This is a genomic window from Halorussus ruber, assembly GCF_004765785.1.
Taxonomy (GTDB): Archaea; Halobacteriota; Halobacteria; order Halobacteriales; family Haladaptataceae; genus Halorussus; species Halorussus ruber.
Genome location: NZ_ML219769.1, coordinates 181,891 through 239,561, shown reverse-complemented (window position 1 = coordinate 239,561; position 57,671 = coordinate 181,891). Strand labels below are relative to the sequence as shown.

Sequence of the window (57,671 nt, the reverse complement as noted above, 5' to 3'; positions counted from 1 at the left end):
CGCCACGAAGGCGTTCTGCTCGGCGGCGAAGTGTGCCTCCGGGTCGCCGTCGTACCGTTCGTGGTCTCGCCGGAGGTCCGCCAAGATTTCGACCACCTCGTCCTCGCAGTCCGCTGGCGCGAGCCGTGTCGAACGGCCGTACTCTCGGGCGTCCTCGCCGTAGGGTTCGAAGCAGTTGTAGGCGTCCCGCGCCCGCTCGGCGGCCTCCGGGTCGTAGTCCTCCAAGTACTCGACGACGGCTTCCATCGACTCGAAGAGGCTGTACACGTCGAGACCGTAGAAGCCGACCTGCTCGTCGTGGGACCGTCCCTCGTTGTACCCTCGGAGTCGGTCCACGAGCGCGGCGACCTCCCAGTTGGCCCACATCCACGTCGGCCACCGCTCGAACTCCGCGAGGACGTCGGTGGCCCGGTCGTCGTCGCGCTGCCCCCGGACGTACCTGTTCACCTCGTAGCAGTCGGTCCAGTCGCCCTCGACCGCGACGAACGAGAGTCCGCCGCGCTCGGCGAGTTCGGCGGTCAACCGGGCGCGCCACCGGTAGTACTCCGAGGTCCCGTGGCTGGCTTCCCCGAGGAGGACGAAATCCGCGTCCTCGACCTCGTCGGCGAGGCGCGGGAGGGCCCGCTCGTCCAGCGGTTCGGCGCGCTCCTCGATGGTGCTAGCGGCGCGCTCGATACCCTCGGTGCGGGCGAACGCGCGGTCCCGAGTCGCCATCGAGCTATCAGTCCTCCCGACTCACGAACTTGCTGAATTGACATCCTCCCCGCCCTAACGGGCGAGGATTCCCCGAAGGGGATATTCAGGTTGCGCGTTTCCTCGGGCCTCAAGTACGCTTTCGCGTGGGCCGTCAACGGTCGCCGTCCAGTTGTGACCAAGGACGTGCTTTTCAGCGCGTGTAGCCCTGTCAATGGGGCCTTCCTCCCCGCATATAGCGGGCGTCAACAGCGTGGGACAACGTCCCACGAGCAATCGAGCGTAGCCCGATGACGACGGCGGGTTCTTCAGCCCGCGAGGTAGCACGGTTCGACTCGCCCGAAGGCTACGGAAATCAGGGATTTCCGTGCTCCCGAAAACGCAGAGCGTTTTCGGAGACGTTAGCCCGTGCATGGTTCACCATCCCGTTGTGCGATATTCTCCGAAGCGTTCAGGTCAGCGTGGCGTCCACGATTGCACTCCGAACACGAAAAGTGGTCGCCATCACGGGTTCCCATCGAACCACACGCCGAACACCGCTGGCTGGTATGGTACGCATCGACTTTCTCGACACGAATACCGGCGCGTTCGGCTTTGTACGTGATGAACTGTTGGAGTTGGTGGAAGTGCCACGAGTGGACACCCGACCACGAACTGTTCTCGCGGGTACCTTCGAGGTCTTCTATCCGAATCACGGGGTTCTCGAACTGATCCGCGAACGTGATGAGGCGACGGGAGAATTTGTGGTTCAGGTCTTTGATTCGACGCTGTTCTTTGTCACCCATCACGGTTGCGTGCGCGAAGCGCACCCGCTTCCGAAAGCGAATCGCGTAGGGAACGATATTTGCGTCGAACGTACTTCGCCTCACCACCCGACACCAGCATCGACTCGTCTTCGCCGTAGGCGGTCACCGCGAGGATGTGTCGTTCACCAATATCGACACCGATGGGCGTTTCACCCGACGTATCAGCGTCGTACTCAATGTTGAACGTACAGTACCAGTCGTCTCCGCGACGGTAGACCTGTAGACGGGTCTTGTCGGCGTCACCTTCGACCAGTCGGTCTACGGGGTCGGCAATGTCGTCGTACACTTCAATGGGCGTGTACCACCATTGAGAGATGCACGGGAAGCCGACGACGACTGTACCGTTCTCGGTCGTGTCGATTTCCCAGTTCTGGTTGTTGATGGCGAACGGCTGACTCTCTCGGTAGCGAACCTCTCCGTCCTTGTTGTGGTCGGATTTTGCCTCTCGAATGGCTTGGTTCTGGATAGCCGAGTAGAGTGCGTTGTCGATGCTGGCCGTGGTCACGGATTTGCCGAAGTTGCCGTTCACCCATCCGTCGATACAGGATTGCTTGGTGTCACGGTAGAGGCGAGTGGCGCGTTGCCACTCTTTGCGCCGTGAGAGGGATGGGTTGTGGAACTTTGCGGTGACAGTCACCGTGACCATTACATCGGTAATTTAGTCTATCATCCTAAGTATTTATTGGAATATCCGGCCGTGCTATCGTTGGTGGTTTGTGTCATCGTTTGTCGGATTCATCCCCGCCCTAAAGGGCGGGGCTTTCTCCTCTCAATTCCGTAATGTGTTCGAGTTCGTCGCTCGAGATGAGGTCGTACTCGATGTCGGCGTCGCTCTCCCGAGCACGGTGTTCGAAGACGAGTCCCGTCTCGCGTGTTGGCAGGTCCGTTGGCGGCGACGTTAGTGTGTCGTACGAGCGGATCGTCAGGTCGGCGTCAATCAGCGACTCGCGGGTGACGGACGGTAAGCGCTCGTGATCGTAGATCGGTGCGCCTTCGTATTCCGGGATGACGTAGGGGAGCCGCGACCCTTCGTCTCGGGGCAGTCCGTATTGATGCTTCCCATCGCCGTGGAAGTTGCGGGTCAACTCGGGGTCAACACCTTCGCGTTCGCCCTCGCGGTGACGTTCGCCGCCAGCACACCGCTACTCAGTCCCGTCGGCTATCAGACGAATCTCATGGTCTACGGCCCCGGCGGGTACGAGTTCACCGACTTCGCACGCGTCGGGGCACCGCTCCAGTTCGTCCTAACCGTCGTCACGACGGCCGGGCATCGCGTTCTTCTGGGGCCTGTGACGACACCGGGATTCCGATCCGTACTGTCCACCGGTGTCGCTCGTTGCAGTCGTCCTCCGACGAGTCCCTCACACGACAATGGGAGTGTTGGAGCGATCTGCACCCGTCGGTGGGGACTCCTCGTCATCATGAGCGGGGAATTCGTGGTCGCGGAGTTCGTATTCGTGTACCTCCGGCCACCCCGGGTGAACGCCCCCGCCAACCGAGGAAAACTGAGTGCAGAGTGGGTACAGCTAGTACGGAACTCGCTCGACGAATCGAAGCTATCCGGATTTCGGGCGGGTACTCATCGCGAGAGGGCTACTCAGGTCCACACATCACACAGAGATTACCTGCTCAATTGAGGCGGGCGAGGAACCCGGCAGTCGTATCAATCCGTACCGAAACTACACAAAGCGCCGCGTTCAATCTGTTCTGTATGAGAAAATACGGAGCCTTTCCTAAGTGATGGTACGAAACAGGGACGATACTCAGTCACCGTGGTCGCGGTCTGTAAGCGACGTTCTGGAACAACTCGACGTATCGAAAGACGAGGGGCTGACGGAAGAGGAAGTCAAGCGCAGACGAGAGCGGTTCGGTCCCAACGAGTTACACGAAGTCGAACAGCGACGCTGGCTCGAGGTTTTAGTGAACCAGTTTGCGAGTGTTATCGTCCTCCTGCTCGCAGTTGCGGCCGTGGCGGCGTTCGTGATGGGGGACGTTATCGAAGGGACCGCGGTTCTCGCTGTTCTCGTCATTAACGGTGCCATCGGCTTCGTCACCGAGATGCGTGCTATCCGTTCGATGGAGAGTCTACAGGAGATGACGGAGGTCGAAACCAGAGTCCGCCGATCCGGCGACGATCAGGAAATTCCGGCGGAGAACCTAGTTCCGGGCGATATTGTCATTCTCGATGCTGGTGATATCGTCCCGGCCGACCTGCGGGTGATAGACCCGTCCAAGCTCCAAGTTGACGAGTCGGCCCTCACCGGCGAATCCGTCCCCGTCGGGAAGACCAGCGAGCCCCTCGATGAAGACGTGCCGCTCGCCGAGCGGGAGAACATGCTGTATAAGGGGACGTACCTGACGCGGGGCACCGCAGAAGCAGTCGTCGTCGCCACGGGCCCGGGCACAGAACTGGGGCAGATATCGGCATCGCTCCAAGAGACAGGTGAGAAAAAGACACCACTCCAGGGGAAGCTTGACGACCTCGGACAGAAACTCGTTCCATTACTCCTCGTGGTTGCGGCTATCGTCCTCGTGTCCGGCTGGCTCAGGGGGCAGGATCTCTTCCTGATGGTTGAAACGGCCATCGCGCTGGCGGTTGCGACAGTGCCGGAAGGGCTCCCCATTGTCGCCACACTCGTGTTGGCGAGGGGGATGTGGCGGATGGCCGACCGCAACGCACTCATCAGCAACCTCGCCTCCGTCGAGACGCTCGGCTCCACAACCGTCATCTGCACTGATAAGACGGGAACGTTAACGGAGAACAAGATGACGGTGGCCGCCTACGAGCTGGCGAACGGCTCGGTGGAGGTCACAGGGACTGGACTCGACACTAAGGGGACGTTTCAGCACGGCGGCCAAGAGCTAGACGAGCCACAGGACCCCGCCATGCAGGAAGCGCTCAAAGTGGGCGTCCTCTGTAACAACGCCTCCGTGACCGAGGAAGACGGCGAACTGAACGTTTCGGGCGATCCGATGGAAGTCGCCCTCCTGATCGCCGGGATGAAGGGCGGGCTCAACCGGGACGCCCTCCTCGAATCGCTGCCGGAAGCCCGGGAGGTGTCGTTCGACCCGGCCGTCAAAATGATGGCAACGTACCACGACTCCGACGGACGGTACACGGTAGCCGTAAAGGGGGCTCCGGAGGAGGTCATCGACGCGTCTTCTCGGGTGGTGACGGGGGAGGACTCCAGAGAGTTATCGGCGACCGAGAAGGACGAGTTGATCGAAAAGAGCGAGCGAATGGCCGAAGACGGGTTGCGCGTTCTCGGACTCGCCAAGAAAGACGTGGATAGTACAGAGGGCTCGCCGTACGAGGACCTGTCGCTGATCGGGCTCGTTGGATTGATCGATCCGCCGCGAAAAGAAGTCAGATCGACTATCCAGCGGTGTCAGGACGCGGGGATACGAGTCGTCATGGTGACCGGCGATCACGCGGGAACGGCCCAAAACATCGCCCGGAGCGTCGGACTGGTCGGCTCGGACGACACCGAGGTCGTCGAGGGTCGTGAACTCGACGACGTCGAAAACCTCACCCAGGCGGAGCGGGACCGGTTCGTGAACGCGTCCGTCTTCGCGCGAGTGAATCCCGCGAACAAACTCGATTTAATCGACGTTCACCAGGCAGCAGGCTCTATCGTCGCAATGACTGGCGACGGCGTCAACGACGCGCCAGCACTCAAGCGGGCCGACATCGGCGTAGCGATGGGTCAGCGGGGGACCCAAGTCGCTCAGGAAGCATCGGACATGATTCTGCAGGACGACAACTTCGAGAGCATCTATCACGCCGTCAGAGAGGGACGGATCATCTTCAGTAACATCAGGAAGTTCGTCCTGTATCTCATGTCGTGCAACGTCAGCGAACTGCTCGTCATACTTATCGCCGCGCTCCTCGGCTTCCCGCTTCCGTTGCTCCCGCTGCAGATTCTGTTCCTCAACGTCGTGACCGACATCTTCCCGGCGTTCGCGCTCGGTGCCTGCGGCGGCAGTAGTGACATCATGGACCGCCCACCTCGGGACCCCGAGGAACCGATTATGACGCGAATCAACTGGACCGAACTGGGGCTGTTCGGAATACTGATTTCAGCCGCGGTCATCGGTGCATTCGTGATCGGCGGTAGGATGTACGCCGGGGGTATGGACACTGATGAGGCCGTCACAATCTCGTTCCTCACGTTGGCCTTTGCCCAGCTCTGGCACGTGTTCAACGTCCGGGATATCACGTCAGATCTCGTCAGAAATGAGGTCACGGAAAACCTGTACGTCTGGGGTGCCCTGGGCCTGTCATCAGTAATCCTCTTCGGCGCAGTCTACTTGCCCGGCATCTCTCTGGCGCTGAGTACCACCCCCATCGGGGTCGAGGGGTGGCTGCTCGTGTTCGGGATGAGTCTCCTCCCCTTCGTAATCGGACAGCTAGAGCGTGAACTCCGACGGCGAGTCGGAACGTCCGACTCGTGACGATGCTCGGAAATGGGATCTCGGCCTTGTTGAAACCCTCACCTGCTGACGGAATCAGAATGGCTGTGAGCAATGTAGAGCGTGAATCTATCGTTTCAGATACTGGTTACGTGTCCATATCGAGGATTTCGTTCCTCGCTTGTCGGTATGGACACCAGTCCTTTACTGGCGGCGCGAGACAGACTTGATAATGGCTACCGAAGCGACGTTTACCGTTCCGTCAGACCAGTTCCCCCTCGGTACAGTGTTCGAACAATTGCCGGGCGTGACAGTCGAACTGGAACGAATCATACCGGCCCAAGACGTCGTGATTCCCTATTTCTGGGTGCGCGGGACTGCCGTTGATGACATTGAGGATGCGTTTCTCGACCATCCGGGAGTGGAGAACATCCGACTCGTCGATTCCGTCGAAGACGAGCACCTATTGCGCGTCGAGTGGACGCTGAAGTACGACAGTGTTCTGAGCACGCTGATGGAAACGGGGGTTCCCCTTATTAAAGCGGTCGGCACGAGCGAGCAGTGGACGTTCGATATTCGGGGTGACGACCGACGTGACGTTGCGGCATTCCAAGAACGCTGTCGGGAGTTAGCCATCCCGATTACGCTCACCAAACTGCAAGCGCTCACACCCATCGAGTCAGCGGCCGAGACAGCACTCACCGACACCCAGCAGGAGGCGTTGGAGCTCGCGTACGAGCGGGGCTACTTCAACACCCCACGCGACGTGACGATGGCAGACCTCGGCGACGAACTCGGCATCTCACAGCAGGCGGTCGCATCCCGTCTCCGACGCGGGATTAGTGCTATCCTCGGCAGTACGCTGACCGAACTTCACCCACCAGATCGAACCACTTAAAAACGATTTGTATATCCAAAAACAGGGGTGAACCGCGTTGGCTGTTTACAGAAGCGTATGGTTGGGACACCTGAACTCGACACGGCTCTCGACGTCTGTGAAAACAAGCATCGTCGCATCGTCCTTGCGACACTCGCAACTCAGCAACAGTCGGTTTCGATAAACGACCTCGCAAACGCGATCATCGAACACAATCACCACACGTCACCGACAGAGGCTGCTGACGAGACAGTCACACAGATTCACACCGCCCTGCATCACACCCATCTTCCGAAGTTGGCCGAGGCCGGATTCATCAAATACGACGCTGAGCGGCAAGTGGTGGAGCCAACAGTCCAGCTCGAACAAGAAGAGTCCCACCTTTCGGCAATCCTCGCTATCGATTCTGAGCTTCCAACTACTTGAAGGATGCTAATTAGCACACGATGACGATCAACGACTCTACACCCGTCGATGGCACGCCCGTGACCGAACAGAAAAGAGTGGTCGAAGCACACCAAGACACTTGAGACCGAAGAGGTGGACGAAAAAGAGTACCAGATTCGAGACGCACCCCAGTTACTCGCTTTAAAGAACGAATAAAGCGGTGTCGGTAATCAATTCGCACCACAAACTGCTCACACCATCTACTGTCAGATTTGGAGGGTTTCAACAGAGCCGGGTTCTCGATTACAATTCGGATTCGACCGAGCCGAATCCTCACAGCGAGAGGTCAATCAAAACAGGTAGCCAAACGCCTATTCCTCCTGCAGAGTAACGCTGTTCCCAGGCCGAGCGCGAATCTTTTTGTCATCGGTTAACGAATTCGCGGTCGTGAATCTCAGTAAGGGATTTCTCCTCGCTTTCGGTACCGTCCTCATCGTGCTGTCGGTCGTACTGGTCCAACCGTTTCTCCAGTACGTCCTCGGTGCCGTACTCCTCGCCTACGTGCTGTATCCGCTGCAAGTCCGCTTTGAAGCGTACGTATCGCCGATGGTTGCTGCACTCTCGCTCGTCGTGCTGGCAGTTGCCGGATTCGTCGCTCCATTCGTGGTAGTTCTTGCAACCGTCGCGGATAGTGCCGACCGAATCCTCCGGGACTTCGACACTGACGTGATGCAAATCGAGATGTTCGAATCCCGAGTCGAGGAACTCATTGGACAAGAGGTCGATATCGTCGGAGAACTCGTCGGCTCGGGACGGGAAATCGGGACGATCGTGTTCGAACGGTCGGCCGCAGCGTTCGGTACGATCACTTTCCACCTCATCGGGATTGCGCTAGCGCTCTTTCTCATCTACTACCTCCTCAAAGACGGCAATGATCTGCTCGACTGGCTCCACCGAACGATTCCCCTCCCGATGGACATCCAGCGCGACCTTTACGCGGAGATCGACGACGTGATGTGGGGCGTTCTCTTCGGACACGTCTTCGTCGGTATCGTCCAGGGGGTCGTCGCCGGTGTTGGGCTCGCCGTCACTGGCGTTCCCAATGCGGTGTTCTGGACGGCGGTCATGATAGTTCTCGCTATGGTTCCGCTCGTCGGTGCGATTCCGGTCTGGGGAGGAGCGGTGGTCTACCTCTATCTCACGGGCGAACCGGTACTCGCCGTGGGACTGTTCGTCTACAGCGTTATCGTGGTTGGACTCACCGACGACTATCTCCGTCCATTCGCCGTCGATAGGTATGCGAAACTCAATCCCGCCGTCATTCTCCTCGGTATCCTCGGCGGCGCGTACGCGTTCGGAATTATGGGACTGTTCTTCGGCCCCGTCATCCTCGGTGCGCTCAAAGCCACTCTCCGCGTCGGCTTGGAGAATTGGTCTCAACTCGACGAGAGAGACATCGGCTGACTGCCCGGTCAAGAACGACGAGGACGAGAATAGGTGTAATAACTAACGCTACCGTACCTGTCTTACTAGAAGGCTTATCGATTCGTTCCGCGACTCGCAGGTTCCCGTCGACGATGACGCTCACGAGGCCTTCCACGATGGGACCGTTGCATCCGGTCAGAAAACGACAGAAGACGACATCGACGACATCATCTACGGATGAGCATCTTCATCGATACGGATGTGTTCTACGCCCACCACGACGAGGATGCCGCGAGACATCGACTCGATTGCGAGCTTCGACGACGATTTCGACGGCATCCACGAGCGGACTGACCCGAGTACCGTCACGATGTAAACTATCGTGAACCCGGATTCGACATGTCCGACCTCTGTTCTTGTAAGTAATCTCCAAACCATCTTCGGTCGGGTCATGCGTCCATCTGCTCTCCGAGCGAGCAATCAAAACAGACAACGTCTTCTGCATAATTAGCACTTTTCAGGCATCTGCTCTAATCTAAAGGGTAGGACTTACTCTTCGTACTCCGTGATTTTTCTGCCCCTGACGGGTGCGGGGCACTCGACTTCTCGGTGCCTCACGACGATAATGACGACACCACCCGCAAACCTAGAGACGACGAGTAGAGTGAGGAAACGAGCACAGTACGAAGCCTTCGAGTTCGAACTCCAGAACGGTGATGTTCGTGTTCGGAGCGGGAGCTACGCCGACCCGGAGAATCACGAGTACACCGTCCGAATCGAGGACGACCTGCCGACCGCGTGTACGTGCCCGGCAGACGCGAAATACAGCGGTGCGTGCAAACACCGTGTCGCAGTTGCGCTCCGCCGACCAATTCTCGACGCCGTTCGCCACCATCAACTCCTCGCCGACGGTGGCGAGACTGTTCGACCCCAAACCAAGTGCGCGACCACGAGGAGAACTCCGAAGAACAAGCGGAGGCCGACGAGCCAGACTGCGACTGTGCGGACCTCTCCAGCGATTTTCCGTGCTGGGAGTGCTACCGGACCGGACGACGTGACCTCCCTGAATAGTACTCCACACGTCGAGACGACCCCTTGCGTGTTCTCACGCTGTATCGGAGTACAACAACACCCAACCGATTCCGAACCCTGTGACTTCCCCTGAATACCCGAACGACGACGCTTCGCTCGCACGACTAACCATCGCAGTCACGAACACCAACCTTCCAGAAAACGAAGCCGAACAGCAGGCTCGCTATCAGTCACTCGAAGCGGCCGTCGGCACCGTCCTCAACGAGACGCTCGGTGAGACCACGACAGACATCGAGGCGATGCTCGGGCACACGTACACCTCGGTCAGTCCCGTCTGTCCAGCGTGCGATAGCGCGCTCACGCTCGACGGCATTCATCTCGGTGAGGGTGCAGATGCGCACGCGGTCGCACGGTGTTCAGCCGACTGTGGCTGGACCGGTGACGGCGTGTTCAAACTCGTCGATCTCGACAGAAACGGTAGCGACCACTACGATATTCTTCCGGCGCGGAGTCCCGAGAACGTTCTCGATTGGTTGTAAATAGCCACCAATCTTTGATGACGTCGGCCCCCGAACGGGATACTGTCCAACGATGTTCGACGACATTCTCGTCCCTACAGATGGCAGTCCCTGTTCAGAGGTGGCCGCCGAGTACGCCGAGGACCTGGCAAGACAGTATGATGCGACCGTCCATGCGCTCTGCGTCGTCGATTCGCGCGGCCTCGAAAACGCACCGCGGTACGACCGGCTCAAAGCGGAGCGGACTGAACTGGCGGAACGAACCTGCGCGAACCTATCGACGACGGGAGTCGAGACCGAACAAGCTGTTCGCACCGACGTCCCTCATACCGCGATTCTGCGGTACGCAACGGACCACGGAATCGACCTCGTCGTGATGGGGACCCACGGCCGGACCGGCGTCGAACGGTATCTGCTCGGAAGTGTCACCGAGAAGGTCGTTCGGCTCTCGGACGTGCCGGTATTGACCGTCAAAGCGGAAGAGGAGAGCGGTGTCACGTTCCCCTACACAGACATCCTCGTACCGACCGACGGTAGCGAGGGTGCTGGGGCTGCAATTGGTCCTGCCGTCGATATTGCCAGCACCTACGATGCGAGCTTACACGCGCTCTCCGTCGTCAATAAAGCGGCGATGGGGTTCGATGTGCGCTCCGACGCGAACCTCGACAGTCTCGAAGAAGCAGCGCGAACGGCGTTGGATACTGTCGAAGAACGCGCGACAGAGGCATCCGTCTCTGCGGTCGAAACGAGCGTCGAATACGGCACCCCGTATCGAGAGATTCGCTCCTACGTTGATGAACACGAGATTGACCTCGTCGTCATGGGGACGCAGGGGCGCAGTGGTATCGAGAGATATCTCCTCGGGAGCGTCGCCGAGAAAACCGTGCGCACGTCACCGGTGCCCGTGATGACCGTCCGACAGTCCGACTCCTGAAATCTCCCTTTCCCACACTGACTCCGGCCTGGGACCCCGTTGAGGTACGGTCCATATTCTTAAACTGCTCGACAGTCGCGTTCGCCCAGAAGTGGGGTCCTCATCTACCGGTCAAATCCCCAAGTATCCATACGTCGGCAACACTGAGCGACCCTCATTCAGTCTCTCGTCGCACGGTGAGTATCGGCGCATCGCTCGTACGCAACACCCGCTCAGTGACGCTCCCCAGTAGATGACGTCGTACCCCCGAGCGGCCGTGTGTTCCCATCGTAACGAGGTCTATTCCATACGCACTGACGAAATTGTTGATTACCTCGTGGGGGATTCCGGGTTGGACGTGGGTACTCAGGGCGACTTCACGTTCTGATACCTGCTCTGCTACCGCTTCAACAACCTCGACCGCTTCGTCACGTAGCGGATCACCGATTGATGGAAGCCCCCGCTCACCTTCAATCACATAGAGTACACGCACTGTAGCTTCCAGTCGCTCTGCAAGGGCTATTCCGTGTTCGACCGCAGCAGTCGCACCCGGACTCCCGTCTGTCGGGATGAGAATCCTCTCGTACCCCTCTCGCTCTTGGGCGATTGCATGCGGTGGGACTGCTAACACGGGACCGTTGCTCGACCGAATCACACGCTCGGTGACACTGCCGAGGAGGGCCCGGCTCAACCCACGTCGTCCGTGCGTCCCCATCACGACGAGATCGATGTCATTCTCTGATGCATAGGAAAGAATCGCTTCGTACGGACTTCCCTTCACGATGGCTGAACTACAGGAAAGGTCGGATTCCTGCTCTATGAGTTTCTCAAGCGTAGCTATGGCGTCTTGAGCCTGTGCTTTCGCAAGTCGGTCAGTACGTTCGGTATCATCAGTGACGCTGATGAGGTGGACGGACGCGTCGAATGCCTCCGCAATCACGTGCCCATGGCGAGCGGCGGCTTCTGCAGATCGACTTCCGTCGGTCGGAATGAGAATTTGGTCGTACACAGAGGTTCTTCGTGACCATTGCACTATGTTCTTGTGTAGCACATACTGGAAGGAGAATCCGATGGAAGAGATAGAATGAGGGCGTCCACGATAGACGGAAGCCAGTAAGGTTACCCTCAAATGTCCTAAGACGGGTTCCCTTTCAAACGGAAGAGTTCCGGCCGAATCATTCACAAGAGGTTCTGAGTGATGCTCCTCGGATGAGAAAGCCGAGAGAGCTAAACGGTCGTCTGAAACCCCCCTCTCGGGGAATTTAGCGAAGAAGCCCTCTCCAGTAGAGAGGTACTCAGGTCGTCTCCTCCTCGGGGGGCTGATAGGCACGGCGAGAGAGCTGAAAGATGTTGACCATTCGGAGGATTCCGTGAATACCCAGACATGAGCCGAAGGCAATCGTCCCCAGTTTCCCGCCCGACCCCCCGAGAAACGGCGTCGTGTACGCGACGACCAATCCGACTCCGATTCCAGTCGCTCCAATCCACCACTCGTTTGGAATGCGTTTGGGGTCCGTCATTCCAGCGAACGAAGCGGAGTAGACAGCCGCGGCGAGGAGTTCCCCCGAGGCATCGAAGAACCACGGGAGCAGGAGTCCGCCGACCGCACCCACGAGTCCAGAGGCCAGAACCGGGCTGGCGGGCGAGCGTGTATGGATCGTGAAGGTGCTGATAGCACCAAGCGCCGCAAATCCAACCACAGGTAGGATAACCGGCTGACCGGGGAGAGGGCCGCTCTGAAACGAGCCAGCGGTTGGCACCACGACCAACAAGACCCCGACGAACGCGGTCGTTCCCAGCTTGCCACCCAGGCCGTGAAATACCGGATGGGCGACGGTGAACAGCAGGCTGGCCAGCACCGCGGCGAGGGTGGCGTACCAGTACGACCCGAACAGCTCCGGCGATGTCATCCCGACGAACGCACCACAGTACACCGGAATGGCCGTGTTCGGGACAACGACGGCTGCGATGATGCCGACCACGCTGGCTGCGACGATGGGAGAAGTCCCGAGTTCCGCGACGCCGCCGAAGGTGAGCAACGTCCCGCAAACGACAGCCAACAGATTCCAATGGGCCTCCCTCATAGTGACTGTCCCGTCATCGATAACGCGACGCAGTTCCCACCACTCGTATCTGATTCCGACCCCGATTCCGAGAGTGCCAGCAATGAGGGCCGGACTCAGTATTACGAGTCCCCGCGGGAGGAAAGTTCCCCACACGCCGAACCCGAAGAGAACGAGCGGTGCCACCGCCAGGAGGAGAAACCCCACGACCACTGGCGGCCAGGGCAGTGACCATTCAGGTGGGTTCCAACGCCTCATCAATAGTTTCAGTCGTATTGGTTTGCCTGCAGGCTTTTCTGTTTCGCGGTCCGATTGGGAGTATGACACGGCAACTCCTCGTCCCTGTAGATGGGTCGTCGAAGTCTCTGGAGGGCCTGGAATACGCGGTAACGACGTATCCCGATGACGAGATTACGGTACTTTCTGTCATGACGCCGCACGGCGCGTGGAACGACGGCGACAGTCCGCTCTCTCAGGCCCAGTTCGAGAACTGGTACGACGAGGCGCGAGAGGAAACCGACGACGTACTCGACGAGGCACGCCAACTAGCCGCCGAGCACGGCGTGGAGATAACAACGGAGGTTGATGTGGGCGAACCGTGGCGGGCCATCGTCGAGTACGCCGAGGAGAACGACATCGACCACGTCATCATGGGGAGTCACGGTCGAGACGACGACTCACCACTTCCCCTGGGGAGTGTCGCCGAGACGGTCATGCGACGTTCCCCCGTGCTCGTTTCCGTCGTCCGATAGAGCGCCACAACCGCCTATTCGTTCGACTCGGGTTCACGAACCCACATCACGGGAACCGGCGACGTTCGGACGAGTTTCGCGCTCACGCCGCCCATCACGTAGCGGCTGAAATCCGTCTCCCCGTGCGTCCCCAAGACAGCGAGGTCGATTGCATGCTCCTCCATGTACGAGCGAATTTCCTGCGACGGCACACCGTGTTCGATGTCACTCTCGATTGCGTCAAGCGACCCCGCCTCGGCAGTCTCGATTGCGTCCGTCACGATTTCGTTCGCTCGCTCCGCCAATTCTTCCTCTTTCAGGACGAGTTGCGCATCGGGTCCGAGATTCCCCGTCTCGACGACGTGCAGGACGTGAAGCGTGGCACCGGTTGCGTTCGCCACGGCGATTCCGTTCGTTAGCGCGAGTTCCGCACCGCGACTCCCGTCCGTCGGAACGAGGACGTGCTGGCAGGGATAGGCGAGCGGACGCTCCCTGTCGGGGTTGACCGCGACGACAGGCACCTCCGCCGTGTTGATGACACGTTCTGTCACACTCCCGATGAGCGACCGCTTCAGTCCACGCCGCCCGTGCGTCGGCATGACAATCAGACCGACGCTGGACTGCTGACTGTACTCGACAATCGAGGTGTACGGGTCGCCCTGGCGGATCTCCGGGACAACAGCGATGCCTCGCTCCGTCGCACGCTGTGTCGCCTCGTCTACGATTCGTTGGCCTTCCTGCTCCAGTACGTCGATCACGTCTCCTCGAATCTGGGTGAGACCGTCTCGGCTGGTGTCTGCGACGTTGAGGATGTGGAGTGTGGCCTCGTGCTCGGCCGCGATCTGGAGTACGTAGTCGAGGACCGATTCCGCTGGCTCGCTCCCGTCTGTCGGGAATAGGATGTTGTCGAACATGGTGTCGTAATACGGGGAGTGGATCGACGTTATTCTCGCTCGGTACTGCTATCTAACCCCCGCTTCCGGCGTCTCGGCGTCACGCCACCAGACGAGTTCGAACTCGATGCTCTGTTTGGCCGCTGTATCGGCCTCCGTCCAGTCCGACTCGCCTTCCAGTTTGAGCGTCACTGGGGCCGTTGGATTCGGCTGCACCTGCTGGTCAGCGAGTTCGAGCGTCACGTCTCCGTCGCTGTCGAGTTGCTCCGCGAACTCTCGGAGGTACGTGGCGATTTCGGTCCGTGTCTTCTCCGATTCCGTTTCGAGCCCTCCCGTAGCGTACGGTACACTGACGGACCCGATAAACACGGGGGTGATTCTCGGTCTTGAGGAATGACGGTCTCGTTCTATGGCGGCAAAATTTCCACCCACAGTTCTCGATACGCTGCGGCGAAAAGCAGACGGGATATCTGACGCTGGCGTGCGTACGCGAATCCTGAGTTCACGATTCTGTAGGCTGGAGTGACTCGAGCGGTTCCACGGTCTGGAAGGCCAGTTTGAATGCTGTTGGTCCCTTTAGTCTTCCTATGGGAGCCGAGTCCGCAAGCGATGCTCTGTCTGACCGGTGGGCCGTCTTTTTCGTACTCCTTCCAATTATCGGGGGCGGATTACTGTTTTTCCTGTTTGAGAGCGGTGACGTTCATCGCCTCGGTCTCTTCCTGATGGGTGCTGGGGTGGTTGTCGGCAGTGCACTCCTCTTGTTGCGGAGGCAGTAACGGTGACTGCCCAGCGGCCGAGGGGCGACGGAGTGGATTTATGCTCCTCGAAGTCGTGGAAATCGTGGGGGAAACAGATGAAGTTTGATGAGTTTACGGGCCAGATACAGCATCGACTCGAACTACCGGGGACTGCCGAGACGCTGCGGGCAATTCGAGCGACACTCCTGACTGTAGGACAGCGAATTCCGGAGGGCGCGGCCGAGGACCTCGCCGCTTCGCTTCCGATGGAAATCAAGTGGTACATGACCGGTGCCGTGCACGAACACGGCCAGCGGTTCGACTGGAAAGAGTTCGTCTCGCGGGTCAGCGAGATTGAGGGGATAGATCGCCCGGAGGCGGCGTACCACGCGCAAGTCATCATGGATCTGGCGAGTACGGTAGTCCCGGAGTCCGATTTCTGGCAGTTACGCGATCAACTCCCCGAAAGTGAGGACGATGAAAACTGGGGAAAGCTGTTCGCGGTGACCGACGCAGGTGGCTGGGGTGAGGCGCAGGAGAACCAAACGGGGGGCGGTCCACAATCCGACGCTGAAAGCGACGCCGAACCGGGAGACACGTCCGAGTGATTCCGTTGAACCCCAACTGCGGATAGTTCAGATTGGCAGCCCTCTCGGTCTCACAAGCCTTCAATTCCAACGCGACCGTTCTCGATTTTCTCAGCCTTCGAAGAATGATTGCACCTCGTCGACCGGTTTCGCATTGAGAACATCGTCGGCGGTACACCATCCGCGTCGGGCCTGGGCCACTCCGAGGTGCATGAAGTCAAGTCCGGCAGTCGTATGAGCGTCCGTCGAAACCACGTACGTCGCGTCATCGCGGTACTCCTTGACGTGTTGCCAATCGAGGTCCAGTCTCTCGGGTTGCGCATTGATTTCGAGCGCTATCCCCTCCTCCGCAGCGGTTTCGACGACGGCTTCGAGACCGAGGTCCAGCGGTTCGCGCTCGTGAATCAATCGATTCAACGGATGGGCAAAGATGTCTATAGGGTGATCCACGAACGCCTGTTGAATGACCTCCGTAGGGTTCGACGGAGTACTGTGCATTGCACCGACCACCATGTCACAGCGGTCGCACCACTCCTCGGAGATATCGAGACCGTCGGTAGTGATCTCGGCTTCGATACCGTGGAGGATCTCCACCTCCACATCGTCGTCCGCCCTTAGGCGCTCGATTTCGTCGCGCTGGTCTTCAAACTCGTCCTGGTCGATGCCGCCAGCGAACTGGAACGAGGGACCGTGGTCGGAGACGAGGACGTAATCAAGGTCGCGTTCGTCGGCCGCCTCGGCCATCTCGCGGACCGTGGCCGACCCGTCGGAGTACCGGGTATGCATCTGGAGGTCGCCTCGAACGTCGTCGAGTTCCACGAGGTCCGGCAGTTCGTCGTCGGCCGCTGCCTCGATTTCGCCGGTTTCCTCCCGGAGTTCGGGCGGAATCCACGCGAGGTCGAGGGCGTCGTAGACGCTCTCTTCGGTCCCTCCGGCGATACGCTCACCGACTCGCTTGCCGGACTCCGATTTCTCGACTTCCGAGACGTCGAACAGACCGTACTCGTTGAGTTTCCAGTCGCGGTCGATGGCGACGTTCCGAAGTGCGATGTTGTGGTCTTTCGACCCGGTGAAGTAGACGAGCGCGGCCCCGTACTCCTCGGGAGCGACGAGTCTGAGGTCGATTTGGAGGTCGCCCGACACGATGACGGAGGACTTGGTCGAACCCCGTGAGAGGACGTCCTTCACGTCCTCGTGGGTACAGAACGTCTCCATCGCGCCTTCCGAGTCGTCGGCCGTGGCCAACACGTCGAGGTCGCCGACCGTCGGGCGACGGCGGCGGAACGAGCCGACGATGTCGACGCGGTCGAATTCGTCGGCCGCGTCGAGTCGGTCTTCGAGTTCGCGGGCGATGGGGAACGCCCGGCCGAGGAGCACCCGTTCTTCACCCGATTTCGCCATCTCGATGTGGTCGAGGACGTTCTGCTGGGTCTTCTCGCCGAACCCCTCGACTTCGGCTATCTCCCCTTCTCGGGCGGCCTGTTCGAGGTCTTCGAGGTCGGTCACGCCGAGTTCCTCGTGGAGCGTCTTGGCGGTCTGCGGGCCGACGCCTTCGACGCGGGTCACGGCTTCGATATCCACCGGACGGTCGGCTTTGAGCTCCTCGTAGTACTCCAGTTCGCCGGTTTCGAGGTATTCAGCTATCTTCTCGGCGATAGACTCTCCCACACCTTCGACGTCCTGTAGCTCGCCCCGCTCGTAGACGTCCTCGATGTCTTCGGATAGCGATTCGACGCTCCGCGCCGCCCGCCGGTAGGCCCGCGGCTTGTACTCCACCTTCTGGATTTCGAGGAAGTCGGCGATTTCGTACAGCAGGTCGGCTATCTCCTTGTTCTTCAACGTCTTTCCCCCGGTAAGTGGGTGTTCGCTGGCGCATCGTAAGTAACCCCGGCCCGTTTCGCTCGGCCGTGTTCAGATACGAACCGACAATTTTCACAGTCGCTGTTGCTGGTGCGGTTGCTAGTGCTGTCACGGGTGCTGGTTCTGTCGCGGGTGCTGGTGCTGTTTTCACATGCTCAACGATAGCGGCAGTTACGGGTGCGGTTCTCCCTAATTCACCGATAGCTCGAAACACTGCACGAACAGCGACCGCTTCACTAATCCCAACCGCCACGACAACAGCGACAGTCACGCCAACAGCAACTGCAACCATCTGTCTGCTTGAGCATCCTCATCCTCACCCGCGACAGCAACTAAACTATCTTCGCGTCGAGACGCGAGAGGATGAACCATCTATACCTATATTAAAGACAGGCATGTTTATCTTAAAAATGGAAATATAATTCTCGATAGAGCCACCGAACCGTCGCTACTCGGATTCAGTGACGTACTCGCACTCACCGATGCACTCCTCTTTGAGCGGGTCGTCACCTAGCACCTGTTCGGGTTTCGCACCGCTCCGGAACACCGTGATGCCTTTGAGGTCGAGTTCTCGCGCACGCAGGAAGATATCTCGAACGTCCTCGACGGTGGCCGAGTGGGGCAAGTTCACGGTCTTGCTCACGGCGTTGTCCACGTGCCGCTGGAAGGCGGCCTGTATTTCGAGGTGACGGTCGGCGGGTACGTCGTGTGCGGTCTGGAACAGGCGCTTCACGTCGTCGGGAATCGCGTCCACGTCTCGAATCGTCGTCCTACCGTGGAGTTGGTCGAGGAGGTCCTCGGAGTAGAACCCGCGCTCGTTCGCTATCTCGACGAATCGGTCGTTCACGATTTCGAGTCCGTCCATCACCTGCTTGGTGTAGGCCACGCCGTAGATGGGTTCGACGCTCGCCGAACACCCTGCGATGAGTGAGATAGTGCCCGTCGGCGCGATAGTCGTCGTCGTCGCGTTCCGCATCGGTTCCTCACGGGTCGAATTCTCCCACGCCGGGAACGGTCCGCGCTCCTCGGCGAGTTGCTTCGAGGCGTCCCACGACTCGCCGTGAACGAACGCCATGAGCTCCTCGGCGAACTCGACGGCTTCGTCGGAGGCGTACGGGATTTCGAGGTCCGCGAGCATATCGTGAAATCCCATCACACCCAGTCCGAGTTTGCGAGTTTTCGCTACCGCCGCCTCGATTTCGGGAATCGGGAACGCCGACATCTCGATGGCGTTATCGAGAAACCGCACTCCGAGGTGGACCGTCTCGCGGAGTTTCTCCCAATCGACTTCGCCGCCGTCGGTGTGGTTTCCGAGGTCGACCGAACCGAGGATGCAGGCCTCGTAGGGCAGGAGCGGGACTTCGCCGCAGGGGTTCGTCGCCTCGATTCGGCCTAACTCCGGCGTCGGATTGTGCTCGTTTATCGCGTCCAGAAAGAGTACTCCGGGGTCGCCGGTGTCCCAAGCCGCTTCGGCGACGGCCGACAGCAGTTTGTCGGGGTCCGCCTGCCCGACCGTCTCGTCCGTCCGCGGGTTCACGAGGTCGTAGGACTCGCCCGTCTCGTAGGCGTCCCAGAACGCCCCTGTCGTCGCCACCGAGAGGTTGAAATTCCGTAGCGCGTCAGCTTCTCGCTTGACATCGACGAACGTCTCGATGTCGGGATGGTCGACGCGAAGCACGCCCATGTTGGCACCCCGTCGCCGCCCACCCTGTTTTATCTGTTCGGTCGCCGTGTCGAATATTCTCATGAAGCTGACCGGCCCGCTCGCTACGCCGCCGGTCTTCTGGACCACGTCGCCCTCGGGTCGGAGCCTCGAGAACGAGAACCCGGTCCCGCCCCCGCTTTGGTGGACGAGCGTGGTCTGTTTGACCGCGGTGAAGATGGATTCCAACGAATCGTCGACTGGCAGCACGAAGCAGGCGGCGAGTTGTTCTAACTCGGTACCCGCGTTCATCAGAGTGGGCGAGTTCGGCAGGAAATCCAGGTTAGACAACGCTTCGTAGAACTCGTCTTCGACCTCAGCAGCGTCGCCCCCGAACTCTGTCTCGGCCCGCGCGACGTTCGACGCGACCCGCCGGAACATCTCGTCGGGTGTCTCGACGACCTCGCCGGTCTCGTCCCGCCGGAGGTATCGCTTCTTCAGGACCGTTTCGGCGACGGTGTCCAGCGAAGCCATGCCCTAGAACTGCTCGGTCTTCCTACAAAGAGTTACTTTTCGGTTGAGGGAGTTGCTCGTCTGAATCCCCGTTCCGAAGTTCGGGGTTTTCAGATTGGAAAGAGTGCGAAGTAAATATATAAACCTCTGCGTGTACGCGACACGCCTCTGCGTGCACGCGAAGGAGTTGCTACCGCGAGGCTCCGATTACCACGAACGAGCCGTCGCCGTATCCCGAGCGAACCGGTTCACGTTCGTCTATCTCGGGGAGCTCGTCGTAGATGGTCTGGGCGAACTCGAAGTCGGTGAACCCGGCAGTTTCGAGCTCGTCGACGAGTTCGTCGGTCGAGACGAACACCGCGTCCCTGTAGAACGGATTCTCGTCCTGCATCTCCTGATACACTCGCCCGAGTTGACTGTCCTTGTCGATGAAGCCGACGACGAGGGTGCCGTCGGGCCCGAGAACTCGGTCGGCTTCCGCCAGCGTCTCCGGAATATCGTCCACGAAACAGATTGTGGTCACGATTAGCGCGACGTCGAACGCATCGTCTTTCAGCGGAAGCGCTTCTGCGACGCCCTCGACCGCGTCGATGCCTCGTTCGCTGGCGTACGCCAGCATCGCTCCCGAGGGGTCGACGCCGACCTCGACATCCAGCGGCGCGGCGAACCGGCCGCTCCCGACGCCGATTTCGACCCCGTACCCCGACGATGGGAGGAGACGGCGGAGCGCCGCCAGCTCCGACTCGTAGGCGTACTCGTTCTGTTCGAACCACTCCTCGTATCGGTCGGCGTGTTCCTCGAACGGTTCAACCTTCGGCATAATTCAGCGTTCGCTCGCTTCGGTCTTCGCCCTGTCGGTAGTCACAAAGAGCGCAACGGGTCCGGCGAGATGACTTATCTTTAAGCCCGGCGTAGCACCTTCATCGCAGTCGAACGCGGAGGCCCCGTCGTCATTGGGAACCAACAGTCGGACCGGTCTCGACAGACACCTCCTCGGGAGTGTCACCGAACGAGCCGTCCGGATGGCCGGTGTCCACGTCCTCACAGTACGATAGAGCGCGACTGACCCCGGAGGGGGCGCGACGACTCAGTTTTATATTCCCCAGGGATACAACTCGGGCACGGCTTCGCGGTCCGCGTGATAGAACTCGGAGGTACCGTGGGACGCTTCTCCCGGCAGGACGTACCGACTGTCGCCGAGGTCCGCAACGAGGTTGTCCAAGTCCGTCGGACTCGTCAGTTCGGTCGCGGCTGACCTGATTTCGCTGGCCGCTGCCTCGATGTCGTTCGGTGCTTCCCACGACGTACGGTCTCGAAGCTCGCTCATCGCAAATCTCCGCGTTCGTGGCTCTCTCCGGCTATTCGGAGTACCCTTCCGTGAGGAACTCTCCTTCGGTCTCGTACACCGATACCAGTTCCTCGATGAACTCCTCGTACGATTCGTCCTCTTCCAGATGCTGTTCGATTCGATCTGCCAGTTCGTCGTCGAGTTCTACTGTGACGGTCATGGTCGGATGGGTTCGGTCTCAGTACGGCGGTGATTCGGTCTCGATGACTCCCGTGAGGTGTTCCATTTCGGTCGAGAGCAACACAAGCAGGTCGTCCAGCGTCACGATGCCCTCGAGGCTCCCGTTCTCGTCCACGACGGGGAGCCGTCGCACGTCGTTCTCGTACATCGTCGCGGTCGCTTCGAAGATACCGTCGTCTCCCTGCACCGTGACCAGCGTCTCGGTCATGATGTCCTCGGCAGTCACCGTAGTCGGGTCCTCGCGCGGTTCGAGCACCTGCAATACGAGGTCGCGGTCGGTGACGATACCCACGGGCTCGTCGTCGTCTTCGATTATCACGCTGCCCACGTTCTCCTCTCTCATCACTGTCGCCAGATTCCCAGCGGTCTGATCACTCGGAGCGGTCATTACGTCAGTTCGAGCTACGTCTAGTACTGTCACTATCTCTCCCCCGTTACGTCTCCGACGAACACGAGTATAAATGTATGTTTACGGCAAATGATTGGCGAACCAGTCAACTGCGAGTTCTTCGAACGCATCGCGGTTGAGTTCGAGTACGTCGGTATCCTCGCCGCCGACGACGAACAGCGTCGCGGCCCGAACGTCGTCGAGGCGTTCGGCCGTCGTGTCGACCCAGCCACCACGAGAGACGACCGCCTCGATGTCCGAACCGCGTCTCGCCGTGGCCCGGAACGCGGCGGCCGCGCCGGTACTAGAGCCGAAGTAGCCGAGCGCGAGGTCGCTCGTCTCGTCGTGTTCTCTCAGCCGACCGTGACTGCTAGCAACCGGTCGGTCAGTAGCGGGATATCGAATCGGTTCTCTCGGGACTGGTCTTCCTCCTCGGTGAGCAGGTCAAAGAGGAGCGGTCCGAGTCCGCGTGACCGGAGCGCTTCCGCGACGTCGTTGTTTCGAGGACTGTGCCGACTGCTGTCGCTTCCGTGCGCGAACACGACCAATCCCGGGGCGTTCGCCGGGACGCGGAGGTCCCCCTCCGGCTCCACCAAGCCAGCGTTCGACCCCGAATCAGGTATCGCTACCACCGTGTCGGAAAAGTCGCCTGCTCAATTTTTGTATCTCTATCCCGATTTGTAGACGATGTACGAGCAACTGCTCTTTCCGACCGACGGCAGTGACGGCGCATCACTCGCGTTAGACCACGTCCTCGATATCGCCACCAGCCACGACGCGACGGTGCACGTCCTCAACGTCGCAGATACGACGCAGGATAGCCTCACCCAAATCCAAGGAGAAATCATCGACGTGCTCGAACAGGAGGGCGAGGAGATCGTCCAAGACGCCGCCACTCGCGTGCAGGACCGTGGCGTCGATGTTGTCACTGAGGTGCTCCAAGGTGAACCGTATCGGACGATTCTCAACTACGCCGACTCTCACGACATCGACCTCGTCGTCATGCCCACGCACGGACGCCGCGGACTCGAACGATTCCTACTCGGCAGCACGACAGAACGCGTCGTCAGACGAGCAGAGACGCCCGTACTCACGATTCGCCCGGACGACGAGACCAGAATCACTTACCCGTATCGAAACGTACTGGTTGGCACTGACGGGAGCGACTGTGCCGATCAGGCGCTCGACGTGGGCGTGGACGTGGCGAACGCCGACGAGGCAGCGCTCCACCTCCTCTCCGTCATCGCGCTTCCGTCGCTCGGTGCCGACGTTCGTCTCGACCTCCAGATGGAAGCCTTAGAGGAGGGCGCACACACCCTTCTCGACGACGCGGCGGAGGTCGCAGCGGATGCTGGCGTCGAGGAGGTTTCCACGGCGGTCGAACATGGCCCCTCGATTCACCAAGTGATACTGTCGTATATCGAGGAGCACGACATCGATATCGTCGTCGTCGGGACGCAAGGTCGAACCGGTTTCGACAGGTACGTACTCGGAAGCGTCAGCGAGTATCTCGTTCGCACGTCACCGATTCCGGTCCTGACGGTGCGAGCATCCGAACAGGAAGTGTAACTTTAGTGGTTCTGTGGCCGTCGAGAACCCCGCTACTCGAAACCCGTCTCCTCTCGATAGTCCGTCAGCAGTAGTTGTCAATACTGTTTCGTTATTCCGATTCGAGGGGACAGCGTCCAGTACAGACAGGTGAAGAGCTAATCAGTACGTTCGTCGCGGCCAGCGCACGAAAAGACGTGCTGTCGAAGAGGATGACATCCCGTGAAGCGCCTCGGGGTCAAGCCCCGTGGTAGTCGCCTTGCCATTCTGTAGACGGCGGAGTATTCTCGCTACCGCACGTACGGATGGGTTGCTCGCGTTCGCTCAGTAGTGTTTAGCGCGGTACTGCTTGCCGAGTTCGGTCGTGAAGTCGGTCAGTCGCACCACGTCGTCGGCCGTGAGGTCGTCGTACTGCTCGACGTAGCTCTCGGCGTCCGCGCGCTCGGCGTAGGGGACCGGGTTCGTCTTCATCGGCAGGTCTGAGACGCGCTCGCCGTTCGTTTCGAGGACGAACCACGCCTCGAGCGCGTCGATTAGCTCGTCGGTGCCGTAGTCGTGAACCCACGCGGAGACGATACCGTCCTGCTCGCGCTCGTCGGCGAACGCGGCGGTGTCGGCGTAGAACGCGCCGAGACACCCCGGCGAACAGGGGAACTCGCGCCCGCCGTCCTCGAAGGCGACCTGCGCGTTGGCGTCCGGGAACTTCGCCGGTTGCATCCCGCAGACCGGACAGGTCGCGTCGTCGGGGACCTCCACGGCGTCGAGGACCGACGAATCGGTCGCGTCGGGGAGGAACCGCCCGCGGTAGGTGGCCGCGAGCGCCGCGTCGAAGGCGTCGAACCCGACGATAGCGTGTTTCGTCAGGTCGTCGTACTCGGCGACGTAGCTCTCGGCGTCGGCCTCCTCGGCGAACGGGAGTGGGTTGCCGCTCATCGGGCCACCAGCCCGCTCGTCGTCGGGGTCGAGGACCCAACTCGCGGTGGTCGCGTCCACGAGGTCCGTCGTGGTCCGGTCGCGCGCCCAGGCGTTCGCCACGTCGTCGCCGGTCGCGCCGTCCACGAACTGCCCGGGTTTCGCGGCGAGCGTGACCAGACATCCCGGCGAGCAGGTGAACGCTCGCCGTCCGCCGTCGCCCTCGAGCGTGAGTTGGGCGTTCCACTCGGGGAAGTTTGCGACGGTCATGTTACAGACCGCACACCGATCTGACTCGGTCGGTTCCGCGGGTTCGTCGAGAGCGACCGAGTCGGTCGTCTCCGATTCGGTCGCGGTCTGGGTCGCCTCCGTCTGGTCGGTGGTTCCCGTCTGGTCCGTGGTCGTCTCGGACGTGCCACCGTTCCCGGTACAGCCAGCCAGTCCCGCACCGAGCGCGACTGCACCGGTCGTCAGCACCGTCCGGCGGTCGATGACTCGGCCGTCGTCGTTACTCATACCGTACTCTACCACCCGGAGTCTAATGAGTGGGTTGGCACGATTCTCGAAATCGAGGGAAGAGGAGGTGACCCCGCGATACGAACCGCGGGCCGTCGTCGCTCAGTGAAGCCCCATCGCTTCGATTTGTTCCTGATACCGGTTCCGAATCGTGACCTCCGTCACCTGCGCGACCTCCGCGACCTCGCGCTGGGTCTTCTTCTCGTTACACAACAGCGACGCCGCGTATATCGCCGCGGCCGCGAACCCCGTCGGCGACTTGCCCGAGAGGAGGCCCTGCTCGGCGGACTTGTCGATAATCTCGTTGGCCTTCACCTTCACCTCCTCGCTCACGCCGAGGTCTGAACTGAACCGCGGCACGTACTCCTTGGGGTCGACGGGCTTCATCTCCAAGCCGAGTTCCTGCGCGACGTACCGATACGTCCGGCCTATCTCCTTCTTCTCGACCCGGGAAACCTCGGCGACCTCGTCGAGACTCCGCGGGATGCCCTCCTGGCGACACCCGGCGTAGAGACAACTGGTTGCGACGCCCTCGATGGACCGGCCGCGAATCAGGTCCTCCTTGAGCGCGCGCCGGTAGATGACCGACGAGACCTCCCGGACCGACCGCGGGACGCCCAGCGCCGAGGCCATGCGGTCGATTTCGCTGAGCGCGAACTGGAGGTTGCGCTCGCCCGCGTCCTTGGTTCGGATGCGCTCCTGCCACTTCCGGAGGCGACTCATCTGACTCCGCTTCTCCGACGAGAGCGACCGACCGTAGGCGTCCTTGTTCTTCCAGTCGATTTGGGTCGTCAGCCCCTTGTCGTGCATCGTCTGGGTGGTCGGGGCACCGACCCGACTCTTACTCTCGCGCTCGCTGTGATTGAACGCACGCCACTCTGGCCCGCGGTCAATCATCTGCTCCTCGATAACGAGTCCACAGTCCTCGCAGACGACCTCGTTACTATCACCGCTCGTAACGAGGTTTCCGGAACTGCATTCGGGACACTGCTGGCTCTCTTGTTCCTCCTCGGTAGTTTCTTCGTTCGACGCGGATTCGTGCGTCCGCTCACGCTGGCGATTTGGCCGGGGCATTAACTTGACCCATACATAGTAGTCTCCTCGTCTAATAAGTAAGGTTTTGCTCGGCGGACGGAAGACGCGCGTTTCAAGCCCTCCTCTCGCTCGAAGTCGTCGCTAACGACCGCAGAAAGGGTTATTTTCCCTACATAAGACTAGCCCCCGGTGCGCTCCGTTCCTTTCGCGTCCGGGCGACCCGGTACTACTAACCGCCCCAAATTCTGCGTCTCGCTACTGCCCCACGACTCGTCTCGCCCACGCGTCTCGCCAGTCGTCCACGTGTTCGGCGAGCGCGTCGTAGCTGAACTGGACCGGTTCGTCGGGGACGTGGGCGTACTGCCGAACGTCCGGCGGGAGCGAGGCGTTCTCGACGGTCGGGATTCCGACGTTCTTGACCGCGGTCTTGCGCTGGACCTCGGGGTCGAGGAGGAAGGCCGCGAACTTCCGGACCAGTTCGTCGCGCTCCGTCGTCGCAAACTTCCCCACGCCGTCGACGTAGGCGTAGCCCTGGTCGTTCGGGAAGCCGATTTGGTGGCGTCGCATGTCCACGTCCTTCTCGGCGGCGTACACCTGATCTGTCGAGTACGAGACCACCATCGGTGCCTCCTCGTTCGAGTAAGCGGTGTAGGCGTCGCTCCACGACCCCAGCACGCGGACCTCGTTGTCCATCAGTCGCTCCCAGTAGTCGAGGTAGGAGTCCGGGCCTTTCTCCTGTATCGTCCAGAGGAGAAAGAGTAGTCCCGTTGTCGTACTCTGGGGGTTCGCCAGTAGGAGCGAGTCGCGGTACTCCTCGGTGGCCAGCGCGTCGAACGTCGCCGGTTCCGACACTTCCCGCTCGTCGTAGACGATGCAGACGTAGGAGGCCCCGGTCGGCAGGACCCGTCGCTGCGGGTCGAAGTGGTAGGCGTCGGCGATATTCTCGGCGTTCTCGACCGCTCCGGTGTCGAACCCCGAGAACAGCGGCCTGTCGAGGACGCTGTCGGCCCGAACCAAGTCCTCCGGCGTGATGCCGACGTAGGCGTCGGCACCGAGGTCCACGCCCTCCTTGCGGCGTTGGACGAACCCCGTGAGTTCGTTCTCCGGCACGACCCATTCGAGCGTGGCGTCGTGGCGCTTCTCGAACTCGTCTTTTATCCACGCCCCGGCGCTGGTACTCGGCGCGTCCACGAACGACCCGTAGGTCCCGACCCGGAGCGTGTTCGGCGACGGCGACCGCAACGCCCCGCCGACGCACCCGCTGGCCAGCACGGTGGCCGCGGCCGCGCTTCCGCCGAGGAGTTCCCGACGGGTGACGGCCTTCTTTCTCCCGCTCATCGGTCGCTCACCGCCTCTCGCCCGAGGTGCGTCTCGACGCGCTCGACTTTCTCCTCGACGGCGAGGTCCTCCTCGCGGAAGTGGTCGATTTTCAGGCTGGTCATCGTTCTGGTCGCGTCGATGGCCTCCGTCGCGGCCTGCGCCGCGTCGAACACCTCGCCGAGGTCGTCGGCCTCGATGGTGGTCTCCATCGGGTTCGTCTCGTAGCGCACGTCGAACTCCTCGAGCGCGTCGATGGCCGCCGCGATTTCGGCGTCGAAGTCGGCCTCCGGGTCGTCGAGCGGTGCGACAGTCAGCATCGCCGTCACGGTCATGTCGCCGACTACTGATTATCGACTCATATAACCCGGTGATTGTACTCGGTGATTGCGCCTGCACTCAGACCGGGAGTCCGACGGCGTCGCTCGTCGCCGCGTAGGACAGCCAAATCGTGCCGCCGACCACCAACAGCGCGTAGAGCGCGTCGAACCAGAGATAGCTCAGGTAGTGCCAGACGTACAGCGCCGCGACGACGAGAAAGCCGAAGCGCGCGAACCACGAGGTTCGCCACTCCCGCTTTGCGTGTTCGTAGACGTTCTCGGCGTCGTCCTTCGAGGGCATCGCGTGCCACGCGAACGAGAACGCCAGCCACGCTGGCGGCCCCGTCGCGTAGGCGAACAGCCCCATCCCCGTCGCTCGCGTCACGGACAGCAGGACGCCCGCGACGACCGCGAACGCGACCGCCAAGAGCGTGTTGACCGTGAACGGCGCGAGGCTAATCCAGAACGCGTCGTCGTACCGGGACGGTTGCTCGTGGCGCACGAAGCCGTTCGGCGACCGGAGTTGGAAGTAACAGACCTCCCGAATCTGTAAGTCGCGTTTCTGGCACGCTCGTTCGTGGGCGTACTCGTGGGCGACGACGCCCGGAAACGTCGCCAGCGCGATGAGGACACCCGGAATGAGCATGGATGGACGAACGCAGAAGGGGCGTATAAATTATCGGATTCTTATCACGGGGTCGGTCGCGGTGACGCGAGTGGACGCCGCGACGAGGCTGTCGGAAACGATACCAAAGCATTGTTTTGTTATGTTTAAGAAATAATTACCTGTCTTTACGGTCGGCTTTCGTCTACGGGCACCCGAGCGAAGAGGAGAAGGGTAGTTTCGGGAACTCACGATGGCTCTGCTGAAATCACCTGTCACCGACCGTAACCCCGACCCGACCGACACCTCCGAGGCCGTGACTAATGACGAACTGTAAAGTACGTCGATTGGCTTCTCCCGGTTATGACCACGCTCCGTGACGACGGAGGAGCCCGGCCGTCGTCGCTCTCAGGCCGGTTCTCGCCCGAGGAGGTCAGCATGGCTGTGGCCATGCGTGGGTTCCGCTCCGAGCGAGCGAAATCGCTCGCTCGGCTCTGTCGGGACCGCGGTAACTGGAACGACGCCAAGCGCGTCTGGTACCAAGAGCGCCTGTCGAACCGTAGCACGCGGGGGCGTTCTCGGAACATCTACCGCGTGCTGCGGTCTCGGTTCCAGCACGCGCCGCCGAGTCTGTCTAACCCCGCGGACCTCGGTGCGGTGTTCGACGCCTGTACGACGGCGCGGGACGAGACCCACTCGTGGGTCGAAAGCTATCCTGACGCGGAGGGAGCGTAGCGATGGGCCGCGAGTGGTTCGCGGACGCGCCCCAGGAGGTCGCGGAGTCGGTCCGAATCGACCGAACTGGCCGGACGGACCGGAGTCACGCCGACGACGGCCATCGAGCCGAGGCCATCGAGTCCTACCGCGTGACCGCCGACTCGCGGCGCTTCCTCGGGGAGTTCGTGAATCGGCTCCTCGGCGAGACCGACGACGTGCGCACGGGGGCGAACCACTGGCTCTACGGCTACTACGGAACTGGGAAGAGCCACACGCTGGCGGTCCTCGACAGCCTGCTGGACACCGAGTGGCTCCGCGGTCGCGCCGACCGAGTCTGGGACAAACTCGCCCCGGAAGAAGTAGACGACGCAGGGGCGGAGTCCGACGCGGCCGACCTCGGCGACCTCCGTACCGGGTGGGAACGGGTCCACGACGACTATCACGTCGTCCCGATTTCGGTCAACCTGCTGAAGTATCGGGGACAGAAACACCGGAGCTTCAGCGAGAGTATTCTCCGGCACGCCCATCAGAACCCCGTTCTCACGGGCGTCGATGACGAGATTTCGACCGGCCTCTCCTCGCACCTCGACGTCGCGTACTTCGAGGAGTGGTACCGAACCACCGATTCGTGGGACGACCGACAGGACCGAGCGGCCGAAATCGTGGCCGAAAAGACGCCCGACTCGCCCCAGTACGACTGGCGGACCGCGGACCTCTGGGAGGATATCCAGCGGTACAGCGCGCTCTCGGATATCGTCCTGCCGGAACTCTTCGAGGAGGCGACCGGCACGCGCGACGGCTACGCCGACCTCCGGCCCTCCGACATCGGCCCCGAGGAGGCCGTCGAGCGGCTGGAATCGCTCCGGGTCGAGCGCGAGGAGGAACTCGGCGACCCCGTCAAACTCGTCCTCCTGCTCGACGAGGTCGGCCGCTTCGTCGGCACCGACTTCGAGCGCCTGACCGAGTTGCAGACCCTCGCCGAGAACGTGGACGACGTGGGCGACGGCGACATCCAACTGGTTGCGACCGCGCAGGCCCAAATCGAGGACGTCCGACCCGAGTTCGCGGCCCACGGCGCGGACTTCAGCATCGTGAAAGACCGGTTTCCCCACCGGTACCAACTGTCGAGCGAACACGTCAGCGACGTCGCCGAGCGCCGCCTCCTCCGGAAGTCCGAGACCGGCGAACAGGCAGTCCGCAACGTCCTCGCAGACGCCGACGTGAAACCGACCGAGTCGCTGGTCCACAACGAAGTCAAGCGCAACACCAAGCCGCCCCTCGACGCCATCGACGCCGAGGAACTGGTGGCCTTCTACCCCTTTCTGCCGTACCACGCGCCGCTGTTCCTCGAAATCCTGTGCAACCTCCGCCGGGAAGCCGCCGGTCCCGCCAAATCCATCTTCTCGGGGACGGCGCGGGCGGTTCCCGCGCTGATGCACGAACTCCTCGAATCGTGGATTGAGAAGGGCGAGCGCGACCGCCTGCTTTCGCTGGTCGATTTCTTCGACCAGATTCAGCCGGAACTCTGGGACCTCCTCCCGCAGGACGTGCGCGTCGTCGTGGGAACGGAAGAGGCCGACGGGACGGCGAAAGGCGAGCGGCCTGACAGAGCAACGCCCGACGAGGTACGGGCAATCAAAGACGAGGTCTACGACGACGACAGCGACATCGAGGAGTTCGACCTGCGGGTCGCAAAGGCGCTCGTCCTGCTCCGGCGCGTCCACGACATCGTCCCGCTGAACGAGGGCAACATCGCGGTGGCGGTGATGTCTGACCTCGACGGGAAGTCGCGGATACGCACCGCCAACCGGGTCGAGGAGTCGCTCGACCGCCTCCAGAAGTTCGTCCGACCGACCCGAGACGAGGGCGGCCCGCGCTACCGGTTCGCAACCCGAGACGAGCGCGCCATCTACGACCACACCGAACGGAGGGAAGCGAACCCAGACTGGGACGAAATCGTCGGCGCGCTGGACGACCACCTCTGGGAGCGCCTCGCGCAGGACCTCGCGCTACCGGAGTCGGTGCCCTACGGCGAGTCCGGCGACGAGTACCCCGTCTCGTACAACTTCGCGCTCGACGGGACCGACTTCGAGACCACCCGCGAAGCCGAGGGCGGACTCGCGGTCGACGTGGCGGTGCAGGGCGTGCGCCCGAACTCGACCACCGAGCGAACCGCCGAGGACACCCTCTACTGGGAAATCGACACCGACGGGCTACAGGACCTGCGAAAGCGCCTCGTGGAGTGGTGGGCGCTCCGTGACGCGACCGAGGACCGCGCGGTACCCCCCGCAGTCGAGCGCGACCTCGAACAGCGAGCGAGCGCGGTCCGGCGCAAACTGGTCGCCGCGATGACCAGCGGGTCGTACACCGTCAAGGACCGCACCGACGTTTCGGGCCTCTCGAAGGCGGTCCGAATCGCGGTCGACGTCGCGTACCCCGACGACTTCCACCCGATGTTGCTCCAAGTGGACGAGACCCGACTCCGAGAACTCCGGGAACTCGACAGCGGCGACCCCCTCCCGGCGTGGGCGCGGACGATTCAGGTCCCCTCGCCCGACCACGAGGCGAACCGGGGCAAACAGACCATCCAGCGAAACGTCCTGTCGCTCACCGGCCGACAGCTCGAAGACCGCGAGGAGGGCCTCGAACTGACGACGGTCCTCGACGGAATCGCCGAGCGCAAGCCCTTCTACGACGACGCCCGGCCCGCGCTCCGTGCGATTCTCTGGGGCTTCTGCCGGAAGGGCCGACTACTCCCCGTGGACGAGGCGGGCAACACGCTCGAAGACGAGGCCCTCCTCGATTCCGACGCGCTCTCGACCACGAGGCTGACGCTCCTGCCTCGCAGACCGCTCGGGAAGATGCTCGAAGACGGCGGGTTCAAGGAGACGACCGAGACCGTCGCCGACGGTCTCATCGCGCTCCAAGACGCCAACCGCGGAATCGAGTCGCGCCTCACCGACCTCCGCGAGGACGTGGAACTGGTCGCCGAACTCGACGTTCGGACCGACGCGGTCGCGGGACTCCTCGATGCCTTCGCCGACGAGTTGGCGACCAGAGCCGACCGCGCCGCCGACCGACTCGCCGTCGCCAAGTCGCAGGGCGAGAAACTGGGGGAAGCCATCGAGGAGACCAACGACGCCCGAGAGTGGCTCGAAACAGTCGCCGACGTCTGGGACCGACGCCTCGCGTCGCTCTACCGACTCGACGCGGTCCTGACGGTCGGCGACGACCGATTCGACTGGGTGGACGAGCAGGCCCGAGACGCCGTCGAATCGCGGTCGGACGCGGTCGCGTCCTTCGAGGGCGAGTGGTGGACGACCGACGGCTGGAGCGCGTTCTCCAGCGAACTCGCCGGGGGCCGAACATCCGAGGACCTCGCGTCAGCACTCGAACGCTCGTGGGAGTCGTTCGCCGCCGACCGCGATTTGGACCGCCTCGTCGCCCGCATCGACGACCACCCGTGGGTCGTCCCTGTGACCGAGATTCCCGCCGGAGTCCACGCGACCTTCGAGGCGGAGTTCCTCACGCCGATGGGTCGCCTCCGGCGGTGGTACGAGACGATAGACCGCGCGATTGGCGCGCTCACCGACGAGCGCGACGGGGGCGAACGTGACGGGGACGAACGCGACGGAGACGAACGCGACGGGGACGAACGCGACACCGACGAACGCGACACCGACGAACTCCTCGAAGCGACCGACGACGTGGCGAAGCTCGACCCGCTGGCCGACGCCGTGAGCCCCAGTCCCGACGAGTTGGCGGTCCGACTCGACCGACTGTCCGCGGTCGTCGGCGACCGGGGAATCGAGGAGGTGGGCCGAATCGGCATCGTCCCCGGCGACCGACAGGGTCTCGAAGACCACTTGGGGAGACTCGTCGCCGAGCGAGAACTCGAAATCGAGGAGACCGACCACGGAGTGATTGTTCGATGAGCGGCGACACCGCATCGCCGTACCGAGAGTTCAAAGAGGAGATTCTCGCCTTCGCGCAGGGGCGACGCGGCATCCGCAACCCGGTCGTCGTCGCGGCGGTCGAGCCCGCGGTCGAGCATCGAGCCGGCGGCCGGTTGGCGTCGTGGGCGAGTGACGGAAGCGGCGCGGACGGGACGAGCGCGGAAACCGAGGAACCCCCCTCGATTCCCGACGAGGTGACTGTCCAGCCGATTTGGCTGGACGAACTCCTCGCGCGGACCGACGTGTACAACCTGCTGGTGGACCTCGGCGAACCGCTGGCCGAACTCGAAGCCGAAGACGGCGTGTCGGTGGGCCAGCGCGTCGAGAGGACGATGCAGGACCGACTCGCCGAGGAGTTGGTCTGGGAGATAGTCACCGCGGAAGTCGAGGAGGCCGAGTTGAACGAGCAGAGTCACGTTCTCCTCCTGCTCGACCTCGGGAGCCTCTCTCCCTACACTCGCGCCTCGGAACTGCTGGACGAACTCGACCGGCGGAGCGTCGAGTCAACCGTCGCCGCTCTCGTCCCCGTCCCGGGCGACGCTGTCGGCGGGAAGGGACGTTTCTTCGGCGGCGACTCGCGCCACTGCTACCCGGCACACCAGATAGACGGGCCGATTCGGGGGGAACACCTGCGACGATGACGATTTCGAACCTCTTCCACAGCGACCCGACGCGACGACTCGAAGAAGTACAGAAAGTCAACGCGCGCGAGAGAGCCGAGACCGACGTGCGCGAGTTCTACGAGACCGACAGCGCCGAGCGCGTCCTGCGTCGGCTCGGCGAGACCATCGAAATCCACCCCGGCGAGGCGGCGCGGTTCCTCTACGTCCACGCCACGTTCGGGTCCGGCAAGACCCACCTCCTGAAACTGGTCGGTCTCGTCGCGGGCGACTCGGAGTTCTCGCATCTGGGCGACCGACTCGCCGAGCAGTGGCCCGGATTCGGCGACCTCCGGCGCTCGATTGAAGCCTCGCACGCCGACAGCCTTCGCCCGGTCTTCCTGAATCTCCTCGACCGCGACGCCTCCACGGAGCCGCCGCTTCCCTTCCTGATTTACGAGGCAATCGGCCGGGAGATGGGCTATCCGACCGACCCGAACTGGTTGTTGGAGTGGGCGTGGCGAGTGGACACCGAGTACGAGGGCGTCTGGGACGCGCTCGCGTCGTTCGAGCACGACGGCAGGACGTTCGAGGAGGTGCTCGACGAGCGCGCCTCGCTCCGGAGTTGGCTCTACGAGGCGCTCCCGGCGATGGCCGAGACGACCGGGACCGACCTCGACTCGCGGTCGGGCGTGAAAGCCTCCATCGAGGCGGCGGAGGCGGAAGCCGAACCCGAGTCGTTCGGCCCGGGAAATCTCGTCTCGCGGGTCGAGACCGCGACCGAGGAGCTGAACGCCGGAGAGGCGAGAACCGAACTCCTGCTGGGGCTGGACGAGGTCGCGCTGTTCGTCGGCGACAGCCCCCACCGCTATCGGGAGTTCGAGGAGACGATGGCGGCGCTCCAGCGCGGGCCGAATCCGGTGGTCGTCACGACCGGTCAGTACTCGCTGCCGGAGACGCGCGAGAAGTTGGTCGGCGAACCGCCCGAGGACCACTGGACGCACCGACAGGTGCCCCTAGAGGGTGCCGACACCGAGATTATCGTCCGCAAGCGCTGGCTCCAGAAGGGGTCCGCGGGCGAGGACCGGGTCGAGTCGCTGCTGGCCTCGATGCCGGACCTGTCGCTCTCCACTCACTCGTCGGTGACGAGCGCCGACCCGGACCCGGTCGAGTCCTACCCCTTCCGCGAGTACGACCTCTCGCTTTTGCGGTCGGTGATGCAGGAGCTAATTACGCAGGGTCGGGAGACCGCTACGCAGGGTCGAAAGGCAGACCGAGACTACGTTCAGGGCCGGGCGCTGTTGGTGTTGGTCCGGTCGCTGTTCACCAAGTTCGGGTGGGCCGACGCCGAGGAGGGCGAGCTGGTCACGTGGGACGTGCTGTTCGACCTGCTGGTCGAGGAGACGACCGGCGTCCCGCCGTGGGTCCAAGAGATGATAGACAACACGCTGGTGCCCACCTTCGGCGGCGAGACGGAACGCGCAGAAGCGCGGGGGGACAGGCGGGGAGACGTGCGGGAAGCGACGTGGGAGGTCCGACTCGCCAAGGCGCTGTACCTCCTCAACCAGACGCCAGCGGTGCCCTCGACGCCGGAGAACCTCGGGCGGCTGATGGTCGGCGACGCGTCGGCGTCGGTCGAGGCGGTCGTGGAACGGACGAGAGAAGGGCTGGAGAGTCTCGCCGACGAACAGAAGGTCCTCACCGAGACGACCGACGAGGGCGAGGAGGTCTACACGCTGGTCTCCGAGGAGCAGGAGACCATCCTGAGCCGCGCGCAGGACCGGGCGGCCGAGATTTCGCCCCACCAGCTGTCGGCGCGGCTCGAAGCACGCCTGCGGGAGAACGACGACCTCCTCCGGAGCGACGGGAGCCGCCACGAGGTTGACGTGGGCGACGAGCGACTGGTTCCCCTCCGGTACGACTACTCGGTCCTCGAACCCGTGGACCGCGCGCCCGCCCCGGAGTACGACGCGCTCCGGATTCGCGTGCTGGCCGACGACCCCGAGACGCTCGGAGAGCAGGTCGAAGCGTGGCAGGAGGTCAACGACGGCCGCGAGGGCGGCGAACGCGTGCTGGTCGCCATCGAGGTGAGCGAGAAGGTACTCGACCGGATTCGGAACGTCGTCGGGATGGGGCGGGTGCTGGAAGCAGAGACCGAGTCCCACGAGGAGTTAGAGAAAGAGTACCGGGCCGACGAGCGCCGACTCGAAGCCGACGTGAACGAGCGTCTGGAATCGGCCGGGGTCTACACCGTTCACGACTATCGGGGGGAACGAGACAGCGCGCTGGAGCGGACCGTCGCCGACGAGGCGGACGCGGTGTTCGGGTCGGCGAGAAAGACCCTTTCGCGGCCCCTCGTGGAGGTAGACGACGCGAAGGCGATGGCGAAGTTCTTCCGGGGGAGCGGCGAGTGGCCACTCTCGGCCGCCGACGCCGCGATGCTCGGGGTCGATACCGACGCCGCCGAGGTCACGGACACCGGGTGGTGCCGGGCGTTCGTGGACCGGTACGAGTCCCGGAAAGCGCTCGACGTCGAGACGCTACTCCGCCAGACGACGAGTGCGACCGGCGCGTATCGCGGGACGCCGCGCGAATCCATCGTGGCGCTGTTGGTGACGCTTGCGACCTCCAACGAGGCGGTCGCGCTCAAGCGCGACACCGAGTTCGTGACCGACCCGGCCGAAATCGGGCGACAGGTCCGGACCGAGGGCCGATTGACCGCGTTGCAGGTCCGCTTCGGCGTCGCGGTCATCGACCCGAAGCAGGTCCGGCGACTCGCCGCGGTCGTGCTGGACGAACGGCCGAGCGGCGAGGGACCGGACGAGTGGCTGGCCGAACTCGGCCGCTGGGTGGACGAGAACAGCGCCACGGTCAAGCGGACGCTCGTGGGCGCTCGCCGGGAGTTCGACGCGAATCTCGACGCCTTCGAGGAGACGATTGACCCCGCTCTCGTCGGGGAGGACCTCTCGACGTCCGACCTCGACAGCGACGACGACCTCGACGGCCTCCTCGCCGAGGCCGAGACCTTCGCCGCCGCGCGCGACCTCCTCGCGCTCGGTGGCGACGGAGGGGTTGTCGCCGACGGGACGAGCCTGTGGGCTCGGTTCACCGACGCGCTGGACGTGATGACCTCGCTGTACCCGAGTGCAGAGATTACCGCTGGCATGCGCGAGACTGCGGAGGCCGAGTCGATACCGAGCGCCGCCAGCGTCGAAGAGCGTATCCGAGACGCCGAGGGCCACCGCGTCGACGTGGTCTCGGCCCAGTACCGCCGGATTACCGGCGAGGACGCGACCCAGCCGTCTCCCGCGGAGATTTGCGAGGCCCTGACGGCGTGGCTTCGGGAGAACGAGGAGACCGTCCGCGGTCTCCTCGACGCGGCGGAAGCCGAGTTCGAGGAGGTGGCGCTCGGGGACCTCCGGGCGACGTTCGAGGCGGTCTGGGACGGCGCGGCCCTGACCGAGCGCGAGGTGGTCGCGTCGGCCGCGGTCCGGCAGGCCGAGAGATACGAGCGCGCTCGCCGACTGCTCGAAGACGCGAAGGAACCGGAGTCGCCGGAGGGGCCGGATTCCGGCGGCGAGACGTGGGCCGACCTCCGTCGCGCGGCCGACCGACTCCGGCGGGAGCTTCCGAACGCCGACGTGACCGACGAGGTTGCTTCAGCGGTCGAGGCCGACGAGGGGTCGGACGCCGAGCGACCGAGCGAGGCGCGGGCCGAGGAACTGCTCGCCGAGGCCAACCCCGTCTTGGACCGTCTCGACCGGGTTCGGGAGCGACTGAACGAGTTGGACGACGGGAGTATCGTGTTGGTCGAGGACGGCGGCGGGGACTGATTCGCACTCTCAAACCATCCTTAGCCTATTTCAAAGAAATTTTTATAATTGCTAAAGAAATGAAATCGTTGTTTTCTGGACGACGCCCGGTTCTCTCACGCCGAGATTTTGCCATCGGTACTCGAATGCATCCTGCCCGCGTTGGAGACTCGACTCACCGTCCGGCAACGCAGAATTTCTGCACAGTCTACAATGTTCAAACATTGTGAAAAGTGGAGCCCGCTCGGCATGCAATAATACCCGAGTGCGACGCACCGCTAAGTATCGTCCTCGACAGCGTCCCTCCCTCCCGATTCTACGCTCGCATCCCCGGAGAAATAGAAGATGCCGGGAATGAGCGTTTACGCCTCACAGACCTCGCAGTCGGCGACGTGGCGGTAGTAGACCAGCCCGCCGAGCGCGAGGACCGACACGACGCCCAGAATCGGTCGGTAGGGGTCGAAGTAGGTCATCAGCGTCGAACTGCCGAACAGCGCCAGCAGGAAGACGTTGCAAATCGGGCACCCGAACGCCAGAAAGCCGCCGACGACGCCGCCGAGGGCTAGCCCGTCGTTGCCCGCCCGGTTCTTCGTCCACTCTTGGACCGCGTAGGCCCCGACGAGCAGCGACGTGAGGACCAGAAACACGTAGTCCGGCACCGTCCGCGGGACCATCCGCACGTAGATGGGATTCGGAACGAGGCCGGTCACGACACCGAAGAGGGTGAACGCGCCGACGCTGACGCCGAGTCCCTTTGCGAGTTGCGTCCGAGTCGCTTCCATGGAGTGGACGGAACGACCCGCCGAAGGCTTATAAACGATTGGCCTTCGGAGCGGCGTGGTGTCGATGAGAGGCGTCACTCCTCGGCCAACCGCATCGCAACGCTGTACATCTCGCCCACCGACTCCTCGCCGATGGATTCGACCAGACGGTCGGCCTCCTCGCACAGCGGTCCACCCAGTTCGTCGGGCAACCGCTCGGCGGCCGAGCGCGCGACCTCGGCGTGGGCCTCGACGTGGCTCTCGGTCCACGGAACCGGGTCCAGCAGAGTCCTCCTCCGGTCGAACACCCACCCGTATCCCGCGAACAGTCGCCGGAGCGCCGCTGGCGGGTAGAACGTGAGCGCGGGCCGACCGTCGGCCAACTCGGTGGCGGCGTCCTCGACCGAAAAGAGGTCCCGCATCTCGGCGTCGTCGGGAAGCGGCGCGTAGTCGTCCACCACGAGGTGGCAGTCCGACTCTGCGACCCGGGTCAGCTCCGAGGCCACGGCGTCCAGCGACTCCGGCGGGAGGACGTTGAACAGGCCGTGTGCCGTGATAACGTCAACCGAGTCGTCGGCCAGCGGGAGGTCGCGCAGGTCCGCTTCGAGGAGGGCGGCGCGGTCGGATTCGTCGGGGCCGCCCGGTCCGACCCGCTCGCGGACAGTTCTGGCGTGGTCGGCGTCGTTCGTCACGGCGTAGACTCGACGGGCACCCGCGTCGAGGAGTCCCGCGGTGGTGTTCCCGACGCCCGCCCCTGCTTCGAGGCAAGTCGCGCCCGCTACCGGGCGGTCTTCGAGCGCGGTCGTGACAGTCTCCGGCACGTCCATCGTCCCCGGTTAGTGGTGCAGCTGCTCGGGCACCGGACTCTCGTCGTGGCGCAGGCGCTCGACCAGCGAGCGCTGGGCCGACTCGTCCATCCCGTCGTAGCGCCGGGCGGCGTCGAGGACCATCGCCACCAGTTTGGGGTCGCCCGGACTGACGACGCTGGTCAGCCCCTGGGCGGCCGCGAAGTCGAATCGCTCCTCGATTTCGGCGGGCGTGTCCACCGGTTCGTACCAGTTGGCGTAGGGCCGGTCGGCCTCGGGGAGTTCGTCGGTCGGCGGCCACGGTCCCTCGGCGAACGCCTTGATGCCGAGCGTGCCGACGTTCTGTTCGTCGGCGCGCTCCAGCACGGCCTCGTAGTCGTGGTCCTCGCCGTCTTTCCCCACGACCACCGGGTTCAGCGGGAACATCACGGTTTCGAGGTCGTCGATGCGGTTCATCGCGTCGAGGATGAGTTGGGGGTTCCCGTGGCTGGTCAGGCCGATGTGGTCGATGAGGCCCTCGTCTCGCGCGTCGCGGAAGGCTTCGAGCGCGCCGTCCTCGCCCGTGATGGTGTCCAACTCCTCGTCGTATTCGAGACCGTGGACCTGATAGAGGTCGATGGTCTCGACTCCGAGGCGGTCGAGCGAGCGTTCGAGTTTCCGGCGCGCGCCGTCGTAGTCGCGGGCCTGCGTCTTGCACCCGAGGAAGATGTCCTCGCGGTGCTGGCGGAGTTTCGGGCCGAGCTTCAACTCCGCGTCGCCGTAGGTCGGAGCCACGTCGAAGTGGTTGACTCCTCGGTCGAGGAGCAACTCGACCATCTGGTCCGCGCCGTCCTGTTCGAGCCAGTTGAGCGCGATGGCTCCGAAGGTCAGCACGCTACTCTCGTGTCCCGTGTCGCCGAGCGAGCGCGTCTCCATATCGGCTGTTCGGCGGCGGAGTACATAAACGTGAGACGAGGCGGCCGGTCCGACGACGAGCGAAACAGGCGAAGTGGCCGGTCCGACGACGGGCGAAACAGGCGAAGTGGCCGGTCTGAGACGAGCGAAACAGGCGAAGTGGCCGGTCTGAGACGAGCGAAGTAGCGTCGGTCAGCCTCCGCCGGACCTCGCTGGACCTCGCCGGACCCCGCCCGACGGCCGGTCGTCAGAATGATACTTCCCCGCAGGGTTGCGAACCGTTGCCAATCACGAAATGCCCGGTAGACCGGCTTATACACCACCTAATATCGGTCTTCGGGGAGGAGCGTCGGGAGCTTTCTGTCGGAAAACGTAAAATCTGACGTTTGTCCAAAATCGGCAGCTCAGACGCGGACCCCCCCGCGACCGAGTTTAGTAGGTTGCTAAACCTACCAGCCCCGGTATGGTTAGACGACGACGCGCGTCAGACTCGTGAACGCGAAAATACGAAAACACCCCGATATTATTGCAATCACAACCAGAGCTTAGAATTGCTGAAACGGTTAGACAAATGCCCGATTTAATGGTCGTAAGGTATATAATTGTAGGATTGATTGCTCTCTATAACTGGCCATGAACAAGCAAATCACGCGAGGAGGCGTACTTGGTGTGGTGCTCCTCCTCGTCGCGGGGATGCTGACGCCCATCGCGGCCGCGACCGGAACGGTCGCACACTCCCCCTCGGCAAAGAATCCGATTACGAGAGGTACCGACCCGATTGCGACCGACGTGTCGGAATCGAACGTCACCAACGTCACGAGCGACGGCGGCGCGTTCGCCACGGTGAACGGGACGCCCCACTTCTGGCGGTCGTCGAGTCAGCAGTTTGACGTCGGCGTCGCCATCAACTCGTCGGGAACATATACTGTCTGTCTCTCTGCCGATTCCGACGAACGTCGAGCGTCCGCGCTGAATCGAACGGCTAGAAACGGAACGCTCGCCGCGAACCAGAGCTTCGCGGAAAACCGGACCCTCGCCGAAAACCGGACCGCGGACCGGCAACCCATCGCGTGCGAACGCTTCGAGGTGAACGTGACCGCGAACCGGACGAACGCGAACCTGACGGACGAAAATTCGGCGAACGCCACCCTGAAGAACGCCACGAGCAAGAACCGGACGGTCGTCACGCTCACTCGGGACCGCCCCTTCCCCGACAACGCGACGTGGATGACCGTCGCGCTGAAGAACGCGACCACCAACAACACCCTCGACGTCTCCTCGGTCAAACTCGCGGGCAAGTCCGAGGACCTCGACGGCGACGGGCTGGCGAACCAGCGCGAACTCGCCGCGGGCACCAACGTCTCGGTGGCCGACAGCGACGGCGACGGACTCGCCGACGGCCTCGAAGTCAACCAGTACGGAACCGACCCGCTCGCGCCCGACACCGACGGCGACGGACTCAGCGACGGGGCCGAGGTCCACGAATACGGGAGCGACCCGACCGCCGTGGACAGCGACGGCGACGGTCTCTCCGACGACGAGGAACTCAAGCGCGGGCTCGACCCCACTACCATCGACTCCGACGGCGACGGACTCTCGGACCTCGTGGAACTCGAAGAGGGAACCGACCCACTCGACCCGGACACCGACGACGACGGGCTTTCCGACGCCGAGGAGTTCCGCGGCGATACCTCGCCGACCGACGCCGACTCTGACGACGACGGCCTGAAAGACGGCGAGGAACTCGCGGCCGGAACCGACCCGCTCGACCCGGACACCGACGGCGACGGCCTGACCGACCGCGCCGAGGTCGAACGCTACGGCACCGACCCGACCGCGACCGACACCGACGGCGACTTCCTGAGCGACGAGACCGAGGTGAGTCTGGGCGTCGATCCCACCGACTCGCTGTCCCCAGCGTGGATGACCGGGAGCCTCCTCGGATTCGTGGCTGGCGTCGGCATCACGGTCGTCGTGACCGGCCGCGACCAGCTTTCGGTCGAGGGTGCCCTCGGCCGGTTGCACCCCCGGCGGCTTCGCTCCGAGCGACCGCGACCCGAGCGAGTACTCGTCCGGCGACTCTCGGCGGCACTCAGTTCCGGACGGAGCGCGAGCGCCGTCGAAGCGATTAGCGACACCGACGATGGCGACCGGATGTCCGGCGAGGAGTCCCGCACGGGGTCCGACGAGGCCGAGGGGACGACGGCGGTCGAAGTCGCCGCCTCCGCCGAGGTCGAACTCGTCTCGGACGCCGAACTCGTCGAGCGGATGCTCCGGGCCGAGTCGGGCCGGATGCGCCAGAGCGACATCGTCGAGATAACCGGCTGGTCGAAGGCCAAGGTCAGCAGACGCCTCTCGGCGATGGAAGACGACGGGACCATCACCAAGGTCCAAATCGGCCGCGAGAACCTCATCTGTCTCGACGGCGCGGTCCCCGACCCCGCGGTGCCCAGAGAGGTACCGCCCGCAGGTAGGTCCGGGGGCCTGACGCCGACAGCGGCCGGGCAGTAGCGACAGCCCCAGCGGTCGGGCGAGTAGCGACAGCCACAGCGTCTGGGCAATAGCGACAACGTACGAGTGCGAAGCGCGACGCCGCGGCGTCGCGCTTCGCGTCTTCGCTCGGCCGTCCGTCTGCGTCCGGCGCGGACTTCGCACCCGGCGCGGACTGCGTGCCCGACGCGACCCGATAGCCCTCGGCATCGCCACGAGACGGAATACGCAGCGAGCGAAGCGAACAGCGGCGAGACGGGGCGAGTCGAGACGAGGAGAACTGAGTCAAGCCGAGACGAAAGGGGCGAGCCAAGACGACGAACGGAGGAGGAATGCGCCGGGGCCGACCGCGAATCTGCATCGGGAAGTCCGCCTTTCGCGCCGCAGCGTCCCGACTGAACAGCGTACGAATCCGGCCAGAGCGACAGCTACAGCGTATCCGTCGGTTTCAACCGGGCGTCGACCCACATCGGGGCGCGAACAGCGCCGATTGACGTAGACAGTTCTAGAAGGAGTACTGTTTAGCGGTTCCCAAAAGCGCAGTAGAGTGAAACAGGCCATCAGCGAACGCACTCGGAGTTGTTTCGGAAAGATCGCAAACCGATCGCGTGGGATTGTGAGGGCGTCTCGACCGCGAAACCGCGAACAGAGTTTTGGTTTTCGGGGACGTGTTCCCTCGGATACCTGATAACGGAATACGAATCGAAACCCGGTTTCAGGACCGAATTCCGTTTTTCATCCCGGCGTAAACTAACGAAACAGTAAAAATTGGGTGCAACAACTGAGGAAAGTCGGCATAACAGTAGTAACGGTCACCCCGGTATTAACCCCCTGACTGGTAATGCTGGATTAGACCGCCCATGTCCGCTAGTAAGGAACCGATTGAACCGATTGACGCGAACGAAGTCGAGAACGACGAGAACGCCCCCGACGTCGAGAACGACGCCGAGAACGACGCCGAGGCAGACAACACGCTGACGCGCGACGAGATATTCCACATCCTCCAGTGTCGCCGTCGCCGCCTCGTCCTCAAGTACCTGCAGGAACACGACACGCCCGCGAAGATGACCGACATCACCGAGAAAATCGCGGCGGTCGAACACGACACCACCGTCGCGGCGCTCAAGTCCCAAGAGCGCCAGCGCGTCTACATCGCGCTCTACCAGTCCCATCTCCCCAAGCTCGACGAGGAGGGCGTCATCAAGTACCAGCAGAACCGCGGCATCGTGGAACAGACCGACCTGACCGACTCCTTCGACCGCTACCTCGACGAGGAGCCCTCGATGCGCGAGGCCGAGGAGACGCCCGACCACCGGCCGGTCGAGACCGACGACCGCAGCTCCGAGATGGCTGACTCCTCGTCGCGGCCTACCACGTACGTTGGCGGTGCGGGACTGGCCCTCGCCCTGCTGGTCAGCATCTACGCGAACCTCCCCAACACCCCCATCCCGTCCGGCGTCGGCATCGCTATCGCCACCATCAGCGTCATCGCGCTCGTGGCCGCGGGGACCATGCGCCGGTCGAGCGACGACCAGGCAGACAAGTAACGTTCGAGATTTCGCTCTCCTGACTGTCGAGCCGACTTTTCGGTCCTTCGACGCCGACTCGACGCTGGTCGAAACCGAGGTACTGCTCAGAGAGACGTACAGAAGCGACTGTTATGAGGAGAGACGTACGGAAGCGACTGCTGTGAGAACAGCGTGTGCGGAAACGGAGTGTGGCAAAACGGAGTACCGGAACCGGGGTTCCGGAAAACGGAGTTACGGACGACACGGAGCACGTGAGAACCGCCGACGGACGGTGGGGTCGGTCACCGGACGCGAATCCGGTCCGACCCCACGGTCCTGCGCCGACCTCATATGGACACAGGGCGCCCCGACGCCGCCCGTTGGTGAGTAGATGGTCCGGAGTACGGCAGTTCCTGTCGTCATCACCTCCTTGGGTCGTCCGGTGGGGGAGACGCCCCGGTTAGGTGGATGGCCGCTATGCACCTTCCTATACGGGCGATAACCGGCGTCTAGCCACGTGATAACTCCTCCCGGCCCAATCGGATGGGAAGCGGACGACCGAGCAACGAACTGGGACAATTGCTAACAGGTTCATAACGAAACCGCCGAGCGCCGAACGACGGGTATGGGGGACTCGAAATCGCTACTCGACCTCGTCGAGGAGTCCGACGAGTTCGAGCGATGTCCAGACTGCGGCCGGTACTTCGCGCGAGCGGGCAACCACCGTTGCGAGACCGACGAGCGCAAGCAGCGACAGAACCCGCCGAGCAGAGACGAGCGGACCCGGCGCGCCCGAGAGGACGACCGTCAGGACGACACGCTCGTCGGCCTGTTCTGCCCGAGCGGCGGCAACACCTACGCCTACCACGACCTCGCAAACGGGAAACCGCGGTGCGGCTGTCACCACCACGCGGACGCCGACGAGCTAGAAGTAGTTTCTCTCGCACGCGCGAAGGCTCGGGGTCGAGCGCCCTGCGGTAGCTGTCGGCGCATCCGAGTCTCGCGTCGAACGGAAAGTTCGACGCGGTAAGCGGGCGCTCCGGCGGGGCGACCGCCGTGAGGAACCGTCAATGATTGGGACTCGACAGAATTATCCTGCGTATAGTCACGCTGGTAGGCGTCCTTTGGATTTCCATGTTCGGAACCAGCGGTATCCGCGGCGAGGTCGGAAAGCAAGTAACCGCGCAGTTGGCGTTCGACGTGGGCCGCGCGCTCGCGTCGGAGGGGTACGACAAGGTTCTGGTCGGGCGAGACGCCCGCGAGAGCGGAACCGTCCTCGCCGACGCCGTCAGCGCGGGACTGCGCGACTGCGGGGCCGACGCGGTCCGGGCGGGCGTCGTCACCACGCCGACGCTGGCCCGGAGCGTCTGGCAGGTGGACGGCGACGCCGGGGTGATGGTGACGGCCTCGCACAACCCGCCGAAGGACAACGGCCTGAAGCTCTGGGACATCACCTCCCAAGCGTTCGACGGCCAGAAGCGGGTCTCGGTCGCCGACCGCCTCGAAAATCAGGACTTCGAGTCGGTGCGCTCTCAGGAGTTGGGGGAGGAAATTCCCGCCCCCGACCTCGCGGAGAACCACCGGAATGCGCTCACCGCCGCAATCGACCTCGACGGCGACTCCGGCGACGACCTCTCGGTCGTGGTGGACGCGGGCAACAGCCCCGGCATCCTGACCGCCGACGTGCTTCGGGACCTCGGCTGTTCGGTCACGACGCTGAACGGCGAGTTCGACGGGCGACTCTCCGGCAGGCCGAGCGAACCGACCGCCGAGAACTGTCGCGGCCTCCGAGCCATCGTCGCCGAGAGCGACGCCGACTTCGGCGTGGCCCACGACGGCGACGCGGACAGGATGATGGCTGTCACCGAGTCCGGCGAGTTCGTCTCCGGCGACGTGCTGTTGGCGCTGTTCGGGCGTCGATACGCCGAGGAGGGCACGAAAGTCGCCGCGCCGCTGAACACCAGCCTCGCGGTGGACGACGCCCTCCGGTCGGTCGGGGCCTCGCTGACCCGGACGAAAGTCGGCGACGGCTACGTGGCCGAGCGACTGCAGGACTCGGGCGTGGTCTTCGGCGGCGAACCCAGCGGCGCGTGGATTTGGCCCGACGAGGCGTTCTGCCCCGACGGCCCGCTGGCGGCGTGCCGGTTGGCCGAAATCGTCAGCGAGCGCGGGTCGCTCGACGACCTCGTGGCCGACATCGAGACCTACCCGACCAAGCGCACCAGCGTCCGGACCGACGAGAAGCGCGAGCGAATGCAGATGGTCGCCGAGACGCTCCGCGAGGAGTACGACGACGTGGACACCCGCGACGGGATTCGCGTCGAGGTCGATGGCGGGTGGTTCCTCGTCCGCGCCAGCGGGACCCAACCGCTGGTGCGCGTGACCGCCGAGGCCGAGACCGACGAGCGCGCGACCGAGTTGTTCGACCGGGCGGTCGAACTGGTCGAGCGCGCCGACGACCCGAACTACAATCGGCAGGAGGGCGGTCGCCAGAAGGACGGCGGACAGACGAGCGGCAGTCGGGACCGAATGGGCATCAGTACGTCGGTGAACGGACCGTAGACGCGAGTGCGGTCGGGAGGAGAATCGTTCGGAACTCGGTTTCGAGAGCCGTCGCGTCGATTCTTCGTATTGGTCCGACTGGCGACCGTCCCCCGACTCGGCCAGTGTCTCGCGCGTGGCTGGGTCGGTCGCCCGTCGTCCAGTCGAGCGTCGAGAAGGTGACGTCTGAGCTGTCGCCCCGGTAATCACGAGGATAAGCACGACCGAGGCCCTCCAGACGGACCGTTCTCCTCGGAAGTGCCGGGTTGGCAGCAGCCTGCGGACTCGGTTGGGCTGGCATCGAACACGTCTCCGTGACCGGCGAGGTGAAGCGCAAATACATCGACGTTTCGTGGGACGATAACGGGCGACAGTGACACGGACGCATCTCGTGGTCGATGGTCTCACCAGCGCCTGAGGGCGAAATCGAGGTTTCGTATGCTCCAACTTACGCGGAGGAGGCAGTCCGTTCCCCGAGAGAGATTGTCGTGGACGAGGAGTTAGATAGCCGCCTTCGCGGGGAGTTTAGTGACGTTACCTACCGACTCGGCGTCTGTGGAACTGCGTCTGGTGACTGTGGGTTCAGCATGAAACGGGTAGGCCGAGACGGCTTCAACCGCGCGCAGCTGGGCGATGCGGCGACCGTCGCCGATACCGGGGACCGTCTCTACGTGTCCGACGTGGCAACCCAGTCTGACTGGTCGGGTTCGTCGGAAATCACGACGTTCGACTTCGCCGAGACCTACTCGACGTATCCCTAAATCACCACAAGGCACTTGCGGCGATATTTTGTAAGCCCGACATGCGCGGTCGTTCAATAGTCGTGACGGGTCTCGGTCTGCTGCTCGTTGGGTTCACAGTATACACCATCGCAGTCCGATTTCCGCAAGCACCGTGTCGAGGCGTCGATTGTGGCACGTCGCTCTTCGGAACTCTCCCGCAGTTGATACTCACGGTTCTCGGCGGACTTCTCATCGCCGCTGGCACGTTCGAGTCGGCGACCGACCGCTACGAAATCGGGCACCGAGTGTGGTTCTCCGGCTGGGGTCTCCTCTGCGGTGGGGCGGTCGGGACGTATCTGGCTGTCCTCGGACCGACCGAACCCGTCTTCTATTGGCTTCCAACTGCTGTTGGCGGGGCAATCGACGGTGTACGGGCGATGTGGGGTTACCACTACTGAGAAACACGTTCGAACGCCGCCGGTCGAGGAGTCCGCAAAAAACGAGCGCAGTCAGTCCAGATACCCGAGCGATTCCAGTCGCTCCTCGACTTCGCCGCTGTCCACCTGCTCGTAGCCCTCGCCCGCTTCGGACTCGACCTGCGCCAGTACCTCCTCCAAGACGTAGGCGACGTACTCCTCGGGCGAGTCGAAGTCGGTCCGGGGGAGTCGCTTCTCGACCCGACTCACGAGTCGGTCGGGGAGCGCGATGCGCTGGGTGGGTTCGGGGGGTTCGGTCTGTCCCATGTCTCTCGAAGCGACCGCAGGCCACAAAAGATAGAGCAATCGTTTTTATTGTTTACCATTCGTATAGGATGTTTAGCAACAGGATAATAAACGTCTTCAGGCGCGAGGACACCTCTATGACCGACGAACGAGCGTCCACGACAGACGGCAGAAACGTCGTCCTCCTGACTATCGACAGCATCCGCTCGGACTACTGCGGGTTCGGCGGCCACGACGGCAACCTCACGCCGAAACTCGACCGACTCGCGGACGACGGTCTCCGGTTCGAGAACGCCGTCGCGCCCGCTCCGGCGACCCACGGCTCGGCGACCACGTTTCTGACCGGCGAGTTCCCCATCGAGCGCGAGGGAGCGAAAGGCTCAGACCAGGCCTCGATGAAGGCCCACATCCGCGAACACCTGTCGGCCCGCGACACCGTGGCCCAACAGTTCTCTCGGATGGGCTACGAGACGGCGGCGTTCACCGCGAACCCGTGGACCTCCCGCTACTTCGGCTTCGACAAGGGATTCGACCACTTCGAGGACTTCATGGACGACGACGCCTCCGAGGGCCTGCTGAAGGACGGCGAGCAGACCAACGCGCTCTCCTCGCTGGCGGTCAAGGCGATGAACTGGTGGCAGGGCCAGGATATGTTCATGTCGTGGGAAGCGTTCTACGACGACATCGTGGCGTGGACCGAGGAGGCCGACGAACCCTACTTCCTCTGGGTTTTTCTGGTGGACGTCCACCTGCCGTACCTCCCGCCGGAGGGCTACCGGTCGCGCTCGCGGCTCACGACCTATCCGGCCAACCTCGCGCTGTTCGCCGACCGGGGCGGCGACGGCCTCACGCCCAAGTTCCACGACGTGCTGACCGACACCTACGAGGACACGATTCGCTACACCGACGAGTTCGTCGGCCGGGTGGACCGCGACTTCGCTGGCGACCCCCTGATGGTCGTCCACGGCGACCACGGCGAGGCGTTCGGCGACCACGGCATGTACGGCCACGGTCGGGACCTCTACGAGGAGCTAACCGACGTCCCCCTCGTCGTCGCCAACGGACCCGAGGGAACCGTCGAAAAACCCTTCTCCCTGAAGAACCTGCCCGACCTGCTGACCTCGCTGGCGCGCGAGGAGGACTACACCGACGCGCTGGACACCTACGTCTTCTCGCACAACCGGATGCCCAAGGTGGCGGTCCGCGGGGAGGACTGGAAGTACATCTGGCAACCCGGCGAAGACGAGCTGTACGACCTCGAAACCGGCGAGACGGTCGAGTGCGACGACCCCGAGCTTCGAGAAATCGGCGCGGGGCTGATAGAGCAGTGGCACGAGTCTCACGCCGAGCGAGAGCGCATCGCGTCGGCGGCAGAAGAAGTCGCGTCCGGCCAGCGAGTTTAGCTAATCTTCGATTTTTGCGGGGCGTCCCAGTCGATTTCGTCGAGAGCCTCGCGGTAGTCGCGTTCGGAGAAGCGCGCGCCGTCGACCGTGACCTCGCCGCGGCCGGTGACGACGACGACGTGTTTCCCGGCCTCGAATTCGAGTCGCCAGTCGCCGTTGTCCTGCTCGTCGAGCGCCTCCAGAATGCCCGGGTCGAGCGTCTCGTACAAGGGTTTGGACTGCCACGGGTGGACGCCCTTTACCTCTGCCAGCGCTAAACATACGCGAGTACTCAACGACTCCGGAGTGGTCTGTTCGCCCGCCGTGTGTTCCAGCCTCATCCCGACTCCCTCTAAGCCGGATTCGGGCATAATTATGCGGTAGATAAGCCCTCTCGCGGCCGATTCCGCAACAAATCGGCGCTAAATTTTGGCGGGGCGGTGGCGACCGCCGCCCCGCCGACGGCCCCGGTCCGCGGTCGCTTAGCCGCCGGATAGTAAACCCCCGGAGGGCCGAAGCGGCGAGCAAGAATGCAAGCCACGATTCTGTCCGCAGGGAAGGGAACCCGAATGCGGCCCCTCACGGACGACACCGCGAAACCGATGCTCCCGGTCGCCGACCGCCCAATCGTCGCCCACGTCGCCGACGCCGCCATCGCGGCCGGTGCCGACGAACTCGTGCTGGTCGTGGGCTACGGGGCCGAACAGGTGCGGGACTACTTCGGCGAGGAGTACGCTGGCGTCCCCGTCACCTACGCCGAGCAGGCCGAACAGACCGGCACCGCCGACGCGGTTCGGGCCGCGAGTCCTCTCCTCTCCGGCGATTTCGCCGTCCTCAACGGCGACAACCTCTACGACGCCGAGAGCCTCGAAACGCTCTTCGAGGACGGACCCGCGGTCGGTGCCTTCCGGGCGGAAAATCCATCGAACTACGGCGTCCTCTCGACGGAGGACGGAGGCGGCACCGTCACCGACATCGTGGAGAAGCCAGAGAATCCCCCGTCGAACCTCGCCAACGCGGGGGCCTACGTCTTCCCCGAGGAGACCACCGACTGGCTGGGCGTCTCCCGGAGCGAGCGCGGCGAGTACGAACTGACCGACGTGCTGGACCGCGTGGTCGCGGAGTACGACGTGACCCCGGTCGAACTGGGCGACTGGCTCGACGTGGGCCGCCCGTGGGAACTGCTGGAGGCCAACGAGCGCCGACTCGCGGACCTCTCGCGCCGGGTCGATGGCGAGGTCAGCGACGACGCCGAACTCCGCGGCCCGGTCGTGGTCGAGGAGGGTGCGACCGTCAAATCCGGCGTGGTAATCGAAGGTCCCGCAATCGTCCGAGAGGGCGCGACCGTCGGTCCGAACGCCTACGTTCGGAGTTCGACCACGATTGGGCCGGACGCGAAAGTCGGTCACTCGGTCGAAGTGAAAAACAGCCTCCTGCGGGAGGGAGCCACGGTCGGCCACCTGAGCTACGTCGGCGACAGCGTGCTGGGCCGGGACGTGAACTTCGGGGCTGGCACGAACGTCGCCAACCTGCGCCACGACGGCGAGGACGTGAAGCTGACCGTCAAGGGCGACCGCGTCTCGACCGACCGCCGGAAGTTCGGCGTCGTGGTCGGCGACGGCGCGAAGACCGGCATCGACACCAGCCTCCACCCGGGAGTCCGCCTCTCGTCGGGCACGACGACGCTCCCCGGTGCCGTGGTAGACCGGGACCGATAGTGTGGCGAGTCGATAGCCGCCCGCAGGGAACTTTGGTTCAATGAGCAGGAGCATCACGCGCGGCTTCGTGTCGGTCCTCGGCACGAAGGTCATCGTGCTGGCGGTCGGTATCGTCACCTCGCCGCTGTTAGCCACGCTTCTCGGGGAGGCCGACTACGGCGACTACAGCTTCCTGCTGTCGGTGTTCTCCATCTTCATGATTTTCGTCAGCTCGGGCGTGACCGACGGCGTCCAGAAGTTCCTCGGCGAGGAGCGCGCGGACTCCGCGTGGCAGGAGCGCGTCGTCGGGTTCTACTTCCGGCTCGCGGTCCTCCTCGGACTGCTCGGGGCGGGCACGCTGGTGTGGTTCGCCCAGTCGGACCTGCTGGCTCGACTGGTCGAGGGCGAGCAGTTCCGGCGGTACTTCTTCCTGCTGGGCGGCCTCGTCGTGGCGGCCCAGTTCCGGTCGTACGCCCGCCGGACGCTGATGGGCTTCGGTCTGGAACCCTACTCGGAAGCCCTCAAAGTGCTGAATCGCCTGACGTTCGTCGGAGCGGGCCTCGCGCTGGCGTGGCTCGGCTACGGCGTCGAGGGCGTGCTGGCGGGCCACATCGTCGGAAGTACGCTGTCGGCGCTCGTCGGGTTCGCGCTCATCGCCCGGCAGGTGTCGGTCCTCGACGCGCTCCGCATCGCACCCCGCTCTTTCCCCCGCAGAGAACTGCTGTCGTTCAACGGGATGAGCATCGTGCTGGTGGCCCTGCTGATGTCGATGTACCACGTGGACGTGATGATGATTCGCGTGCTGGTCGACGGCCCGGCGACGGCCTTCTACAAGGTGGCGCTGGTCCTCGCGGAGTTCCTCTGGGTCGCGCCGATGGCGCTCCAGACGGTCCTGCTCCACTCGACCTCGAAGCTCTGGTCGCAGGGCGACCGCGAGCGAATCAGCCAGATGACCGCCAAAATCACGCGATACAGCCTGCTTTTCACCGCGCTGCTGGCGGTCGGCATCGGGTCGCTCGCGCCGGTCGCGGTGCCGATGCTCTGGCCCGACAACTACGCGGCGTCGCTGACGCCGCTGTACCTGCTTCTGCCCGGCGCGGTCGGGTTCGCGGTCGCCCGCCCCATCCTCGCGGTCGGGCAGGCCAAGGGCGACCTCGGGCGACTCATCGCGGCGACCGGCACGGCCGCGCTCGCCAACGTCGTGCTGAACTGGTTTCTCATCAACCGCTACGGGATGCACGGCGCGGCGGTCGCAACGAGTCTCAGCTACGGGTCGATGTTCTTCCTGCACATCTGGAGCGCCCGCGGACTGGGCTTCGACCCGCTGGCCGACGCCCGCCTCGTCCGGGTCGGGGTCACGGTCGGCGTGGGCGCGCCGCTGGTGGTCGCGGCCTCGAAGAGCCTCGCCCCGCCGATTCTCGCGCTCGCGGTCGTGCCGGTCGGCGGCCTGACCGTCTTCGCGGTCCTCGCGCTCGTGACCGGCGCGCTCGACCTCTCGGAGGTGCTGGACGTTGCCTCGTCGCTCCCGGTCGTGGGACCGCGGGCGAAGTCCTTCCAGCGGCGACTCCGGTACTCCTCGCGGCGGGACGCGGTCGATACCTTCCAGCGCGTCCTACTGGTCGCGGGCGTGGCGCTCATCATCGTCGGCGTGAGTTCGGCCGTGACCGGCGTTCCGGTGTCGGTCGGCGACGACGGCGACGGCGCGGACGTGCCCCTGACCACGAAGACGCCGGAACCGAACCAGACCGCGGAGGAGACCGCCGCGCCGACGACCGGCGCTCCTCCGACGACGCCGGGTTCGGCGACGACCGCCGCTGACGGCGGAACGACGACAGGAGGAGGCAACACCACCGCGAGCGGCGCGACCACGACCGACGGGTCGGGGTCGGGCGGTGGTTCCGGCGGCGACGCAGGTGGCTCCGATGGTTCGAGCGGGTCCGGTGGCTCTGGCGGCGACTCGGGTGACTCCGGCGGTTCGGGCGGGTCCGACGGCTCCGGTGATTCGGACACGACTACGACGGAAGCCACCACGACGGAAGCCACCACGACGGAAGCGACGACGACCACGACGCAGGACACCACGACAGAGGCCACCACGACCGAGACGGCCACGACGACCGAGACGGCCACGACGACCGCCGGGACGACGACGCAAACGACCACCACGTCCGACACGACGACGGAGACGACGACAACGACGACGAACGAGACGACCACACAGACCACGACCGAAACCACGACGACGCAGACGGCCACCGAGACGACGACCGAGACAACCACCACCTCGGAAACCACGACTGAAACGACCACCACCACCGAGACGACCACGACGGAGGACACGACGACGGAGACGAGTACGACCGAGACGACTACGACGACGGACTCGACGACCGTGTCCGATACGACAACTGATTCGACAACAGCGTCCGATACGACGACTGACTCCACGACGAGCGACACCACCACGACCACCGCGGCCGAGACGACGGAATCGGTCGAGACGGCGACGGGGTAGCTGGCGGGCGAAGACCCCCGGACTCGGCAACCGATACGTTTCCTTAATAAACCAAAATATTTCTTTAGAAAACAACTACATTTCTCTCTGCCGACCGGTTCCGACTCGTCGGAACCGGTCGGCGCTCCGAACTCCGAGTCGGAAGTCCGACTCGTCGGTCAGAGGAGACGTTCGAGCGCCTCGGCTGGCGCACGTTCGAGCGCCCCGACCGGGCGTCAGTCGGCGCTCGCGCTCGAGCTTCCGCTCGCGCTACTCCCGCTGCTGCTCCCGTCCATCTCGGCGGGGTTGCCCATGCCCTCCTTCACGCCGACCGCGATGAGGGCGGCGTTGACCGGGTAGGCGGCGACGAACCCGAGCGTCAGCGAGAAGAACAGCGCGGTCCAGAACAGCGGTTGGGTCCACTTCGCTCCTCCGGCCAGCAGGAGGTCAGTCCCGATAGCGGTAATCTCCATGACGGTGATGCTGGGCGTCTCGGTCCAGAGGGCGTCCTTCGCGGCGGTGGCGAACGACTCGCCCTCCTGCATCAGCGGGCCGACCGTCAGCGCGTAGCCGAACAGGTACGCCAGCGTGAACGTCACGACCGTCACCCAGAGCGTCGAGAAACTCAGGATGATGGTCGCCGACGTGATGCCGATGACCTCGCCGAGTCCGCACCCCGAGTAGCAGTGAGAGTCCGAGCGGAACCCCTGCTTCCAGAGCGAATCGTCGTCGAGTTGGGTCCGGCCGGAGTACCAGTACACCGCCAGACCGACCGGGCCGGAGTAGGCGACCACGAGCGTCCAGACGAGTTTCATCAGCGACGGCAGGTTCTGGTTGCGCTTGTGAACGTCCCACCAGAGGACCCCGAGCGAGACGAGGTTCAGCGTCGCCCAGATGCCGAGAGTCCACCAACTCGCAAGAACCGGCTTGACGAGGTCTCTGGCCGGGGCGAGCGCGTGTTCGACTCGCGTGGCGAACTCGACCAGCCACGGCGGCACCGGCGACCCAGCGAGTACGACTTCGGCCAGCAGTTCCCCTATCATGCTTCTAGATATCACACTCGTCCTTACCGAGGTTGTGGTTAACAGAGCGAAGTCGGAGAGGGCGATTCACTTTGGAAACGAAGCCTCGATTCGAGACGTGCTGAACGAGAGAAACCGAGGCCGAGAATCGAACCGCGGTCGGACGACTCGCCGAGGGAATTAACCGGGACGCCGCCGTGTCCCGACACATGGCTTCGCAAGCGGCGGTCGAACGCCTCCCGACGTTCGTCGCGCTCGAAGCGCTGTCGGTCTTGGCGGGCGAGCGACCCGGCGCGAGCGTCCCGTTCGACGCCACCTACTTCGACGGCGTCGGCAGGGCGACGCAGGCCACGCCGGACGAAACAAGCGCCATAGACCCCGAAACTCGCCTCCAACAGGTCCAGCAATCCCGGCTCGCGCTGAACACGACGTCGGTCGCACTCGACGCCTTCGAGCGCGAGGAGGTGCTGGCGGCTTCCGAGGACCTGCGCGAGACCGCCGAGCAGTTGCCCGAAGTCGAGTTCCTGCGCGCCGCGTTCCCCGGCGAAGTCGTCGTCGTGCCGGAGTGGCTTCGGACCGGGCGCATGGCCGACTGGGGGATGCGGGCGTACTTCTTCCGCGAGGAGGACGCGCCCGACCCCGCCGAAATCGTGGAGCGAAACGTCGAGGCCGAGGTGGAGGGGAATCGCTCCGCGTTCGAGCGCTATCAGGGCGACCTCCACGGCTACCCGGAGTGCTGTATCGAGGCCTTCCACGACCGGGCGCAGGACCGGCCGGACCCCGAGTGGCGGTCGGTCGAGTCGCTCGCCGACGAGTTCCGCGACGAGGCGCTCCGGCGAGGACAGAACGTCTCGATAGACGACGTGCTACCCGATTTCTTCGAGTCGGAGCGCGCGCTCGCCTTCTTCGCCCGCGAGTTCTTCCCGGAACCCGACTGCGAGACGGCCCGCGCGGCTGGCGAGGAGGTCTGCGGCGCGCTCCGCGAGGCGGTCGGCGAGGCGCTGGCGCGGGACTACTTCGCGCTCAACTACGCCTTCTGCTACGCGGTGGCGAGAACGCTCCGCGAGGGGCCACCGGGTCGGGGCGGGCGCGGGCGGCCCGCTGCCGGGGACCTCGGGGTGGAGCACTTCTCGTTCTACGCGCCGCTATCACACGTGAGGACGTTTCCGAGGTATGGATGAAACAGTGGTTTCCAGATAGTAGTATTCGAATAAAGGGATGGAATTCCGATTCGGAGTAGATGGAACGGGGTTTCGAAAGCCCTCGCGCGGTTCGCGGTCCCTCAGCAGGATATTTCGGGCGCGCAGAACTGCGCGCCCGAAATAGTCGCCATGCTGAGGCGACCGAGGTAAACGCGAACCGCGCTCGCCCTTTCAGTCCGCCGGAGGACAACCGCGTCCTCCGAGCCTGCGCTCGCTTCGCTCGCGCAGACGCCAGGGAACTCCTGTCTTATCGAGCGAAGCACGCAGATGTCAGCGCGTGCTGAAGGTGGCTTCTATACTCCCTACGCTTCCGCACTTCCGAGGTCCGCGCTGTTGGGCACGACGTGGGTCTCGCCGACCACGTCGAGGAGTTCCTGATACCGGTTGCGGATGGTGACCGAGCTCACGTCGGCCACCTCGCTGACCTCGTCCTGCGTGCGCGACTCGTCTTCGAGCAGCGCGGCGGCGTAGACCGCGGCGGCGGCGAGGCCGACGGGGTGCTTCCCGCTGGTCACGCCCTCGTCTCCCGCCGCGCGGAGGAGGTCCCGCCCGCGGCGCTCGACGGCGGGCGAGACGCCGAGTTCGCTGGCGAACCGGGTGAGGTACTTCTCGGGGTCGGCGGGCTGGACTTCGAGGCCGAGTTCGCGGACGACGTAGCGGTAGGTCCGCTTGAACTCCGTCGCGTCGATGCGACTGACGGCGGCGACCTCTTCGAGGCTCCGGGGCGTCCCGGTCTGGCGCGCGGCGGCGTAGACCGCGGCGGTGGCGACCCCCTCGATGGAGCGCCCGGGGAGGAGGTCCTCCTCGAGCGCGCGACGGTAGATGACCGACGCGGTCTCGCGTACTCCTTCGGGGAGACCGAGCGCGCTCCCCATGCGCTCGATTTCGCCGAGCGCCTGCTTGAGGTTGCGCTCTGCGTGGTCTCGCGTGCGGAACCGCTCGTCCCACTTGCGCAGGCGCTGCATCTTCCGGCGCTGGCTGGTGTTGAGCGAGTTGCCGTAGGCGTCCTCGTCCTGCCAGCCGATGTTGGTCGAGAGGCCCTTGTCGTGCATCAACTTCGTCGTGGGTGCGCCGACGCGACTCTTCTCGTCTTTCTCGTTGGCGTCGAACGCGCGCCACTCGGGACCTCGGTCTACGGTGTCCTCCTCGACCACGAGGCCGCACTCCTCACACACCGACTCGCCGTGTTCCTCGTCTGCGGCGACGTGGCCGCCACACTCGGGACAGCGTTGCTCCTCTGGTTCGGCCTCGCGCTCGACCTCGAGCTGTTCGCTGGTCTGTTCGTCGTAGCTCTGGATGTTTGTCGCTGTCATGTTGGTGAACTCGTGACTGCTGGTGTCCGAGCGGGAGAGACCCGGAAATAGCTCGGAGGGCGTTTCTTCCTAACGTGAGGTTAGGGCGAAAGATATTTAAAAGTTTCGGTGACTTTAAGTGGATTCGATTTCCGAAGCCGGGACTGGTCGAGCTATGTTCGATTGAGAGACAGAACCAGTAGACGGAGAAATAATAGCTCGCTCAACCTGTACTTTCACGTTAGTTATAAATAGTGGTAGTGAAATGCTAACCTGATGTCTAATAGCAGTAAAGAAATCGAACGGTACACTTTCAACGACGAGGAGGTAGCATACTCCTTCAAACACCGTCCGACCGGATTTATACCGTGGCTAAAATCTCTGTTCGGATACGGGGAGAGCCATTGGTACGTGACGAACGACCGGCTTATCAAGCACGACAAGATGGCGGGCGGATTCGGATTCCAAGAGGTCCCGCTCGACAATATTACGTCGGTCGAGTATGGTCGCCAAATCGACCTTCAAACCTTGATACTCGGGATCGTTACGATACCGATTCTCGTCGGTATCCTTATCACGCTACTTGCGATATTCCGCAAGCCACAGGTCCTCAAGCTTCATATATCGGGTGGCGCTAACCTCTCAGTCGAAATCACGAAGGGGACCGACATCGAGGAAATCCTCTGGTATCTGCCCGCGCAACGGAAGATTGACTCCGAGAAGCACCGCGCATAGAAATTCCGTAATTTTCCGGTATTAGTTCTCGGCAACCCCGTTCTCGGGTCGCTCAGAACGC

48 protein-coding genes and 5 pseudogenes (1 of these 53 running past the window's edge) are annotated in these 57,671 nt (G+C 63.4%); 27 read left to right on the top strand and 26 right to left on the bottom strand.

What is annotated here, in order from left to right:
- The 3 genes and pseudogenes from EPL01_RS03275 to EPL01_RS03260 form a co-directional block, all read right to left on the bottom strand.
- Window positions 1-714, bottom strand: the 5' portion of a protein-coding gene (locus EPL01_RS03275) for an erythromycin esterase family protein (RefSeq protein ID WP_135823816.1). The gene continues 594 nt to the left of window position 1, outside the view; 714 of the gene's 1,308 nt are visible here — the first part of the coding sequence; it begins with the start codon at window positions 712-714; its stop codon lies beyond the left edge, outside the window.
- Window positions 715-1,094: 380 nt separating this feature from the next.
- Window positions 1,095-2,145, bottom strand: a pseudogene (locus EPL01_RS03265) (RNA-guided endonuclease TnpB family protein).
- Window positions 2,146-2,263: 118 nt separating this feature from the next.
- A pseudogene (locus EPL01_RS03260) lies at window positions 2,264-2,548 on the bottom strand (hypothetical protein); the annotation flags it as partial.
- On the opposite strand from EPL01_RS03260, the pseudogene EPL01_RS21410 reads away from it, so the two are divergent.
- The 8 genes and pseudogenes from EPL01_RS21410 to EPL01_RS03215 form a co-directional block, all read left to right on the top strand.
- Window positions 2,546-2,792: pseudogene (locus EPL01_RS21410) on the top strand (anion permease); the annotation flags it as partial. The pseudogenes EPL01_RS03260 and EPL01_RS21410 overlap by 3 nt on opposite strands.
- Window positions 2,793-3,239: 447 nt before the next feature.
- A complete protein-coding gene (locus EPL01_RS03250) occupies window positions 3,240-5,954 on the top strand; it encodes a cation-translocating P-type ATPase (protein WP_135823848.1) in 2,715 nt (904 codons plus the stop codon).
- Between the two features lie 190 nt (window positions 5,955-6,144).
- A complete protein-coding gene (locus EPL01_RS03245) occupies window positions 6,145-6,810 on the top strand; it encodes a helix-turn-helix domain-containing protein (RefSeq protein ID WP_135823814.1) in 666 nt (221 codons plus the stop codon).
- Window positions 6,811-6,867: 57 nt separating this feature from the next.
- On the top strand, window positions 6,868-7,215 hold the full coding sequence (locus EPL01_RS03240) for a DUF7344 domain-containing protein (RefSeq protein WP_135823813.1): 348 nt from the start codon (window positions 6,868-6,870) through the stop codon (window positions 7,213-7,215).
- A 408-nt stretch (window positions 7,216-7,623) separates the two neighbouring features.
- Window positions 7,624-8,640: an AI-2E family transporter gene (locus tag EPL01_RS03235; RefSeq protein WP_246045621.1), complete on the top strand. Its 1,017-nt coding sequence runs from the start codon at window positions 7,624-7,626 to the stop codon at window positions 8,638-8,640.
- A 586-nt stretch (window positions 8,641-9,226) separates the two neighbouring features.
- Entirely contained in the window at window positions 9,227-9,766 is a 540-nt protein-coding gene (locus EPL01_RS22165; protein ID WP_135823811.1) for an SWIM zinc finger family protein, read from the top strand.
- The gene (locus EPL01_RS03220; RefSeq protein ID WP_135823810.1) at window positions 9,753-10,172 is read left to right on the top strand and encodes a hypothetical protein; all 420 of its coding nucleotides are present in this window, start codon (window positions 9,753-9,755) and stop codon (window positions 10,170-10,172) included. Before EPL01_RS22165 ends, EPL01_RS03220 begins: the two co-directional genes overlap by 14 nt.
- A 52-nt stretch (window positions 10,173-10,224) precedes the next feature.
- Window positions 10,225-11,085 (top strand): universal stress protein, encoded by an 861-nt coding sequence (locus EPL01_RS03215; RefSeq protein ID WP_135823809.1) that lies wholly within the window; start codon window positions 10,225-10,227, stop codon window positions 11,083-11,085.
- Between the two features lie 154 nt (window positions 11,086-11,239).
- Here EPL01_RS03215 and EPL01_RS03210 read toward each other — a convergent pair whose 3' ends face one another.
- Together EPL01_RS03210 and EPL01_RS03205 are read right to left on the bottom strand one after the other, a co-directional pair.
- On the bottom strand, window positions 11,240-12,073 hold the full coding sequence (locus EPL01_RS03210; RefSeq protein WP_135823808.1) for a universal stress protein: 834 nt from the start codon (window positions 12,071-12,073) through the stop codon (window positions 11,240-11,242).
- A 286-nt stretch (window positions 12,074-12,359) separates the two neighbouring features.
- Window positions 12,360-13,334, bottom strand: coding sequence for a hypothetical protein (locus EPL01_RS03205; RefSeq protein WP_135823807.1), 975 nt, complete (start codon window positions 13,332-13,334; stop codon window positions 12,360-12,362).
- Window positions 13,335-13,447: 113 nt separating this feature from the next.
- On the opposite strand from EPL01_RS03205, the gene EPL01_RS03200 reads away from it, so the two are divergent.
- Window positions 13,448-13,879, top strand: a complete 432-nt coding sequence (locus EPL01_RS03200) for a universal stress protein (RefSeq protein WP_135823806.1) — start codon at window positions 13,448-13,450, stop codon at window positions 13,877-13,879.
- Window positions 13,880-13,893: 14 nt separating this feature from the next.
- Here the strand turns inward: EPL01_RS03200 and EPL01_RS03195 are convergent, their stop codons facing one another.
- Window positions 13,894-14,772, bottom strand: a complete 879-nt coding sequence (locus EPL01_RS03195) for a universal stress protein (protein WP_135823805.1) — start codon at window positions 14,770-14,772, stop codon at window positions 13,894-13,896.
- A 48-nt stretch (window positions 14,773-14,820) separates the two neighbouring features.
- On the bottom strand, window positions 14,821-15,120 hold the full coding sequence (locus EPL01_RS03190; protein ID WP_210424063.1) for an amphi-Trp domain-containing protein: 300 nt from the start codon (window positions 15,118-15,120) through the stop codon (window positions 14,821-14,823).
- A 484-nt stretch (window positions 15,121-15,604) separates the two neighbouring features.
- Here EPL01_RS03190 and EPL01_RS03185 point away from each other — a divergent pair, with 484 nt between their 5' ends.
- Window positions 15,605-16,096 carry a DUF2267 domain-containing protein gene (locus EPL01_RS03185; RefSeq protein ID WP_135823804.1) on the top strand — a complete coding sequence of 164 codons (492 nt, stop codon included), beginning with the start codon at window positions 15,605-15,607 and terminating at the stop codon, window positions 16,094-16,096.
- Window positions 16,097-16,186: 90 nt separating this feature from the next.
- On the opposite strand, the gene polX is transcribed toward EPL01_RS03185, so the two are convergent.
- The 3 genes from polX to EPL01_RS03170 form a co-directional block, all read right to left on the bottom strand.
- Entirely contained in the window at window positions 16,187-17,914 is a 1,728-nt protein-coding gene (polX, locus tag EPL01_RS03180; RefSeq protein ID WP_135823803.1) for a DNA polymerase/3'-5' exonuclease PolX, read from the bottom strand.
- A gap of 469 nt (window positions 17,915-18,383) precedes the next feature.
- Complete coding sequence (locus EPL01_RS03175) at window positions 18,384-20,111, bottom strand: adenosylcobalamin-dependent ribonucleoside-diphosphate reductase (RefSeq protein WP_135823802.1); 1,728 nt, start codon at window positions 20,109-20,111, stop codon at window positions 18,384-18,386.
- 169 nt (window positions 20,112-20,280) lie between these two features.
- Window positions 20,281-20,910: a class I SAM-dependent methyltransferase gene (locus EPL01_RS03170; protein ID WP_135823801.1), complete on the bottom strand. Its 630-nt coding sequence runs from the start codon at window positions 20,908-20,910 to the stop codon at window positions 20,281-20,283.
- Between the two features lie 133 nt (window positions 20,911-21,043).
- On the opposite strand from EPL01_RS03170, the pseudogene EPL01_RS22565 reads away from it, so the two are divergent.
- Window positions 21,044-21,145: pseudogene (locus EPL01_RS22565) on the top strand (universal stress protein); the annotation flags it as partial.
- 38 nt (window positions 21,146-21,183) lie between these two features.
- Here the strand turns inward: EPL01_RS22565 and EPL01_RS21960 are convergent.
- The 4 genes and pseudogenes from EPL01_RS21960 to EPL01_RS22560 all read right to left on the bottom strand — a co-directional run bounded on the left by EPL01_RS21960 (window position 21,184) and on the right by EPL01_RS22560 (window position 22,638).
- Window positions 21,184-21,417 (bottom strand): hypothetical protein, encoded by a 234-nt coding sequence (locus tag EPL01_RS21960; protein WP_210424062.1) that lies wholly within the window; start codon window positions 21,415-21,417, stop codon window positions 21,184-21,186.
- Window positions 21,418-21,448: 31 nt separating this feature from the next.
- A complete protein-coding gene (locus tag EPL01_RS21405) occupies window positions 21,449-21,598 on the bottom strand; it encodes a DUF7557 family protein (RefSeq protein ID WP_168215790.1) in 150 nt (49 codons plus the stop codon).
- Window positions 21,599-21,616: 18 nt separating this feature from the next.
- Window positions 21,617-22,039: a CBS domain-containing protein gene (locus tag EPL01_RS03155; RefSeq protein WP_135823800.1), complete on the bottom strand. Its 423-nt coding sequence runs from the start codon at window positions 22,037-22,039 to the stop codon at window positions 21,617-21,619.
- Window positions 22,040-22,087: 48 nt separating this feature from the next.
- Window positions 22,088-22,638: pseudogene (locus EPL01_RS22560) on the bottom strand (dienelactone hydrolase family protein).
- A gap of 55 nt (window positions 22,639-22,693) precedes the next feature.
- Between EPL01_RS22560 and EPL01_RS03145 the strand changes: the two are divergent.
- Window positions 22,694-23,575 (top strand): universal stress protein, encoded by an 882-nt coding sequence (locus EPL01_RS03145; RefSeq protein ID WP_135823799.1) that lies wholly within the window; start codon window positions 22,694-22,696, stop codon window positions 23,573-23,575.
- A gap of 303 nt (window positions 23,576-23,878) precedes the next feature.
- Here EPL01_RS03145 and EPL01_RS03140 read toward each other — a convergent pair whose 3' ends face one another.
- The 5 genes from EPL01_RS03140 to EPL01_RS03120 form a co-directional block, all read right to left on the bottom strand.
- On the bottom strand, window positions 23,879-24,982 hold the full coding sequence (locus tag EPL01_RS03140; RefSeq protein ID WP_135823798.1) for a nitrous oxide reductase accessory protein NosL: 1,104 nt from the start codon (window positions 24,980-24,982) through the stop codon (window positions 23,879-23,881).
- 102 nt (window positions 24,983-25,084) lie between these two features.
- Window positions 25,085-26,056 carry a transcription initiation factor IIB gene (locus tag EPL01_RS03135; protein ID WP_135823797.1) on the bottom strand — a complete coding sequence of 324 codons (972 nt, stop codon included), beginning with the start codon at window positions 26,054-26,056 and terminating at the stop codon, window positions 25,085-25,087.
- 216 nt (window positions 26,057-26,272) lie between these two features.
- The gene (locus EPL01_RS03130; RefSeq protein ID WP_135823796.1) at window positions 26,273-27,355 is read right to left on the bottom strand and encodes a thiamine ABC transporter substrate-binding protein; all 1,083 of its coding nucleotides are present in this window, start codon (window positions 27,353-27,355) and stop codon (window positions 26,273-26,275) included.
- The gene (locus EPL01_RS03125) at window positions 27,352-27,669 is read right to left on the bottom strand and encodes a thiamine-binding protein (protein ID WP_135823795.1); all 318 of its coding nucleotides are present in this window, start codon (window positions 27,667-27,669) and stop codon (window positions 27,352-27,354) included. The genes EPL01_RS03130 and EPL01_RS03125 overlap by 4 nt, the downstream gene beginning before the upstream one ends.
- Before the next feature lie 64 nt (window positions 27,670-27,733).
- Complete coding sequence (locus EPL01_RS03120) at window positions 27,734-28,300, bottom strand: hypothetical protein (RefSeq protein WP_135823794.1); 567 nt, start codon at window positions 28,298-28,300, stop codon at window positions 27,734-27,736.
- A 321-nt stretch (window positions 28,301-28,621) separates the two neighbouring features.
- Here EPL01_RS03120 and EPL01_RS03115 point away from each other — a divergent pair, with 321 nt between their 5' ends.
- The 4 genes from EPL01_RS03115 to EPL01_RS03100 are packed head-to-tail and all read left to right on the top strand — an operon-like array spanning window position 28,622 to window position 37,363.
- Window positions 28,622-28,993 carry a hypothetical protein gene (locus EPL01_RS03115; protein ID WP_135823793.1) on the top strand — a complete coding sequence of 124 codons (372 nt, stop codon included), beginning with the start codon at window positions 28,622-28,624 and terminating at the stop codon, window positions 28,991-28,993.
- Window positions 28,994-28,995: 2 nt separating this feature from the next.
- Window positions 28,996-32,910 (top strand): hypothetical protein, encoded by a 3,915-nt coding sequence (locus tag EPL01_RS03110; RefSeq protein WP_135823792.1) that lies wholly within the window; start codon window positions 28,996-28,998, stop codon window positions 32,908-32,910.
- Entirely contained in the window at window positions 32,907-33,572 is a 666-nt protein-coding gene (locus EPL01_RS03105; protein ID WP_135823791.1) for a DUF1788 domain-containing protein, read from the top strand. The genes EPL01_RS03110 and EPL01_RS03105 overlap by 4 nt, the downstream gene beginning before the upstream one ends.
- Window positions 33,569-37,363: a hypothetical protein gene (locus EPL01_RS03100; RefSeq protein WP_135823790.1), complete on the top strand. Its 3,795-nt coding sequence runs from the start codon at window positions 33,569-33,571 to the stop codon at window positions 37,361-37,363. Before EPL01_RS03105 ends, EPL01_RS03100 begins: the two co-directional genes overlap by 4 nt.
- Window positions 37,364-37,704: 341 nt before the next feature.
- Here EPL01_RS03100 and EPL01_RS03095 read toward each other — a convergent pair whose 3' ends face one another.
- The 3 genes from EPL01_RS03095 to EPL01_RS03085 form a co-directional block, all read right to left on the bottom strand.
- On the bottom strand, window positions 37,705-38,124 hold the full coding sequence (locus EPL01_RS03095) for a hypothetical protein (protein ID WP_135823789.1): 420 nt from the start codon (window positions 38,122-38,124) through the stop codon (window positions 37,705-37,707).
- A gap of 74 nt (window positions 38,125-38,198) precedes the next feature.
- Window positions 38,199-38,930, bottom strand: a complete 732-nt coding sequence (locus EPL01_RS03090; RefSeq protein WP_135823788.1) for a class I SAM-dependent methyltransferase — start codon at window positions 38,928-38,930, stop codon at window positions 38,199-38,201.
- 9 nt (window positions 38,931-38,939) lie between these two features.
- A complete protein-coding gene (locus tag EPL01_RS03085; RefSeq protein ID WP_135823787.1) occupies window positions 38,940-39,824 on the bottom strand; it encodes an aldo/keto reductase in 885 nt (294 codons plus the stop codon).
- A gap of 612 nt (window positions 39,825-40,436) precedes the next feature.
- Between EPL01_RS03085 and EPL01_RS03080 the strand changes: the two genes are divergently transcribed.
- The 6 genes from EPL01_RS03080 to EPL01_RS03060 all read left to right on the top strand — a co-directional run bounded on the left by EPL01_RS03080 (window position 40,437) and on the right by EPL01_RS03060 (window position 47,522).
- Window positions 40,437-42,314, top strand: coding sequence for a helix-turn-helix transcriptional regulator (locus tag EPL01_RS03080; protein WP_135823786.1), 1,878 nt, complete (start codon window positions 40,437-40,439; stop codon window positions 42,312-42,314).
- 839 nt (window positions 42,315-43,153) lie between these two features.
- Entirely contained in the window at window positions 43,154-43,840 is a 687-nt protein-coding gene (locus tag EPL01_RS21950; protein WP_210424060.1) for a DUF7344 domain-containing protein, read from the top strand.
- Between the two features lie 586 nt (window positions 43,841-44,426).
- Entirely contained in the window at window positions 44,427-44,831 is a 405-nt protein-coding gene (locus EPL01_RS03070) for a hypothetical protein (protein ID WP_135823785.1), read from the top strand.
- Window positions 44,832-44,935: 104 nt separating this feature from the next.
- On the top strand, window positions 44,936-46,363 hold the full coding sequence (gene glmM, locus EPL01_RS03065; RefSeq protein ID WP_135823784.1) for a phosphoglucosamine mutase: 1,428 nt from the start codon (window positions 44,936-44,938) through the stop codon (window positions 46,361-46,363).
- A gap of 566 nt (window positions 46,364-46,929) precedes the next feature.
- Window positions 46,930-47,103: a hypothetical protein gene (locus tag EPL01_RS21400; RefSeq protein ID WP_168215789.1), complete on the top strand. Its 174-nt coding sequence runs from the start codon at window positions 46,930-46,932 to the stop codon at window positions 47,101-47,103.
- Window positions 47,104-47,285: 182 nt separating this feature from the next.
- Window positions 47,286-47,522 (top strand): hypothetical protein, encoded by a 237-nt coding sequence (locus EPL01_RS03060; protein WP_135823783.1) that lies wholly within the window; start codon window positions 47,286-47,288, stop codon window positions 47,520-47,522.
- A 51-nt stretch (window positions 47,523-47,573) separates the two neighbouring features.
- On the opposite strand, the gene EPL01_RS03055 is transcribed toward EPL01_RS03060, so the two are convergent.
- Complete coding sequence (locus EPL01_RS03055) at window positions 47,574-47,807, bottom strand: hypothetical protein (protein ID WP_135823782.1); 234 nt, start codon at window positions 47,805-47,807, stop codon at window positions 47,574-47,576.
- A gap of 116 nt (window positions 47,808-47,923) precedes the next feature.
- Between EPL01_RS03055 and EPL01_RS03050 the strand changes: the two genes are divergently transcribed.
- A complete protein-coding gene (locus tag EPL01_RS03050; protein WP_135823781.1) occupies window positions 47,924-49,189 on the top strand; it encodes a sulfatase in 1,266 nt (421 codons plus the stop codon).
- Here the strand turns inward: EPL01_RS03050 and EPL01_RS03045 are convergent.
- Window positions 49,186-49,509 carry a HalOD1 output domain-containing protein gene (locus EPL01_RS03045; protein WP_135823780.1) on the bottom strand — a complete coding sequence of 108 codons (324 nt, stop codon included), beginning with the start codon at window positions 49,507-49,509 and terminating at the stop codon, window positions 49,186-49,188. The two genes, EPL01_RS03050 and EPL01_RS03045, sit on opposite strands and share 4 nt — an antisense overlap.
- Before the next feature lie 189 nt (window positions 49,510-49,698).
- Between EPL01_RS03045 and glmU the strand changes: the two genes are divergently transcribed.
- Both glmU and EPL01_RS03035 read left to right on the top strand, forming a co-directional pair.
- A complete protein-coding gene (glmU, locus tag EPL01_RS03040; protein WP_135823779.1) occupies window positions 49,699-50,886 on the top strand; it encodes a bifunctional sugar-1-phosphate nucleotidylyltransferase/acetyltransferase in 1,188 nt (395 codons plus the stop codon).
- 40 nt (window positions 50,887-50,926) lie between these two features.
- The gene (locus EPL01_RS03035) at window positions 50,927-53,380 is read left to right on the top strand and encodes a lipopolysaccharide biosynthesis protein (RefSeq protein ID WP_210424059.1); all 2,454 of its coding nucleotides are present in this window, start codon (window positions 50,927-50,929) and stop codon (window positions 53,378-53,380) included.
- Between the two features lie 215 nt (window positions 53,381-53,595).
- Here EPL01_RS03035 and EPL01_RS03030 read toward each other — a convergent pair whose 3' ends face one another.
- Window positions 53,596-54,402 (bottom strand): DUF4396 domain-containing protein, encoded by an 807-nt coding sequence (locus EPL01_RS03030; protein ID WP_135823846.1) that lies wholly within the window; start codon window positions 54,400-54,402, stop codon window positions 53,596-53,598.
- 188 nt (window positions 54,403-54,590) lie between these two features.
- On the opposite strand from EPL01_RS03030, the gene EPL01_RS03025 reads away from it, so the two are divergent.
- Entirely contained in the window at window positions 54,591-55,562 is a 972-nt protein-coding gene (locus EPL01_RS03025; protein WP_135823778.1) for a hypothetical protein, read from the top strand.
- Window positions 55,563-55,885: 323 nt separating this feature from the next.
- Here EPL01_RS03025 and EPL01_RS03020 read toward each other — a convergent pair whose 3' ends face one another.
- Complete coding sequence (locus tag EPL01_RS03020; RefSeq protein WP_135823777.1) at window positions 55,886-56,896, bottom strand: transcription initiation factor IIB; 1,011 nt, start codon at window positions 56,894-56,896, stop codon at window positions 55,886-55,888.
- Between the two features lie 255 nt (window positions 56,897-57,151).
- Between EPL01_RS03020 and EPL01_RS03015 the strand changes: the two genes are divergently transcribed.
- Window positions 57,152-57,610: a PH domain-containing protein gene (locus EPL01_RS03015; protein WP_135823776.1), complete on the top strand. Its 459-nt coding sequence runs from the start codon at window positions 57,152-57,154 to the stop codon at window positions 57,608-57,610.
- Window positions 57,611-57,671 lie beyond the last annotated feature (61 nt).

What these genes read in the sequence shown, in the direction of transcription:
- EPL01_RS22165 (WP_135823811.1), top strand. Translation starts at nt 9,227, where the DNA reads ATGACGACACCACCCGCAAACCTAGAGACGACGAGTAGAGTGAGGAAA.
- EPL01_RS03085 (WP_135823787.1), bottom strand. Translation starts at nt 39,824, where the DNA reads ATGGAGACGCGCTCGCTCGGCGACACGGGACACGAGAGTAGCGTGCTG.
- EPL01_RS21405 (WP_168215790.1), bottom strand. Translation starts at nt 21,598, where the DNA reads ATGACCGTCACAGTAGAACTCGACGACGAACTGGCAGATCGAATCGAA.
- EPL01_RS03140 (WP_135823798.1), bottom strand. Translation starts at nt 24,982, where the DNA reads ATGAGTAACGACGACGGCCGAGTCATCGACCGCCGGACGGTGCTGACG.
- EPL01_RS03020 (WP_135823777.1), bottom strand. Translation starts at nt 56,896, where the DNA reads ATGACAGCGACAAACATCCAGAGCTACGACGAACAGACCAGCGAACAG.
- glmU (WP_135823779.1), top strand. Translation starts at nt 49,699, where the DNA reads ATGCAAGCCACGATTCTGTCCGCAGGGAAGGGAACCCGAATGCGGCCC.
- EPL01_RS03015 (WP_135823776.1), top strand. Translation starts at nt 57,152, where the DNA reads ATGTCTAATAGCAGTAAAGAAATCGAACGGTACACTTTCAACGACGAG.
- EPL01_RS03050 (WP_135823781.1), top strand. Translation starts at nt 47,924, where the DNA reads ATGACCGACGAACGAGCGTCCACGACAGACGGCAGAAACGTCGTCCTC.
- EPL01_RS03125 (WP_135823795.1), bottom strand. Translation starts at nt 27,669, where the DNA reads ATGACCGTGACGGCGATGCTGACTGTCGCACCGCTCGACGACCCGGAG.
- EPL01_RS03120 (WP_135823794.1), bottom strand. Translation starts at nt 28,300, where the DNA reads ATGCTCATTCCGGGTGTCCTCATCGCGCTGGCGACGTTTCCGGGCGTC.
- EPL01_RS03185 (WP_135823804.1), top strand. Translation starts at nt 15,605, where the DNA reads ATGAAGTTTGATGAGTTTACGGGCCAGATACAGCATCGACTCGAACTA.
- EPL01_RS03175 (WP_135823802.1), bottom strand. Translation starts at nt 20,111, where the DNA reads ATGGCTTCGCTGGACACCGTCGCCGAAACGGTCCTGAAGAAGCGATAC.
- EPL01_RS03115 (WP_135823793.1), top strand. Translation starts at nt 28,622, where the DNA reads ATGACCACGCTCCGTGACGACGGAGGAGCCCGGCCGTCGTCGCTCTCA.
- EPL01_RS03135 (WP_135823797.1), bottom strand. Translation starts at nt 26,056, where the DNA reads ATGCCCCGGCCAAATCGCCAGCGTGAGCGGACGCACGAATCCGCGTCG.
- EPL01_RS03245 (WP_135823814.1), top strand. Translation starts at nt 6,145, where the DNA reads ATGGCTACCGAAGCGACGTTTACCGTTCCGTCAGACCAGTTCCCCCTC.
- EPL01_RS03035 (WP_210424059.1), top strand. Translation starts at nt 50,927, where the DNA reads ATGAGCAGGAGCATCACGCGCGGCTTCGTGTCGGTCCTCGGCACGAAG.
- EPL01_RS03045 (WP_135823780.1), bottom strand. Translation starts at nt 49,509, where the DNA reads ATGAGGCTGGAACACACGGCGGGCGAACAGACCACTCCGGAGTCGTTG.
- EPL01_RS03145 (WP_135823799.1), top strand. Translation starts at nt 22,694, where the DNA reads ATGTACGAGCAACTGCTCTTTCCGACCGACGGCAGTGACGGCGCATCA.
- EPL01_RS03250 (WP_135823848.1), top strand. Translation starts at nt 3,240, where the DNA reads ATGGTACGAAACAGGGACGATACTCAGTCACCGTGGTCGCGGTCTGTA.
- EPL01_RS03105 (WP_135823791.1), top strand. Translation starts at nt 32,907, where the DNA reads ATGAGCGGCGACACCGCATCGCCGTACCGAGAGTTCAAAGAGGAGATT.
- EPL01_RS03200 (WP_135823806.1), top strand. Translation starts at nt 13,448, where the DNA reads ATGACACGGCAACTCCTCGTCCCTGTAGATGGGTCGTCGAAGTCTCTG.
- EPL01_RS21400 (WP_168215789.1), top strand. Translation starts at nt 46,930, where the DNA reads ATGAAACGGGTAGGCCGAGACGGCTTCAACCGCGCGCAGCTGGGCGAT.
- EPL01_RS03055 (WP_135823782.1), bottom strand. Translation starts at nt 47,807, where the DNA reads ATGGGACAGACCGAACCCCCCGAACCCACCCAGCGCATCGCGCTCCCC.
- EPL01_RS03130 (WP_135823796.1), bottom strand. Translation starts at nt 27,355, where the DNA reads ATGAGCGGGAGAAAGAAGGCCGTCACCCGTCGGGAACTCCTCGGCGGA.
- EPL01_RS03195 (WP_135823805.1), bottom strand. Translation starts at nt 14,772, where the DNA reads ATGTTCGACAACATCCTATTCCCGACAGACGGGAGCGAGCCAGCGGAA.
- EPL01_RS03110 (WP_135823792.1), top strand. Translation starts at nt 28,996, where the DNA reads ATGGGCCGCGAGTGGTTCGCGGACGCGCCCCAGGAGGTCGCGGAGTCG.
- EPL01_RS03170 (WP_135823801.1), bottom strand. Translation starts at nt 20,910, where the DNA reads ATGCCGAAGGTTGAACCGTTCGAGGAACACGCCGACCGATACGAGGAG.
- EPL01_RS21960 (WP_210424062.1), bottom strand. Translation starts at nt 21,417, where the DNA reads ATGAGCGAGCTTCGAGACCGTACGTCGTGGGAAGCACCGAACGACATC.
- EPL01_RS03095 (WP_135823789.1), bottom strand. Translation starts at nt 38,124, where the DNA reads ATGGAAGCGACTCGGACGCAACTCGCAAAGGGACTCGGCGTCAGCGTC.
- glmM (WP_135823784.1), top strand. Translation starts at nt 44,936, where the DNA reads ATGTTCGGAACCAGCGGTATCCGCGGCGAGGTCGGAAAGCAAGTAACC.
- EPL01_RS03100 (WP_135823790.1), top strand. Translation starts at nt 33,569, where the DNA reads ATGACGATTTCGAACCTCTTCCACAGCGACCCGACGCGACGACTCGAA.
- EPL01_RS03025 (WP_135823778.1), top strand. Translation starts at nt 54,591, where the DNA reads ATGGCTTCGCAAGCGGCGGTCGAACGCCTCCCGACGTTCGTCGCGCTC.
- EPL01_RS21950 (WP_210424060.1), top strand. Translation starts at nt 43,154, where the DNA reads ATGTCCGCTAGTAAGGAACCGATTGAACCGATTGACGCGAACGAAGTC.
- EPL01_RS03240 (WP_135823813.1), top strand. Translation starts at nt 6,868, where the DNA reads ATGGTTGGGACACCTGAACTCGACACGGCTCTCGACGTCTGTGAAAAC.
- EPL01_RS03070 (WP_135823785.1), top strand. Translation starts at nt 44,427, where the DNA reads ATGGGGGACTCGAAATCGCTACTCGACCTCGTCGAGGAGTCCGACGAG.
- EPL01_RS03080 (WP_135823786.1), top strand. Translation starts at nt 40,437, where the DNA reads ATGAACAAGCAAATCACGCGAGGAGGCGTACTTGGTGTGGTGCTCCTC.
- EPL01_RS03215 (WP_135823809.1), top strand. Translation starts at nt 10,225, where the DNA reads ATGTTCGACGACATTCTCGTCCCTACAGATGGCAGTCCCTGTTCAGAG.
- EPL01_RS03030 (WP_135823846.1), bottom strand. Translation starts at nt 54,402, where the DNA reads ATGATAGGGGAACTGCTGGCCGAAGTCGTACTCGCTGGGTCGCCGGTG.
- EPL01_RS03090 (WP_135823788.1), bottom strand. Translation starts at nt 38,930, where the DNA reads ATGGACGTGCCGGAGACTGTCACGACCGCGCTCGAAGACCGCCCGGTA.